We start from the raw sequence: 55,226 nt of genomic DNA, 5'->3' as shown, positions 1-55,226 counted from the left end.
CCAGATCCAACAACATCACATCGCGGTCGGGGTATTCGATGAACTTCATTCCTTGATCTCCCGCCAGCGGCGCCCCTCGCGGTGCAACATGATCGCCGCCTCTTCGGGGCCTGAGGAATAGGCATCGTAAGGCTTCGGCACATCGCCGCGCGCCTCCCAGCCCTCAATCAGCGGATCGGTCCAGGCCCAGGCCGCTTCGACCTCGTCGCCGCGCATGAAAAGCGTCTGGTTGCCGCGGATGACATCCATGATCAACCGCTCGTAAGCATCTGTAATCTCTTCGGCATCTTCGCCCAGAGCCTCGGCGAAAGACATGTCCAAAGGCACGTCGATCAGACGCATCCCGCCCGGTCCCGGCTCCTTGATCGTAACCTTCAGCGTCATGCCCTCATTCGGCTGGAGCCGGATCGACAGCACGTTGGCATGCCGCCCGGCCTCCTCGCCAAAGATCGAATGCGGCGCGTCCTTGAACATCACCGCAATCTCTGAGGTGCGCGCCTTGAGCTTCTTGCCGGTGCGCAGATAAAACGGCGTGCCCGCCCACCGCCAGTTGGAAATCATGCACCGCAGCGCGATGAAACTTTCGGTGCGCGAGCGCGGATCGCCCGCATCCTCACGGTACGACGGCTGATCGTCGGTGGCGTCATATTGGCCGCGCACGATGTGGTGGTGATCGATCGCCTCCAAGGCGCGGATCACTTTCAGCTTTTCGTCACGCACCGCGTCCGGATCGAACCGCGACGGCGGCTCCATCGCGATCAGACACAAGAGCTGCATCAGGTGGTTTTGCACCATGTCGCGCATCGCGCCCGAGCGGTCGTAATATTCGCCCCGTCCGCCGACGCCCACGGTCTCCGCTACGGTGATCTGGATGTGATCGACATATTGCGAATTCCACAAAGGCTCGAACAGAATATTGCCAAACCGCACCGCCATGAGGTTCTGCACCGTCTCTTTGCCTAAGTAATGGTCGATGCGATAAATCTGTGTTTCGTCAAAGTGTTGCGCCAGAGAACGATTGAGCGCCTTGGCGGTTTTGAGATCGCGGCCAAAGGGTTTCTCGACCACGATCCGCGCCGCCTCATCGGCGATGCCATAGCTCATCAATCGTTCCGCGATGTCACCGAATAGCGAGGGCGCGACGGAGAAATAATAGGCCTTGATCACGTCCTTGCGCATCATGCCCTTGAGGTCGTCCCAGCCACCGTCGCCGCGCGCGTCGACCTGCACATAATCGAGGCGCTTCAGAAACGTGCCGATCTGTCCCTCGTCACAGGTGTTTTTCGAGGAAAACTCAAGGATCGCCTCGCGCACCATCTGGCGAAACTCATCCGGACTGTGTTCGGAGCGCGCAGCGCCGATGATCCGCGCCGTCTCCGGCATCTGACCGGCACAGAATCGGCGATAAAGCCCCGGCAAGATCTTGCGTCGGGCCAGATCCCCCGTGCCGCCGAAAATCACCAGATCGAAATCATCGACCGGAATGACGCGTGAGACCATATCTGTGTTCCTTTTCGTCTTGCCCGGTCCCGATACCCTGTGCGGGGGTGCGGTCAGGACCCTGTTTGAAGCCGCGAGATTTTGCGTGCCACAGCGCTTTGATAGTTAGCGCTAACGCCCCTCTCTTACCGCTTGGTCAAGGAGAAGTCTAGCATTGCCCGAGCACCTCTCAAGGGCCGAGTTAGACAATTTTCCGATCACAAAGCCGCGGGACCCGGAGTGCGGCCTTTTCACAACGTTCCGCCATCAGTAAGTTAACGGAAACAGCGCGGGACACTTGCGATGAAAGATCAAAGCCAATCAGATTTTGCCGCCAATGACGGCAAATTCATCGACCCGGACGTGACGGCCAAGGGCGAGGCGCGGGCCAAAGTGGCGCTGGAGCGGTTGGAGACGCTGTGGTTCAACACGGGCACGCTTTGCAACATCACCTGCGTGAATTGCTACATCGAAAGCTCGCCCACCAATGATGCGCTGACCTATCTGACGGAGGAAGAGGTCACGCGCTATCTCGATGAGGCCGAGACACTCAATCCCCGCCCGCGCGAGATTGGCTTCACCGGCGGCGAACCCTTCATGAACCCCGAGATGATCGCCATGACGCGGGCCGCTTTGGAGCGCGGCTATGAGGTGCTGATCCTCACCAACGCCATGCGCCCGATGCAACGGCCCGTCGTTTTGGCCGGTCTTTTGGCGCTGAACGCAGAGTTCCCCGGCCAGCTTACCCTGCGCGTCTCGCTCGATCATTTTTCCGCAGCCGAGCACGATGAGATGCGCGGTGCCGGCAGTTATGCGATCACCTTGGAGGGCATGGATTGGCTGCGCGACAACGGGTTTCGCATGGCGGTGGCGGCGCGCTCGCTTTGGCATGAGACAGAGTCTGAGACCCGCGCCGGATTTGCCGCGCTCTTCAAAGAGAGAACCTACAAGATCGATGCGCAACACCCCGGTATGACGGTGATTTTCCCCGAAATGGATATGAGCGTCGAGGTGCCCGAAATCACCACCGCCTGCTGGGGCATTTTGAACAAAAGCCCCACGGACGTGATGTGCGCCACGCAGCGCATGGTGGTGAAACGCAAGGGGCAGAGCCCCTCTGTGGTGGCCTGTACGCTTTTGCCCTATGAGGCGGAGTTCGATCTTGGCGCGACCTTGGCGGAGGCGTCTGGCGATGTAGCGCTCAACCATCCGCATTGCGCGAAATTCTGTGTTCTGGGGGGCGCGTCCTGCTCCGTGTGACACGCTCGCGCCGGTTTACATCTCCAGCTCGGTATCCCAATAGAGATAATCCATCCAGCTTTCGTGCAAATGCCCCGGCGGGAATTTGCGGCCGATGTTCCGGAGCTGTTCGGCGCCCGGCGCACGCGGCGGTTTGCGCAGGCTCATATGCGCCTGTTGCAACGACTTCGACCCCTTCTTGAGGTTGCAGGGCACACAGGCTGCCACGATATTTTCCCAAGACGTCACACCGCCCCGCGCCCGAGGGATCACGTGATCAAAGGTCAACTCGCCCTTCGAGCCGCAATATTGGCAACAAAATTCGTCCCTCAAAAACAAATTAAAGCGCGTGAAGGCCACGCGCTTTTGAGGTTTCACATAATCTTTGAGGACGACGACCGAAGGAATTCTGATCTTGCAACTCGGGCTGTGCACGTAGTCGTCATATTCGGCGACAATATCGACCCGGTCGAGAAACACCGCCTTGATCGCCTCCTGCCAGGGCCAAAGCGAGAGCGGATAATAGGACAAGGGCCGATAGTCTGCGTTGAGCACAAGCGCTGGGTGCGCCCGTGTCGCATTGGGTTGTCTGACAAAATCCGTCCTGAAATTTCCGTCCATCTGCGTGCCTGCTCCGTCCACTGATCTGTCGTGATCAAGGACGGGAGCCACCCCGCCCCGATATCATCTTTCACTATATATCGCGGCCTGAACCTGACAAGCCCCTGTATATGTGAAGGTCTCGCTCTGTTCTCTACAGCGCTTTCGTGACGTCGATATGACGCCTCTTTAAGCAGCATCTAGCGTGATTTCGCGAAAAGACCCCAAATTTTGAACAAAAGACGGATCATGCGACACCAAAATCAACGCGCCGCCCCATGACGATAGCCCCGCTTCCAGCGCTTCAATGGCCTCAAGATCAAGATGATTGCTCGGCTCATCAAACAGTAACAGAGGCGCCGGATCGTCGCCCGCGCCCATTAGCGCGATCGCGGCCCGAAGCCTCTCGCCGCCCGAAAGAGCCTCGGTGGGCTTTTCTGCGGCATCGCCCCGAAACCCCGCGCGCGCAAGGGCGGCGCGGATGTCGGCAGAGCTGAGGTCAGGGTGCTCATTCTGCGCCACCTCCAAAAGCGTCCCTGCGCCTTGCAATCCACCGGATTGATCCAGCCGCATGACCTTTGTGTGGCGTAAAATCTGCCCCGCAACGGGAGTGACCTCGCCTGTTATCCCGCGCAAAAGCGTCGATTTCCCGGCCCCGTTCGGCCCTTTGAGCCAAATCCGCTCCGGCCCGGTGATTGAGAAACTCACCGGGCCGATCCGGTGATCTCCCATGTCAAAACAAGCCTCCTCAAGCTCCAAAACCCCTTTTGAACCGGGCAAGCTCACCGCCGGAAACCGCATTGCCACCGGCGTGATCGCCTCGATCCGCTGCAAGAGAGCCTCGCGATCCGCGGTCAGCCCGCTCGCCCGGCGATCTTCGGCGCGCAAACGCCCGCCGGAGCTGCGTTCCGCGCCTTCCTTGGCCTTGTCCAAAAGCATCTTCGATTGCGACCCATCGCGCAGTGTCTTGCCCTGCCGTGCCCGGCGCTCTTGGCGGGCCTGCGCCTCTCGGGCGTGGGATTTCTGCTGTTTCAGATCGCGCTCCGCCCGCCCCAAGGCTTGCGTCAGCCGCGCGCGCTCGGCCTCACGGGCGGCGGCATAGGCCGACCAGCCGCCGCCCGTCACCGAAACAGAGCCATCCGGTTCCAGCGCCACGATCCGGTCCATATGCTCCAAGAGCGCACGGTCGTGGCTTGCGATCAGGATCAAGCCTTTATGCTGCGCCAACGCGGACATCAGCCCCGCGCGCGCATCGAGATCGAGCGCGTTGGTCGGCTCGTCCAACAGCAAAATGTCCGGTGGATCGAAAAACAGCGCCGCGAGCGCCGCCCGCAATTGCTGCCCGCCGGAAAGCGTCCCAATGGGGCGGTCCATCGCCAGATGCGGCAGGCCAAAACGGTCCAACTGGGCGTGAATGCTCTCTTCCAACCCCCAATCGACGGCTTCGAACGGACCAGACGTGGCCTCGCCCCTTTGCGCGCGGCGCAGATCGGCCAAACCCTCCGTCACCCCAAAGAGATCACAGAGCAACGCCTTGGGATCGGGCGTCTGATTCAACAGCCCCACAGTACCGGATCGGATCACCTCACCGGCGATCAGAGGCGGGCCCACATGTCCCGCAATAAATTTTAAAAGCGTGGATTTCCCTGAGCCGTTCCGCCCGACAAGACCGGTCACACCCGGCCCAAAAGTCAGGTCAAAACCAGCAGATTGTCCAGAAACTCTGTTGGATCCGGGCGCCTTAGCGGCGCTTGCGGCGGTCCTCAACACGGATGCGGATAGGGAGACGTTGCTCAGACGGAGCAGACATGAGGGCATAGCTCACCATGAGTCCAACAGTGACACCAATTGCAGCAATAGCGATTGCGGTCATCACGATCATGTCCATGGGGTAGCCCTCCTAGTTACATGTAAATTAGGTAACACTCCAAAACCGATGGTCAAGTGGATTGCGAGAGGATTGCGCAAAAAAGCGAGGTCTTGCCTAATTTTTGCCAAATTTCTTGAGCCGCCCCGCAATTTTACCTTACGTCACGCCTCTTCATAGCCGAGGTTTTTGCGCAGAAACGCCAAGGCGACCCCCAGACCGTCCGGCGAAATCCCATGCCCCGTGCCGCGCATGATATGGGCGTAGGTCTCAAACCCCGCAGCTTGCAGCGCCTGCCCGGCTTCCGGCAGAGATTGCGGCGGCACCACCTGGTCCTCATCGCCATGGATCAAAAGCACGGGCATTTTCACCTGCATCTCATCCTCAAGCATTTCAGGTTCGAGGATACGCCCCGAGAAGCCCACCACACAGGACATTGCCTCCTCACGCCGCGGCGCGACATGCAGCGCCATCATCGTGCCTTGAGAGAAACCCAAAAGCGCAATCTGATCGGGTTCAAACCCGTAGTCCACCATGATGGTGTCGAGATAATCGTTCAGCTCATCGACCGCACGAAGCATACCTGCGCGGGCCTCTTCCTCTGACGAGCCATCAATCCAAGGGATCGGAAACCATTGATATCCCATCGGATTACCGATGCAGCGCTCGGGCGCATCGGGGGCAAAGAACATCGTGTCGGGCATGTGTTCGGACAGAGGATCGGCCAGCCCCAACAGGTCATTGGCGTCAGCCCCATAGCCATGCAGGAAAATCACCGCAGAGCCCGCGCGCCCCGACAGGCTGTCGCGTGTGTGGTTGGTCAGTTCGGACATGGTCTAGCGCACCCCTTCGCGTTGCTTTGCCACATGGTAGTAAGCCCAAAGCGCGCGTGCCGCAACCGCGCGCCACGGGGACCAGTCTTCGGCCATTTGCCGTAGAGCGCGATCTTTCGGGCGCTCGGGCAGCTCGAACAACAGCCGCGCGGCCTCTTGCAGCGCCAGATCGCCCGGCGCAAAGACATCCGCATGGCCCAGAGAAAACATGGCGTAGATCTCCGCCGTCCAGACACCGATGCCGGGCACTTGGGTGAGGGTTGCGACGACTTCCTCGATCGGGGCCTCTCGGAGGGCGCGGTAGTCGATCCGCGCCTCGGCCAGCGCCTTGGCATAGCGTACCTTTTGCCGGGACAGACCACAGGCGCGCAACTCGTCTTCGGTCGCCCAAAGCACTTTGCGGGGACCTGTGAGTTTTGCGGCTTTCATCCGTCGCCAGATGCCATTGGCGGCGGCGACGGAGATTTGCTGGCTGACGATGGCGCCCAAAAGCTCTTCAAACCCGTCCTTACGGCGGCGCAAAGGCAAAGGTCCGGTCAAACGCAGCGCCTCGGCAAAGCGCGGGTCCATCGCGGCCAGATGCGCCGCGCCTTCCGCCACATCGGCGTCACAGGTGATGATCCGCCTCATGATCCTTTACATCATATCGCCGGAGGCCATGGCGTGGCTTTCGGCCCATTCCAAAGCGTCCAAAAGATGCTCGCGCCGGGTGGCCCCCGAAGGCGGCGGACAGGTCAGAAAGGCGACGTTGATCGACCGCTCCCGCGCCGCCTCCAAAAGCTCGCGATGGCTTTCGGTGCCAAAGACCACAAGCCAATCCGTGGGCTGATCGCTCAGAACCTTCCCGGCCAAAACGGACAGCTCTCGCCCCGGCAGGCCCTCCGCGATCTGGTCACGCAGACGTGGCTCGGAACAGGTGACACGCGCAGCTTCGGGGATCAGTGCCGCAAGGGCAATGGGGTCAGAAACCGCCTGCCACATGTCGCCCGGACGCGAGCGCAGCGAGGCGCGTTCGAACCGCAGATACGGCAGGCCGCGCGCCTCGCACAGCGCGAAACTCTCTGCTGTCAGATCGGAACAGGCGGGGCTGGCGTCGATCACGGCCGTCACCTCTTCGCCTGCGATCACGCCCTCCAGCGGCGGCGCCTCCTCAGGCATCCGCACCAGCGCTTTGATCCCGGCCTCACACAGATGATCCGCCAGATTGCGCGCCTCAGTCGTGCCTGCCAGAAGTAAGATCATCTTTCGCCATCCCTTTTCAAACTCCCGAGCAGTCATGCGCGATCCCCGTCGGTTTGTCAGCCCCCAAGCAGAGGATTGCACAAGTTTCGGGCCGCGATGACCGCTCTGTCGTTTTCGCACAATCACCGAAACAAAGCCGCTTTCCCGCTCAACCTCGCTGCGTCATAAAAGAGACATGACAGAATCGACCCTCACCCTGCCCTCCGGCGACTGGCCCACATTAGAACCCGGCTGGGTCTGGCTTTGCGGCGCGGGTCCGGGCGATCCGGGGCTGATGACGCTGCACGCGGTACATGCTCTGCGTGAGGCCGATGTGATCGTCTATGATGCCTTGGTATCAAAAGACATTCTGAGCTGGGCCGCGCCCGAAACCGAGATGGTCTATGCCGGCAAACGCGGTGGCAAACCCTCGGCCAAACAAGCGGATATTTCGCTACAACTCGTCGATCTGGCCAAGGCCGGAAAACGCGTATTGCGCCTCAAGGGCGGCGATCCTTTCGTCTTTGGCCGCGGTGGCGAAGAGGCGCAGACGCTCATTCAGCACGGGGTGCCCGTGCGCATCATTCCGGGCATTTCGGCAGGGATAGGCGGGCTGGCCTATGCAGGCATTCCCGTGACGCACCGCGATGTGAACCAGGCCGTCACCTTTGTCACCGGCCACGACAAAACCGGTGCCGCGACCCAACTCGATTGGGCTGCCATGGGACGTGCGGCGGGGGTTCTGGTGATCTACATGGGCATGAAACACGCGCCCACCATTCGCGAAGGTCTTTTGGCCGCCGGTCGCCCCGAAGATGAACCCGTCGCCGTGGTCTCGCAGGCCACGACGCCAGATCAACGGGTGATTGAAACCACTCTGGACGCCATGGTCGAGGACATCGACGCCGCCGCGATGGAACCGCCCGCGATCATTTGCATCGGGCGCGCGGTCTTGATGCGTCAGGTGCTGGATTGGCAGGCGCTCATGCGGGGCGAGGCGCCGCGCGATCTCGACCCTTTGAGGCGTGGCAAACCTGCGCAAGAGGGCTAAACCCTCACATCCCCCACCTAAAACTCGCCGCGCGTGAGACGTTTTCGCACAACCGCACTTGAAGAACGTGGGTTCTCAGACCGCGCCTCTGTCGCTAAACGCTATACGACACATTCAAGAACGCGCACGAGACACAGATGACAGACATTTCGATGACGGACACCTCCAAAGCCCGCCGCAACGTGATGATCCTCGTGATGGCCCAGGCTTTCTTGGGCGCGCAGATGTCGATGATTTTCACCATCGCGGGGCTTGCCGGGCAATCTCTGGCCGCGAACCTCTGTTTTGCAACGCTGCCGATTTCCGCAACCGTTCTGGGCTCGATGCTGGCCGCCACGCCTTTGTCGGGCATCATGCAGAAATACGGCCGTCGCGTCGGCTTTTGGATCGGCACCGGGTCCGGCACAGTGGGCGCGGGCATCGGCGCCTTTGCCTTGATGCAACAGAATTTCTGGCTCTTCGTCATCGGCGGTCTCTTCACCGGCGTGTACCAATCGTCGCAGGGCTTCTTCCGTTTCGCCGCCACCGACACCGCCGATGAGGCGTTCAAACCGAAAGCGATCTCCTATGTTCTGGCGGGCGGTCTGGCCTCGGCGATCATCGGGCCGCAGCTTGTCAAAGTGACGTCGCAGGCGATGGTCGTGCCGTTTCTGGGCACCTATCTGGCGGTGATCGTGATCAACCTCGTGGGCTCTTTGTTGTTCCTCTTCCTCGACATTCCGAAACCGCCGGTCTCGACCCATGATCACCTCATCGGGCGCTCGCGGATGGAATTGCTCAAGACCCCGCGCGTGGCTGTCGCGATCATCGTCGCCATGGTGTCCTACGCGCTGATGAACCTCGTGATGACTTCAACGCCGCTGGCCGTCGTGGGCTGTGGGTTCGAGCAAAACACCGCCGCCGATGTGGTCTCCGCCCACGTTTTGGCGATGTTCATCCCGTCGTTTTTCACCGGCTTCCTGATCTCGAAATTCGGCGTCGAGCGCATCATGGCGACGGGTCTCGTCATTCTCGCCTGTGCGGGCGTGGTCGGCATGATCGGCGTCGATCTTGAGAATTTCTTCATCGCCCTCATTCTTCTGGGCATCGGCTGGAACTTTGGCTTCATCGGTGCGACTGCGATGCTGTCCTCTGCCCATGAGCCGTCCGAGCGCGGTCGGGTTCAGGGCATGAACGACCTGATCGTCTTTGGCGGCGTGACCATGGCCTCACTGGCTTCGGGCGGCCTCATGAACTGTTCAGGCGGCTCCGCGCAAGACGGTTGGGCGGCGGTCAACCTCGCCATGGTGCCGTTTTTGACACTCGCAGGCGGCGCGCTGATCTGGCTTTGGATGCAATCAAGAGAGCGGCTTTAAAGCGTCTTTCCGAAACGCGATTTATTTTCTCAAAGATATAGTGAACCGATGCCCCAAGACCCGCAAACATACCGCCAATACGCCTACCTCGACATTACAGGCAACGGTCCCTCCAGTCGGATCACCGAAACGCTCGGACTAACACCTGATGAGGATTGGTCAGAGGGCGATCCATGGCAGACCAAAGGCCGTCACAGAACGCGCAGGTTTACCTATTGGAAACTCAACAGCGGGGTTTTGGAAACCGAAGATCTCAACACGCATACCAAGGCAATTTTACAGCGCTTATATACACATGAGTCGGCCCTCAAAAACTTGACCGGAGAGTATGATGTAAGGCTGGTTCTGGTCAGCTACAATCTGCAAGGCTTTAGCTTTGAACTGGATTTCCGGCATCAAAGACATCTCACCCAGCTTGGAATCCGCACGTGGTTTGACGCCTATATCGATGAAGACGTGCATAAACTCATGTTTGACATCCGGTCGAAATATGGCCGCGATGTTTTTGACTCAGAGTAGTTGTTCAGAGCTCTGATACGCTACTATAGGTCAAGGGGTGAGGCACTTACATCTCGAGGGGCGCCCTAATCAATATCGCCCCTGATCCGCTCGCGATGCCGCGCCAGCCATAGCGCAGACATATAAAGCGGGCCGACATCCAACTGCCCCGCGTCGCACATCGCCATCAGATCGTCGAAGGACATCAGATAGGACGCGATGTCCTCATGCTCATGATCGAGGCCGCCGCCGGTTTGGGTGATGCCGTCGGGCAGGTCCGCGATGCCGATATAAGATGTCACATACTCCGTCATCGCGCCGGAGGACGGGTAATATTCCGCAATCTTGTGCAGCGCGCCGATCGTGACGCCCGCCTCTTCCTCGCCCTCGCGCCGCGCGGTGGCCTCGGGCCCCTCGCCCGCATCCACACGGCCCGCGATGGGCTCGAGCATCCAAGGCCGCTTGTCACCCCGCGTGAAAGGCCCAAAGCGAAACTGTTCGATCACCAAAACCCGGTCGCGGACCGGATCATAGGGCAAGACGGTGACCGCATCCGCCATCAGAAAAGCAGCGCGGGTCATGCTTTGGGACTCGGAGCCGTCGAAATGGCGGTGCTTGATGGTCCGGTCGTCCACGGCAAAGAAAAAGCTATAGGGAATGTCACGGCGCAGCGAGGTGACATCGTCTCGGGTCATATCGACCCGCGAGGCCGCGCGCGGACGCCCGCCCGCCTCCGCCGTCATCCGCGCCCAGGCGCGGGTGAAGATCATCGGGCGCAGGGGGCGCAACTCTTCGACGCTGCGCTCGCCGTGATATTGCACCACCTCATGCGCGGCGGCCGCGATGAATTCGGGCGACAGAAACGGCTCGTCGCCCTCCAGAACCTCACGCAGAAAGTCAATCTCCGTGGCAGAATAACGCGGACTCAAGCCCGCAAACACATCGCTTACGCCCATTTCCGTGCCGCCTTTTCCGTCAGCCACCCGCCAAAGAACCCGCCGACGATCAGGATGAACAGGACATCGGGTTTCAGCACATACATGATGTATTCGCGCATCAGATCGACCATCGACATCAGGGCCTCCGTCGGGCCGCGATAGCGTTTGTCCAAGGAGCGGTGGATCATCGTCTCGAAGGCGAAATAGAACACCGACCAGAAGGTCAGAATGACAGAGGAGGAAAACCCGTAACTGTAAGCCGCCGCCATCGTGTCGCCTGCGCGTCTGCCGAGGAAAATCCAGCCGGTCAGAAGACCGAAAAACCCGGCGATATAGGTCATGAGGCCATAGCGCGTGCTTTCTGGAAGGTAATTCTTCGCCAGCTCGGCGGCGAACCAGGCCAAAAGGGCGAACCAAATGGCGGCAACGAGTTTTGCGGCTGTGGGCATATTTACCTGCTCGGGTGGGCGATTGTGATTTGTGTTACGTCACAGTTTCCCCCGTGAAAGGTCGCGGCGCAAGAGGTCAGATAGAAATTCCACATCCGACGAAACCGGTCGTCAAAGCCCATGGCTTCGATGTGATCCCATTTCGCGTTGAAGGTCTCATACCAGCGCCGGAGCGTGATCGAATAGCTCTCGCCGAATTCGCGGCTTTTCACGGTCTCAAGCCCCGATTTGTCGATCTCTTCGCGCAAAACGGTGGGGCTTGGCAGCATCCCTCCCGGAAAGATGTATTTCTGAATGAAATCCACGCCTTTGCGGTAGGTTTCAAAGCGTTTGTCCTGCAATGTGATGATCTGCAACGTCGCCTGCGCGTCCGCCTTCAGGCAGTCGCGGATTTTTCCGAAATAGACCGGCCAGTATTTCTCGCCCACCGCCTCGAACATCTCGATCGAGGCGATGCCGTCATATTGCGCCGTCTCGTCGCGGTAATCTTGCAGTTTGAGCTGCACGCGCTCGGACAGCCCCGCCTTTTGAATGCGCTCGGCTGCGAAGCGGAATTGCTCCTCGGAAATGGTCAGCCCCGTGACCTTGAGCCCGCGCGCTCCCGCCGCATATTCGGCAAAGCCGCCCCAACCACAGCCGATCTCCAAGACATGATCGCCGGGTTTGACGCCCATCTCATCGACCATGCTCTTGTATTTCGCGATCTGTGCGGCCTCTAAGCTTTCCTGCCCGGTCTCAAACAGCGCCGAGGAATAGGTCATCGTGTCATCGAGCCAAAGGCGATAGAATTCATTGCCCAGATCGTAGTGATAGGAAATGTTCTTTTTCGCCTGCCTGCGCGTGTTGGAATTCATCCAATGCCGCATCCGCTCATAGGCGCGCACGAAAGCCATGCCGGGGAAGCCATCGTAGAGATCGTCATTTCCGGCGTGCAACAGATCCATGAAAGCCATCAGATCGGGCGTCGACCAGCCGCCGTCGAGATAATCTTCGCAAAACCCCAGATCGCCCTCGCGAATGAGCCGGGCAAAGACATCGTCGCTTTGCACATCGAGCCGCGCCACGGGACCCGGCGCTTTCCCATTTGCGCGAAACACCCGCCCGTCCGGAAACGCGAAATCCAACTGGCCGCGCGCCATGTCTTGCGCCACCGCAAACACATTGCTGAAATAGCGCGGAAGATTGTCCTGACCCTCCGTGCTTGTGAGGACCTCTTCGGTCGGAAGTTTGCTGTTGTCGTGCATCCTCTCACCCCGCTTCTCTTTACGAGTTTAGCGCAAACTGAGATTTCGTCACCCTTTCAATGTCTCATAGGCGGCAAGCGCCTTTTCGCGGCCCTCTTTGAGGCCCATCACCGGGTCGGGATAGGCGTCTTTGGACGACAGTTTCCAAGATTTCGGAACAGCGTCGAAATAGGACAGCGCGGTCTTGGTCGGGCGCGCCTCACCTTCGGCGATCCAGCGGCGCAGATAGGTGCCGTCCTTGTCGAATTTCTCCGCCTGACCGTCCGGGTTGAAAATCCGAAAATAGGGCGCCGCATCGGGGCCACAGCCCGCCACCCATTGCCAGCCCATGGCATTCGACGCCGGGTCCCAGTCGATCAGACACTCCTCGAACCACTTCAGCCCCACCCGCCAATCGGTCAGCAGATGTTTGGTCAGGTAAGACGCCGCGATCATCCGCGCGCGGTTGTGCATCACGCCGGTGACGAACATTTCGCGCATTGCGGCATCGACGAGACGCACGCCTGTGCGGCCCTGACGCCAGCGTTCGGCGTCCGCGTTGTCTTGACGCCACGGGAACGCGTCCCAGCCCTCGCGGTGGTTTTGCTCCGGCAGGTCGGGTTCGTGGTACAAAAGATGATAGGCAAACTCGCGCCAGACCAGCTCTTTGAGAAAGTGTTCGGCGCCCTTCGCCCCGTCTTCCATCGCCTGCCAGCCCGCGAACCAGATGCGGCGCGGGGAAATCTCGCCATAGGTCAGGTTTTCCGACAGGCCCGAACACACCGGTTCGGCGGGGAAATCGCGGCGGGCTTTGTAGTCATTCGCGTGGTGTTGGAGAAAGGCCGACAGCCGCCCGTTGGCGGATGCTTCGCCGATATGGCAATGCGGAAGCACCACCTCGGCGCCTCGGCGCATCGCGGCGCCCAGTTGCCAGTCCTCCAGAGTATCGCTCTCGGGGAAGGCGTCCGGCCATGTGATGTCAGGCTTCGCCAAAGGCTCCGGCACGGGATGATCGCGCACGGATTTCCAGAACGGCGTATAGACCTTGTAATAGCCGCCTGTTTTGGTCTCGACCGTCCAAGGTTCGAACAGAAGATGCGCATTTGACGACTGCGCCTCGACGCCCGCCTCTTTCAATGCGGATTTGACCTCGGTGTCGCGCGCAATGGCGGCTTTGTCGTAGAGCCGGTTCCAATAGACGGCTGTTGCACCCAGCTCGTCCACCAGTTGCAAAAGCTGACCCTTGGCGGCCCCGTGGCGCAGAACAACCTTGCCACCCAGCTCCTCGATCTGCGCCATGAGATGGTCGAGCCCAAGACCCAAGCGCCATTTCGGCGCGGCGCCAAGCCCGTCCACCGTGTCATCTCGAATGAACACCGGCACAACCCGCCCGGCCTTGGCTGCGACCACCAGTGCGGGGTTGTCGTCGAGGCGAAAATCCCGCCTGATCCACCAAATCGAAACCATGATGCCTCCTTGTTTCAGACGGTTACGTCCGAAAACACCTTTTGGATCACATCACGCGGCATCTTCGGCCTCGCGGTCTTCTGCTTGCGCCGACCACATCGCCGCATAGGCACCGCCCTGTTTCAACAAAGCCTCATGGGGGCCGCGTTCGATCACCTGACCTGCGTCCAACACAACGATCTCGTCGCTGTCTGCGATCGTCGACAGGCGATGCGCGATGGTGATCACTGTGCGCCCCACACCCGCCAGTTTCAGCGCGCCAAGGATGCTTTGCTCCGTTCGGGTGTCCAAAGCGGAGGTCGCCTCGTCCAACAGCAGGATCGGCGGGTCTTTCAACAGCGTGCGCGCGATGCCGACCCGTTGTTTTTCCCCGCCTGAGAGCTTCAATCCGCGCTCGCCCACCTGCGTCTCGTAACCTTCCGGCAGAGCCATGATGAAATCGTGGATCTGCGCCTGTTGCGCCGCCGCGACGATCTCTTCATAGGTGGCCCCATCGCGGCCGTAGCCGATGTTATAACGGATCGTGTCGTTGAACAGCACCGTGTCCTGAGGCACGACGCCGATGGCGCGGTGCAGGCTTTCTTGCGTCACGTCGCGGATGTCCTGACCGTCGATTTGAAGGCTGCCGCCGGTCACATCGTAGAACCGAAAGAGCAGCCGCCCGATGGTGGATTTGCCCGAGCCGGAATGGCCGACAATGGCCAAGGTCTTGCCCGCTGGCACCTCCAGATCGACGCCTTTCAGGATCGGCCGCGCCGGATCATAGGCGAATTCGACAGCGTTCAAAGTAACCGTGCCGCCGGTGACTTTGATGTCCTTCGCATGCGGCGCATCCTTGATCTCCGCCGGTTGATGCAGCAGCTCGAACATCTCTTCCATATCGACCAGAGCCTGCCGGATTTCGCGGTAGACCGTGCCGAGGAAATTCAAAGGCATGGTGATCTGGATCATATAGGCGTTGACCATGACGAAATCGCCGACGGTCATCTGACCGTTCTGCACGCCTATGGCGGCCATGACCATGACGATCACGAGGCCCCCGGTGATGAAAAACGACTGGCCGAAGTTCAGAAACCCCAGAGAATAGGCGGTCTTGTTGGCGGCGACCTCATAGGCTTCCATCGCCTTGTCGTAGCGCGCCGCTTCGCGTTTCTCGGCGACGAAATATTTCACCGTCTCGAAATTCAACAGGCTGTCGACGGCCTTCTGGTTCGCGTCGGTGTCCTGATCGTTCATCTCTTTTCTAAGCTTCACGCGCCACTCGGTGACCTTGTAGGTGAAGAAAATATAGATCGCGATCGTCACCAAAAGCACCAGCATATAGGTCGGCCCGAAGGCGAAGGCGATAACGACCAGCACCATCAACAACTCAAGCGCCAAAGGCCCGATGGAAAAGACCAGAAAGCGCAACAGGAAGGCCACGCCTTTCACACCACGTTCGATGATCCGCGACAGCCCGCCGGTCTTGCGGGTGATGTGATAGCGCATCGAAAGCGCGTGAATGTGGTTGAAGGTCTCAAGCGCCAGTTGCCGGAGCGCCGATTGCGCCACGGGCGAAAAGATCACGTCTCTGAGCTGGTTGAATCCGTTGGTCATCAACCGCGCCATGCCGTAGGCGACCGTCAGGCCCACAGCGCCCGCGCCCAGCATCCAGGCGGCGGATTGCCCCTCCCCCGCGAGCGCATCGACCGCGGCCTTGTAAAGCACCGGCGTGCCCACCGTGACCAGTTTCGCCGCCAGCAAAAACACCATCGCGACGATCACCCGCGCCTTGGTTTTGCCGGCGTCCTCCGCCGTTTTGTCAGGCCAGAAATAGGGAATGACCGCCCGGATCACCGCCCAGCCGTTTTTGGGTCCATCGGTCACTCTCAAAGGGCGATTGCCGCGCATGGAGTTGCCTTTCACTTTTGAAACAGGGGCGCAACCTGTCCTATGTCGCAGGCAAGCGCAAGCCCTCTCTGCGCAAGAGACCTATGCGTCAAAGAGACCGGATGTCATTCAGGTATTTCGAAAATTTGCCCCGGATAGATCAGGTCCGGGTCGCGGATCTGCGCCCGGTTGGCATCGAACAGACGGACATAGAGATAGCCGTCGCCGTAGCGCTCGGAGGCAATGCCCCATAGCGTGTTGCCCGGCTGCACGGTGACCGAGGCGATGCGCGGCTTGGGGGCGCTGGCCGCTGAGGGCGGGGTCTCTGCCGTCTCTAGCGACGTCTCTGGCGCAGGCTCAGCGGCCTCCGACGATCCCGCCGCGATCTCGGCCAGTTTGGCGATCTCTTCGCGCTGGAACTGGCTTTCAACACGGGAGATCACGGCGCCCTCGGCTCCGACCTGATCCACACGCAGGGTGTAACGCCCCGCCGCAACGCCTTCGAGCTCACGCCGCCATTGGCCGTCCGCGCCCGCGCGCGCCTCGGTCAGAAACGCCCCGTCGAGATAGATCAAAAGCTCCGCCCCAGGTGCCGCACGGCCCGAAACGAAGACCCGGCCCTCCAGGTCATAGGTGATCGCATCGATGCGCAGCTCTGCGGGCGCAGTGCCCGCCTGTTGTAGCACTTTGACGCCTTCATCGTCGGCCATCAGCACGGTCGGCTGGTCCGGTTTTGGCTCAGAGACTTGACCTGTGCCCTGCCCGGACGCTTCCAAGCCTGTCGCCTCCAGAACCTGCGTCGCGACGGCCACGCCCGCGCTTTGCGAGGTTCCAGACACACCGCCCACAGAGCTCTCCGGCGGCAGATCGGTTTCATCACCCAGAGAGACCGGTGTTTTCGGCGGCGCGCTGGCGGGGGCGATCAGAACGGTTTCCGCACTGGCAAGCTCTGCCGAAGCAGATTTGGACATCAGCCGCATTTCGCGGGCCTCTCCTGACGCGGGCAACTCAAAGAGCGCGACGAATTCGCCCCGCTCGGAGGCCTGCGCCTGGGTGACCTCTTCGCCATTGACCAGAATGGACACGGTCGCGCCCGGTTCGGCCCGCCCGGCCACTGTCGCCAACCCATCGGGCGGAATGCGCACCAGATCGAAGGCCGGATAGAGCTGGGCGGTGGCCTCGGTCATTTCCGGCTCGCTCTCAGCGGCAGCGCCCTGATCCGCAGCGCTCAGATCCACCACCGCAGCGGGGGCCTCCGTGCCGTCAGGCTGCGCCATATCCGGCCCTGCCTGCGGTCGCGCAAGATAGAGCGTGGCCCCGATCGCCAGCACAATCACCGCCGCCCCGACACCCGCCGCCGGCAACATCCATCCGTTCGTGTTCGACATCATCTGTCCCCTGTTTCCCCCGCCAAGACAGAGCACGATGATCTGGCCGCATCCCCTGCGGCAATCCTCGCGTCGATCAAGACTTGAGAGAGCCTAGCAAGGGGTCTAACAAGGGTCAAAGACTTCCTTTTTTGAAAGTGTATGCGATGTCCGATCAGCCCTATTCCACGCCGTTTTCCGTCTGCGTCTATTGCGGCTCACGTCCGGGCAACAAGGACAGCTACGAACTCGCCGCCACCGAAATGGGCGAGGCCATCGCCACCGAGGGTTGGCGTCTGGTGTACGGCGCGGGCGATGTCGGGTTGATGGGCGCCGTGGCGCGCACGGCCCAAAAGGCCGGTGCCGAGACCTTCGGCGTGATCCCGACGCATCTTTTGCCGAAAGAGGTCGGCAAACGCGATCTCACGCGGTTTATCATCACCGAAAACATGCATGAGCGCAAAAAGGTGATGTTCATGAATTCGGACGCCATCGTGGTGCTTCCGGGCGGCGCAGGCTCGCTGGACGAGTTTTTCGAGGTGCTGACCTGGAAACAGATCGGCCTGCATGACAAGCCGATCTTTCTTCTGTCCACCGACGGCTATTGGCAGCCGCTCGAAGCCCTCATCGATCATGTCATCGACGAAGGTTTTGCGCCGCTCTCGACCTCGAGCTATTTCGAAACTGTGGAAACGGTCGAGGCGTTGGTCGCCGCCTTGCGGGCCCGGCGCGCGGAGCGCTCCTGACGCAGCACCTCAATCGTGTAAAGCGCCAGAGCACTCCAGATCAGCGGCATGGCAATGGCATGCCAATGGGTGAAGGGTTCCGAAAAGATAAAGACGGCGATCAGGAATTGGATCGTCGAATTGATATATTGCCCCATGCCGACGATGTTGAGCGGCAGGCGACGCGCGGCGGCGGCGAAAAAGATCAGCGGCACGCCGGTCACGACGCCCGAGGCGATCAGCATGAGCGACATGTACCACGACGTCCCGAAATTGCCGGCCGCCTGTGTCTCTGTGCCGCCCCAACCGTAGAGGTGAATGCCCACAAGCCCGATCAACGCCAGTGGCACGAGGAAGACCACCTCGGCCGCAACAGACAGAAACGGCCCTGCGACCAGCGTCTTTTTGATCGCGCCATAGATGGAAAAGGTCACCGCCAGCGTGAGCGCAATCCACGGCAGGCTGCCGATCCCGATGCCAAGCACCAGAACCGCGACCACGGCCAGCACAATCGCGACATATTGCAGCCCGTAGAGACGTTCCTTGAACACCACGACGCCCACCAGCGTGGCGACCAGCGGGAAGACATAATAGCCAAAGGCCGCCTCCAAGGCCTGCCCGGACTGCACGGAATAGATGAACAGCCCCCAGTTGATCGAGATGAACAGCGCCGCAAAGATCACCTTGCGCTGTTGTGGGCCACTGACCAGGCGCCAGAATTCGCCAAGGCGTCCCTTGAGCACAATCCAGATGCCGAAGAGAACGAAGGTCCATATCGTCCGATGCGCCAGAATTTCTGTCGCCGGAACCATGGCCATCACTTTGTAATAAAGCGGCGAGATGCCCCAGAGGGTCTGCGCGAGCAAGAGCGCGACCCAGCCTTTTTGTGTCTCAGTCATGGGCGGACAAAGCATTTTTCTGCACTGCAGCGCAAGGCGCAAAAATGCACAGGACATCTGTCAGCCCCACCTCCGACTGCACAGCCTAGCCGCCCGTGACCTGCGTCACAAAGGCGTCAAAGGGGTCCTCGCCCGGCCCGTAAGGAAGATGGGGCGCAAAGCTTTCGGGGGGCACCTGTCCGGTCAGCTCCAGACAGAGCATGCGGGCCAGATCGGGCGGGGAGAACTCTTCGTCAAAGCTGTCCTCGAACTGTTCCTCAGGCGTTTCTGCCAGAGAATTGCGCCCGTAAATCTCGATATATCCCATGGCCAAAAGCCGGATCAGATCGGAAGCGCTCTCAGCCAAAGTCAGACATTCGCCTTCATCGCCCAGGAACACATAGCGCTGAGGCTGGCCCTCCACCTGCCAGAGCGCGATATAAGACCCGGTGCTCGAGGCGTGCAGAAAGGGAATGATCTGATCGTCATAGCCGCCCTCGCCGAACCAATGCCGCACCAGATCGGGCGGCTGGCAGAAATAGACATCGCTCGTCAGACCTTCGGGCCGCGTCGGGTCTTTGATCGTGACGACGGTCTCGCCGCCGATATGGACATGCCCGGCCGCACCGAGCCCGTCCATGAAGCGCAGCAGAAGCGGATCGAGAGTTACACCCGCCGCCTCAAACCGCGCCAGAAAGGCCGTGCGAAACGCCGCATAGGTCGTGGTCACATCCTGTCTCCCTGGCAAAACGCCTCTATCGCGTTCAGGAAAATCTCCGCCCCCAAGGGAATAAGCGCATCGGGAAAGTCGAAATCCGGGTTGTGCAAGTCTGGTTGATCCTCGCCCGACCCCAAAAACAGCATCGCCGCCGGGATTTCCGTGCCGAAAAGGCCGAAATCCTCGGACGGACGCATCGGGATCGCACCCTCAACACGCGGCAGGCCTCTCACCGCCTCTTCCAAGAGCGCGGTCGCCTCGGGCGCATTGACCGAATGACTGAAAGCGTCATGGATGGTGATGTCAGGCGTAAAGGCGGCGGAGGAGGTTTCGATCAGCGCGCGAGCCTCGGCCTCAAGCGCTGACATTTCACTGTTCAAAAGCGTGCGCAGGGTCACTTGCAACTCCGCCTCTCCGGGGCTGATGCCAAACGACGGGACACCCAGCCGCGCGTGGGTGACGGTGCAGAGCCGAAAGCCCGGGTCTTCGGTCGGCAAATCCCGCGACAGTGCGCCCAAGGCCGGGATCAGTTCCGACAGTACAAGACCGGGCGAGCGGCCATTTTCGGGCCGTGCGGCGTGAGAGGTCTGGCCGGTGAAGCGGATATGAAGCCCGCGCGAAGCACAGGCCACCGGCCCCTCTTGTAAGGCCACAGAGCCAAGAGGCAGCTTTGGCAGATTGTGCAGGGAGATCGCCAGATCGGGGGTGAGCGCGGCGAAGGTCGGATCGGCCATCACGGCGCGGGCGCCCTGCCCGGTCTCTTCGGCAGGCTGGAACACCAAAACCACGCGGCAGGCGGGCGCCTGTTGTGCCAGCACGCAAGCCACCGCGTAAAGCGTCGCCATATGGCCGTCATGACCGCAAAGATGCCCGACGCCCTCATTTTGGGATCGATACGCGGGACCAAAGTCCTCGACGATGGGCAAAGCGTCCAGCTCCGCCCGGATCATCAGGGTTTTCGTGCCCGCGCCAAAGACGGCGGCGACGCCCGTGCCGCCCAGCCCTTCGATCACCTCTGCGCCCAGATCGCGCATGCCCTGAGCGATGCGTTTGGCGGTCTCATGCTCCGCGCCGGAGACTTCGGGACAGCGGTGCAGCTCATGGCGCAACGCCACGGCCTCGGCGCGTATCTCGGGGCTCAGGCTCCAGGCCTTGGGGAGGGGATATGTCATAATGTGGTCTCCGGGGCATTCTTCGGACCGCAGAGCGTCACCACCGTAATCTCAGGCGGCATATTGATCCGCACCGGATATTCGGAACAGCCGATGCCGCCGGAGATGATCAACACGCGCCCCTCCGCCTCGTAGCGCCCATAGGAATAAGTCTCATTTTCCGCCGCCATAATCACGGGCGACCGGTTGCCAATGCGAATTTGTCCGCCGTGGGTGTGGCCCGAGAGGGTCAGGATGCATTGCGCGGGCACATGCGGAAACAAGTCAGGCTCATGCGCCAAAAGGATCACAGGCGCCTCCGAAGTGACCTCGCGCATGGCGGCCTCCAAATCGTCAAAGCCTTCGCCGTCGGGTCCCTCGTCATAGGGGCGCTGATCGCCCAGACCGACGAGCCAGACCTCGCCGCCCTCATGCGCCAATTTCGCCGCCTCATTGTCCAACAAGGGAATGCCGTGACGCGTCAGCGCCTTTTGTGCTTCGCAGGGCACGCGGGTCTTGGCGGCCTCGAAATCCTGCCACCAGTCGTGATTGCCGAGCACGGCATAGGTGCCATGTGTGCCACGAAATTCTTTCAACGCGCCGATGATGGCGTCTTTGCCCGTCTGCCCCCAGGTCCAGCCATGAGCCGCGGAATAATCGCCCAAAAGCACCGCCAAATCCGGCGCCAGACGATTGGCTTTGCGGGTGATCCGTCTGACCCGCGACAAAGGGATGTAAGGCGCGCCTGCGTGCAGATCGGAAATAATCACGATCCGCATTGGGGCCCGCGCACCCCACGCCGGGTGCTCGACACGGTAGCGTTTGACACGCAAACGCCAGGCCGGTTCGATCCAAAACCCGTAAAAAAGGGCCAGGAGCACGACGGCTCCCAGCCCAAATAGGATGTAAAATCCTGCCGTCACCGGATCACATGCGCGATGCGACGTTTTCCCAGTTCACCAGCTTGTCGAGGAAGTTCGACAGGTAGACCGGGCGCTTGTTGCGGAAGTCGATGTAGTAGGAGTGTTCCCAGACGTCACAGCCCAACAGAGCGGTCTGGCCGAAGCAGAGCGGGTTCACGCCGTTTTCGGTCTTGGTCACTTTCAGCGCGCCATCGGTGTCTTTCACGAGCCAAGCCCAGCCTGAGCCGAACTGACCAGCGCCAGCGGCGGCGAAGTCTTCTTTGAATTTGTCGACGGAGCCAAAGGATTCGACGAGCGCTTTTTCAAGCTCACCCGGCATGGATTTCGCGCCCGGGCCCATCATTTCCCAGAATTGGGTGTGGTTCCAGTGCTGCGACGCGTTGTTGAAGATGCCGTTTTGCGCGACCGCATTGGCATCGTAGGTGCCTTTGACGATCTCTTCGACCGACTTGCCTTCCCACTCGGTGCCCGCGATCAGCTTGTTGCCGTTATCGACATAGGCTTTGTGGTGGATGTCGTGGTGATACTCCATCGTTTCCTGGGACATGCCAAGATCGGCCAGAGCGTCGTGTGCATAGGGAAGATCGGGAAGTTCAAAAGCCATTGGGGCCTCCATTTGTCAGCAGTGATGCGTTTCAGGTCTGGGGTATAGGTGATCCGATGGCGGGCTCGGGTCAAGGGCGAAACACTGGAATCGTTCCAGAAAAGCTGAACAGCGGGTGTTCGCCGCTGTCCGCTTGAGTGCCCTTCCCCTTGACCACCGGTCAGTTGCCGTCCGGCAAATCGATCTGAATTTCCGGCTCATCGCCAATCGGCGGCACATCCCCGCCGGTGAAAAGATAATAGGCGATCCCCAGCACCAAAACGAGGATCGCGCCCACCAAAATGCCAAGCCCGGTATTGCCACCGCTTTTTTCGCCACTCATGTCTTTCTCCTTTAGTCTGGGCCTTCACAGGCCTCTCAAAAGAGAAACGATTGACGCAGGGATTGGTTCCAAATAGGGCGTTTATGAAAGATCAATGAGAAACATTTAGATTTTTCTGAAGATGATCCATAGACTTAGGGATCAGACGACAAAGTTCTTTTTCAGAAGAGAAAGCAATGAGCTACACCAGAGAACAGTTTGCCTTGGATCTGCGCCGAGAGTGTGTTGATGCGGTCGTAAGGTCATCCGAACAATCGTTACAAAACCCTCCGGGGCGCAAACCCGCGAAGCGACTTGTCACGCTGTCTAAATGGTACAGGTCTCTGGACGAGGAGCAACAACAAACCTGCCGTCAGCTCATGGAGTACATTGCCGAAGCCTCGCTGTTTTCAACCCTAACGGTGCTCGATGGCGCGTCGCTTATCGCCGAGGACTTACGTGACGCCGATCTTCGACTGACCCTCGAGAAGGACGGCGAAGAGCTTTTGCTGTCCAGCAGTGAACACAGCGCCGATCTTGGAAGCGACCTGCATGAATTGATGTTCCCTTCTCCGGAATAAATCTCCCCCACGAGCCATTCGGTCACACCCACGTCATAAGGGGTTTCGCAAAGCCCGTCCGCCGGATACACCTTCCGAACGGAAACTCTTTGACGGACCCTGACATGACCTTTTGGATCATCGCCACTGCCATCGCCATCTTGTCCGCCACGCCTTTGGCGCTCGCGTTGCTGAAAGCGCGCGGGATCGTGGCCGACAGCGCCTCTGCGGCGGAGATCGAGATGAAGGTCTACCGCGACCAGCTCAAAGAGGTCGATCGCGATGCGGCCCGCGGCGTGATTTCCGAAGAAGACGCCAAACGTGCCCGTGTCGAGGTCTCCCGCCGCCTGCTCGAGGCCGACAAAGCGCGTGAGACCAAAGCGAAAACCACCACCGCAGCCCCGATCTGGGCCGCAGTCGCGCTTGGCGCCGTCTTGATCGGTAGCGGGCTCTGGCTCTACAACGATCTCGGCCAGCCAAAACGCGAAGACCTGCCGCTGTCGTATCGCCTTAAGGTGGCTGAAGAGATCCGCGCCAACCGCCCGTCTCAGGCCGAGATCGAACAGACCCGCCCCTCTTCGCCGCCCATCCAAGAGCCAGACGAGCGGCTCATGACCCTCGTCGGCCAATTGCGCACGGCGCTGGAAACCCGCCCGGACGATCTTCAGGGTCACATTCTGCTCGCTCGCAACGAGGCCGTGATCGGCAATTACGACCGCGCCTATGCCGCTCAGCAAGAGGTGATCCGCATCAAAGGCCCCGGCGCCACCGCCGACGATTTCGCCGATCTCGCCGATATGATGATCCTCGCCGCCGGAGGCTATGTCTCACCCGAGGCCGAAGAAGCCCTGTCCAAAGCCCTGAGCCGCGATCCGCAAAACGGCACGGCGATCTACTATTCCGGCATGATGTTCGCCCAAAACGGCCGACCCGATATGACCTTCAAACTCTGGCGCCCGCTGTTGAATTCCTCGGCCGCAGACGACCCTTGGGTGCCGCCGGTCCGCGCCCAGATCGAAGCCGTCGCCCAGGCCGCAGGCGTGCGCTACACCCTGCCACCTGCCCCGATGGAGAACGGCCTGCGCGGCCCCACCCAAGAGGACATCGACGCCACCGCCGGGATGACGCCAGAAGAGCGTCAGGACATGATCCGCGGCATGGTCGATGGCCTGTCCGCGCGTCTCGCCAACGAAGGCGGCTCGCCCGAGGAATGGGGGCGCCTGATCTCGTCGCTCGCCATGCTGGGCGACACGGATCGTGCCCGCGCGATCTGGAACGAGGCACAGGTGATCTTTGGCCCCTCGCCCGAGGCGCTGGCCGTGGTGCGTCAAGGCGCCGAACATGCGGGACTTGTGGAGTGAGGACAGACGAATGAGCGCGCTGATCACCGATGACATCGCAGAATTTAACGCCTCCCTGCCGCCGATGAGCGCCTTGGCCGGGCTGGATTTTGGCGACAAAACCATTGGCGTTGCGATCTCCGACCGGCTGCGCTCGGTCGCCACGCCCACGGAGACAATCCGGCGCAAGAAATTCACCCTAGACGCTGAGGCTTTGCTGAAACTCCTGACCGCACGTGAAGTCTCCGGCATCGTCTTGGGCCTGCCCCGCAACATGGATGGCTCCGAAGGCCCGCGTTGCCAGAAAACCCGCGCTTTCGCCCGCAATCTGGGCCAGTTGACCGATCTGCCGATCACCTTCTGGGACGAGCGCCTGTCGTCCGTCGCCGCCGACCGCGCCATGTTGGAGGCCGACATGTCCCGCGCCAAACGCGCCGACAAGATCGATCAGGTCGCCGCCGGCGTGATCCTGCAAGGCGCATTGGACCGCTTGAGGAACCTGTGATGGCCACTGCCACGTCGGGCGCCAAAATCGAAAGCCCCTGCACCAATGTCTGCAAAATCGACCCGGACACCCGGCTCTGTCTGGGCTGCGCGCGCTCGATCGACGAAATCTCGGCCTGGTCACGGATGACAGCGGAGGCACGTCGCGTGATCATGGCCGAACTGCCGCAACGCGCGGAAAATCTCAAACGCCAGAGGTGAGTATTTTTGCAGCAAAGGAGACGGCGTTTCCTTTGTGCTTCAAATACTCAAGCCCCCTCACCCCATCAGCGCCTTGCGCAGCATATTGAGCGCGACAAGGATCAGAAAGCCACCAAACACACGTTTCAGCGGTTTCGGGTCCATGGCATGGGCGATTTTCGCCCCCAAAGGCGCGGTGATCAGCGTCATGCAAATCACCAAGAGGAAGGCCGCGATATTAACGGCACCGACGGTAAAGGGCGGCGTCACCTCGGCAGGGAGATTGACGAAGAGAAATCCGATCACCGACGGAATGGCGATGATCGCACCAAAGCCTGCGGCGGTCGCGACCGCGCGATGGATCGGCACGCCGTAAAGCGTCATGGTCGGCACCCCGAAAGAGCCGCCGCCAATGCCCATGAGCACCGAAAGAAAACCAATAAGCGGCGAGATGATGACCCGCATGATGCCTTTCGGCATCTCGGAACCCAACCGCCAGGCGGAATTGCCAAAGGCCATGTAAAGCCCGATGAAAATCGCGACACCGCCAAAGATCATCTGAAGCGTGGTCGAGCGCAGGCTGGAGGCGACGAGCACACCGATCACGGCGCCCACGACAATCCCTGGCGCAAAGCTTTTCAGGATCGGCCACTCCACCGCGCCCTTTTTGTGGTGCGACAGGACGGAACGGATCGAGGTCACGATGATGGTCGCCAAGGAGGTGGCGAGACAGATTTGCATGAGCTGCGGACTGTCGTAGCCCAGCCCCGCAAAGGCGTAATAGAAGGCGGGCACGAGAACGATGCCGCCTCCGACGCCCAAAAGACCGGCCAGAATGCCCGCAAAGGCGCCGATGACGGCGATCAGGGCGGCGAAAGGGAGAAGTGTCGAAATATCCATGACGCAAAGCGTTAACGGCAAAACGCGCCCTTGAGAAGAGTGAGAAGAGCGCGTTTTTGGATGGTGTCGCCTGCACTTATGCTCAAAGTTCGACCACGACCCGGCCTTTCACGCCGCCTTTGAGGATTGCCGCCCCAAGCGCGGGCAGGTCTTCGAGCGTCGCGGGTTTCACCATCTCTTCGAGCTTCTCCATCGGCAGGTCCGTGGCGATGCGGGACCAGCCACGCAGACGGTTCTCTTTCGGCTGCATCACGGAATCGATGCCCAAAAGGTTTACACCACGGAGCAAGAACGGGATCACGGAGGCCGGAAGGTCCGCACCGCCTGCAAGCCCGATCGCGGCGACAGAGCCGCCGTATTTCATTTGCCCCAGCACCCGCGCCAACATTGATCCCCCAACAGCGTCGATACACCCCGCCCAAGTCTCAGATTCGAGCGGGCGTTTGACGGTCTCGCTGATGTCGTCCCGCGCGACGATCTGTGTGGCGCCAAGCGATTTGAGATAGTCGGCACCCTCGGGACGCCCGGTGACGGCGGCGACCTCATAGCCCAGATGGGCGAGAATGGCCGTGGCGACAGAGCCGACGCCGCCAGAAGCCCCCGTCACCAAAACCGGACCTTTGTCAGGTGTCAGACCGTGATCCTCCAGCGCCATCACCGCGAGCATCGCCGTGAACCCCGCCGTGCCGACCGCCATGGCCTGACGCGTCGAAAGACCGTCGGGCAGCGGCACGAGCCAATCGGATTTGACGCGGGCCTTTTCGGCATAGCCCCCCCAACGCACCTCGCCGACACGCCAACCGGTGAGCACCACCTTGTCGCCGGGCTTGAAGTCCGGGCTTTCAGAGGCCTCCACCGTGCCCGCGAAATCAATGCCGGGCACATGCGGATAGTTGCGTACGAGACCGCCGCCCTTCGGCGAGAGGCACAGCCCGTCTTTGTAGTTGAGCGTCGAATACTCCACCCTCACCAAGACGTCGCCCTCAGGCAAATCGGCCTCGGAAATCTCTTTGATCTGCGCTGTGGCCAGACCATCGTCATTCTGTTCCATCATCAGGGCACGCATGGGGTCCTCCTTCTCATCTTGCACTTTTTTCAAACCTGCCCCATAAATGTCAGACAATTCATATCAGTGGCAAGTCAAATGTCAGACAATTTATCAAACCCTATAAAACAAACGGATTTATCCGCCGCTATTGCTGAGCGCATTCGACAGGACATCCTGAGCGGGGCTTTGGTGGCCGATGACCGCCTGCCCTCCGAGTCTGAGCTGTCCGAGACCCATGGCGTCTCACGTGCCACCGTGCGCGAGGCCTTGAAACGCCTGGCTGCGCAAAGCCTGATCCGCACCAAACGCGGTGCCACCGGCGGGGCCTTTGTCCATCGGCAGAGTTTTGAGGACGCCTATACGCAGATGGCGTCAAATGCCACGCTACTTATTACACTGAATGAGGTGGATATCACCACCGCCTGCGAAGCGCGGTTTGCCTTGGAGAGAGGCTGTGTGCGGCTGGCGGCCAAGCACCGTCAGGACCACCACCTCGACAAAATGCGCGCCGAAATCACGCGGCAAAAGGACCCGGATTTGTCAGATGAAGCCTTTTGCGCCTCCGATGTGGCCTTTCACCGAGCTTTGGTGGATGCGGCGGGCAATCCGGTGCTGTCCTGGCAACTGTCCGCGGCGGTCGAGGGGATTGAGCCGCTGATGAACATGCTGACCTACCGCCAACGCGACCGCGATGCGGTGATCTCATTACATGAGGCGATGGTGGAGGCTTTGGAGGCGCGTGTCGGAGCGCGGCTTGAGATTTTGATGGATTATCTGCGGGATCAGACGCTTCGGACGGCCTTGAGTTAAGGTCTGGAACAGGCCTGCTCATAATTTGATCAAATTATGGCACACACCGCCCGTCCCGCCCGCTTCCGCTCCAACTCACGGGAATCTTGCTTGCAAAGGCTCAAACGCCTGATAGCGTCATTCACCAGACATGATCCATTTTCAGGGAGATGACATGACCATGATGAAAACCCTTTTGGGCGGCGCAGCGCTCAGCATTCTCGCGGCGGCGGCTTTCGCCGAAGATCCGGAGCTTTTGGTGTTCGATTACTCGGGCTTCGAAGCGCCTGAATTCCACACCAAATACGCCGAAAAGAATGGTGTTCAGCCGTCTTTCGCCTTCTTCGGCGAAGAAGACGAAGCGCTTCAGAAACTCGTGTCGGGCTTCAAGGCCGACGTCAGCCATGTCTGCGCGGGTTCCGTGAAGAAATGGGAAGAAAGCGGCATTCTCGAGCCGTGGGACACCGCGAAGATCACCGAATATGCCAAGCTCGACAGCAACCTTCTGGGCTCTGACGTGGCCGCCGCGAGCGCCTATTTCATTCCGACCGATTTCGGCTCGACCGCCATCGCCTACAACACGGACGAAGTGCCGGCCGAAGCTGTCGCCTCTCTCGAGGTGTTCAAGAACCCGGAATACGCGGGCCGCATGACATTGCCGGACAACGTCGACGACGCCTATGCGCTGGCCTATCTGGCGACCGGCACGACGGATTGGACCACCGCGACGGACGAACAATTCGAAGCAGCGTCGAACTGGCTGCGCGAAGTGCACCCGAACCTGCGCACCTATTGGACCGACCCGGCGGAATTGGCACAGCTTATGGCGACGGGCGAAGTTTTGATTTCCTGGGCCTGGAACGAAACCTACCCGACGCTGGTCGAAGAAGGTTTCCCGGTGGGGTTCCAGCGTGAAACCACCGAGGGCTCCTCGCTCTGGCTGTGCGGCTACGTGAACCTGAAAGATGGCCCCGGATCGGAAGAGAAAGCCTATGACTATATCAACGGCTTCCTCGACGCCTCCAACGCCTCTGTGCTGATGGACGCGGGCTACGGCATCTCGAACACCGAAGGTCTGGCGACGCTGGGCGAAGAGGCACTGGTTGCGGGTGGCCTCGAGCCGATCGACGTGCCGGTTCTGGCCCAGCTGCCGATGTCTGTCGAGCTGCGCGAAAAGCAGTCCGAAGAGTTCGAGAAGATCAAAGCCGGGTTCTAAGGCTTTACGATCGAACCGAAAAGGAAGCGCCGCCCTGTCAGCAGGGCGGCGTTTCGCCTTGTATCACCACCCCTTGAAACCCCGCCTCCCATCGCTTACATGTGGGATGTCGCTTCGGCGACTATGGACATAAACGCGCTCGTAATAAGCGGATCGGACCCGGGGGCGGTACCCGGCGTCTCCACCAAATACCCCTCTTCGGTTCTCGTTTGGGACCGGCAAGAGATTGGATCATGGGGACGAAATAGGATCGACGGACGTCTAAAGGGGTTTTGCTTTGTCTCGGTGAGATACCACCGTTATCGGTTCACTTAAGCTAGTTGCAAACGACAACAAAGCTCCGATGGCTCTCGCAGCGTAAGCTGTGCGAAATATCGAAATCTAAGCCCTTTCGCCTAGCAGCGTAAGGCGGGGCCCGCAGGAGCCTGGCAACAGAATCCTGCACCTTTCCCCCCTGTCGCATGTGAGATGGACGCAAGATTTTTTGCGCTGGCAACCAATCCTTTAGATTTTGGGCGTATCCCATAGGGGCAACGCATCAAAATGAATGGGCGACATCGTGACCGGGCTCGAAATTCTCACCTCGTGGTATGAAAAAATCTGGGTTGAAGGCGATCTCGAAGCCGTCGCCGAGTTTTTCGATGTCGAGGCAATGGCCAGCGGCCTGATGACCGATTTCGCTGCCCAGATCGAAGATTTTCAAAGCCTCGTCCCCGCCGTCCTTCACGCTGTGCGCAACGTGAGTTTCAGCATCGAAGATTCGATGGAAATGGACGACCGCGTGTGGGTGCGAATGACGCTCCATGCGCAAAAGGCCTCCGATATGTCGCCGATTCACATTCCCGGACAAGTGATGATCCGGCTGAGAAACGGCAAGATCATCGAGGCCCATAACAGCTATGATTTCGTCAGCTATTTCGAACAGATGGGCAATTTGCCCAAGGATTCCATCGCGCTCATGCTGGCGGGCGAAACTCTGAGCTGACAGTCTTAGCTAACAGTTTACGGCTGACAATCTTCGCCTGAAAACACGTCAACGCCCCCCTCCTCCCAAGCTCTCGTTCGGTTTCCCTTGCCAATTCCGAAATTTGATCAAAAGTAGGCAGGCGGGATCGCGTGTCGGCACCTTTTCGGGCCCCCACGGTCGTGGCCCGTTTTCAAATAGGTGACATATGAAACTGACCGCTGCTTTTTCCGGAGCGCCTCTTTTGCTCTCCCTGTCTCTTGCCCTCGGCACAGGGCTCGCCGCCCATGCCGACGAAGAGGCCCCTTTGCCGAAACTGGGCCCAAACGCCACCCCGGTGACCAAGGCCACAGACTATCTGCGGAGCACGCCTGCGCCGGACTACTGGGCCTTCGCGCCCTATGTGAAACCGCAATTTACCACCTCCGCCTGCGGCGTGGCCACAGTGACCGCCGCCGTGAACGGGCTTGCCGGCCTGCCCGCCAATGCCGAAGACACGGTGATGACCCAACCCGATCTCTTGGAGGCCGTCGGCGACGCCCATTGGTCTGAGATTTCCGCCGAGGGTGGTGATGGCGTCATGTTCGACGATCTCGTCACCTACGCCACGGCGGCCCTGCCGGTTGCGGGCCTTGAGAGCTACGGTGTGACGGCGTTCAAACCGACGGACGCCAGCGAGGCGACGTTAGAAGTCATCCGCACTTGGTTGATCCAAAACGAAGAAAGCGCCGACGACGCGCTCATGGTCTATTTCAACCAAGGCGTCGTGACCGGCGATTGGGACGGCCCGCATGTGTCGCTGATCGGCGCTTATGACGCCGCCAAGGATGAGGTGCTGATCCTTGAGGTCGATCAGGAATGGTACATCCCCTATTGGACGCCGACCGCGGTGCTGATGGAGGCGATGCTCAAACCGACCTCTGAGGAACATGGCGTCCTCGAAGGCCAGACCGGCGGCTTTGTCCGTCTCGCGCCACAGAGTTAAAAGTTGAAGGCTAACGCTTGACCCACAGGCTGGGGCGGCTACCAAGACAGCAAAGGTTCCCGACCGAGGCTCTCCCATGTCGCCCCAGCCCGTTCCACATCACCCGGATTTTTCGGCTTTCCTGAAAACATTCGCCCGGATCGGGCTTTTGTCCATTGGCGGCCCCGCCGCACAGATCGCGGTGATGCATCGCGAATTGGTCGAAGACCGGCGCTGGCTTTCTGAGGACGGGTTTCTCTCTGCGCTCTCCTTTTGCATGATGCTGCCCGGTCCCGAGGCGATGCAGCTCGCGACCTATGCCGGTTGGCGCCTGCGCGGCGTGCCGGGCGGCGTGATTGCGGGGCTGTTTTTCGTCACCCCCGGCGCGCTCGTGATGCTCATGCTTGCCGCGCTCTATGCCCATTTCGGCCACCTCCCCGCCTCAGAGGCGCTGTTTGCCGGGATCAAGGCCACGGTGGTTTTGGTCGTCATTCAAGCCCTGTTCCGATTGGGCAAAAAGGCCCTCGGCACGCGGAGCCGCTGGATTTTGGCGGTGTTCTCCTTTGCGCTGATCAGTTTTTTTGCAGTCCCTTTCCCGCTGATCGTTCTGGGGGCCGCCCTCTATGGCGCACTGACAGCCAAGGCCACGGCACAGACCTCCAACGCCCCAAAAGCCAAACATCTGCCCCGCACACTGGCCATTTGGGGCGCGCTTTGGGCCGCGCCCTTGATCGGGCTTTGGCTCGCGGGGCAAGAGCGGCTTTTGGCGATCGCTTTGTTTTTCTCGAAACTCGCGGTCGTGACCTTTGGCGGCGCCTATGCGGTCTTGGCCTATATGTCGCAAGAGGTGGTGCAAAACCACGGCTGGCTGACGCCCGAGGCGATGCTCGATGGCTTGGGGCTGGCCGAAACCACGCCCGGACCGCTGATCCTTGTGACAGAGTTCGTAGGCTACATGGCCGCGACACCTTTGGGGATCTTTGGTGGCATCCTCGGCGCGTTGGTCACGCTTTGGGTGACCTTTATTCCTTGTTTTCTATGGATTTTCGCAGGCGCGCCTTACATCGACTGGATCGCCACGCGGCCCAGATTAGATGCCGCGCTCAAGGCCGTCACTGCCGCCGTCGTCGGTGTGATCGCCTCGCTGTCGTGGTGGTTTGCGTTGCATGTGCTCTTCACCCGCGTCTCTGTGCAAAGCCTCGGGCCGTTGCGACTCACCCTGCCCGATCTGAACAGCCTGTCGCTCGAAGCGGTGGCGCTCGTGACCCTTGCGGCCGTCCTGCTCTTTGTGCTCAAACGCGGCCTGATGGTCACGCTAGCCCTTATGGCCTTGGCCGGATTGGCACTGGGCGCGGTTGAGGGCGCGGTTGAAATCGGTGCGGTTTAGATCGGCACAATGTGAGCCCCTTCAAAGGCCTCTTCCCTCTGCCACAGAATCCCTTATGCTGCGAGGAAGGGATAAGGAAAGGACGCTCGGATGGCCAAAACCATCGATTATGGCAACCTCATGCACGACGCCATGCGCGGACTGATCCGCAAGGTGCTTGATGGCGTGGCCAAGGACGGCCTGCCGGGGGATCATCATTTCTTTATCACCTTCGACACGATGCACCCGGATGTGGAGCTGGCCGACTGGCTGTCGGATCGCTACCCCGAGGAGATGACCATCGTCATCCAGCATTGGTTCGACAATCTCGAGGTCTCCGACGACGGGTTCGCGATCACGCTGAACTTCGGCGACAGCCCGGAGCCTTTGTACATCCCTTATGACGCAATCCGCACCTTCGTGGACCCCTCGGTCGAGTTTGGCCTGCGGTTCGAGACGCAGGAGTACGATGTCGAGGAAATGGACGAGGACGAGATCCCGCATGACGCCGAGGTGACCTCTTTCGAACCGAAAGACGAGCCGGAGAAAAGCAGCGGGCCGAAAGAGGCAGAGATTGTCTCTCTGGACAAGTTTCGCAAATAAATCTCTCGTTTTGGGTCATTCCAGAACATGAAAAAGCCGCTCCCTTGAGAGCGGCTTTTATTGTTTTTGCGTGATATGTCTCAGAATTCTTTGCCGATCATACGATCAAGCGACAGTTTGCCCCCGCCAAACGCCGCGATGATCGCCGCGCCAGCAAACCAGAATGTCGAATTGAATTCGGCCTTGAGCTGGACCTGATGCAAGAACGCGGCACCGCCGTCCCCAAGCAGACGCGCCTGTCCCTGAGCTGTCAAATAACTCGTATGTTCCGTGAGAAAGGCCACGCCTTCAGGCGTCAGGAACGCATCACCATAGGGGTGCGACATGTGAAACCACAGCGTCACGAGCAACATCACAGTGTTGATCAAAGCAATCGGACGGGTGACCAGACCCACAGCAATCATGGCGCCACCAAAGAATTGCAAAATCGCCAAAAGCGGTGAAAAGAACCAACCGGCGGGCAGCCCAACCACATTTTCGACAAATCCCACCTGCCCCATCGGCGCGGTGATTTTTGGCCACCCCTCGACCATCAAAAGGCCGCCGATGATCACGCGAAATGCCAACCAGCCAAAGGGCTGCGCAAAACCGTGATAGAACGAAGCGAGAAACGGAAGGATCAATCGCTCGCGAGGTCCCGACGTCATTTCCTGCATAATAAACTCCTGAAAACGTACACTTAAGGCGCATTTGGGACGAATTGCCGCGCGCCTGACCGCCGCATTGGTACCCGGTGCGCCAAAGCTGTGGCAATTCTTCGTTGTACTCAAAGATCAGCCTACCCCATGCGCATATTTGAACAATCATTGCGCATTTGCCCACTAAAATCACAAAGGCCTGAAACGACGTCATCCGCCGCGTGCCTGCAGCGTGCCCGCAGTATGAAAGGCGCGATACATCCGCGTGAAGTTTGCGTAACAGCCGCACAATCTCCCTTGCGTCCCACTTGCTGCGCGCGCACCTCTATCACAAACAGGAGGACATCATGCCGCGCGATTTTGCCGTTTTTTTCTCAGAATTGATCCGGAATCCCGATGAGGTCCGCGCCATTGCCCCCTCGTCCTCCGCCACAGCGCGCCTCATGACCCGCGGTGTCGAGGATATTTCCGGCCCCATCGTCGAGATCGGCGCGGGCACTGGCGCCTTTACCCGCGAAATCCTTGCCCGTGGTGTCGACCCAAAGCGGCTCACACTTCTCGAACTGAACCCACGGTTCTGCGTGGAGCTTTGCGAGAAATTCCCCGGTGTCCATGTCATCAACCGCCCCGCCGAAGACATCCGAGACATCGGGCTGAGCAACATCGGTGCGGTGATCTCCGGCGTGCCGGTGCTGGCGAAACCCGCGCTGCAACGCGCTGTGGTGGGCCGCGCGTTTGAGGTCATGGCAGAGGGCGCGTTTTTCACCCAGATCACCTATGCCAACTCTTCGCCGATCACGCCGGAGATGCAGGGCGAGTTGGGCCTTGTGTCTGAGAAACGCGGCACGGTCTGGGCCAATCTGCCGCCGGCGCGCGTGTTCGAATACCGCCGCCGCGTGAGCTGACGCCCGTCGCGGTTGCATCCCGGTGCATCTCGTCGTTTTTTAGCGCTATCACCGACATGTATGCCTCGGTATACATTGCAAGCCCCTGCCCGAGGCCTTATAGCCAAAGCAATCTTTGGCATAGCATGGGAGAGTGCCCCGATGACCACCCGTACCGAAACCGACAGCTTTGGCCCGCTCGAAGTTCCTTCCGACAAATATTGGGGCGCGCAGACCCAGCGGTCTATCATGAACTTCCCCATCGGGTGGGAACGTCAGCCGGTGCCGATCATCCGCGCTTTGGGCGTGGTGAAAAAAGCCTGTGCGATGGAAAACATGGCGCAGGGCAAGCTGGCGAAAGAGCTGGGCGACGCCATCATCGCTGCCGCCACCGAGGTGATCGAGGGCAAATTCGACGACAACTTCCCGCTCGTCGTCTGGCAGACCGGTTCCGGCACCCAATCGAACATGAACGCCAACGAGGTGATCTCGAACCGCGCGATCGAAATGCTGGGCGGCACGATGGGCTCGAAAGACCCGGTGCACCCGAACGATCACTGCAACATGGGGCAAAGCTCGAACGACACGTTCCCGACCGCCATGCATGTCGGCATCGCCATGCAGGCGCGTGATGTGTTGCTGCCGGGTCTCGAAAAACTCGCCGCCGCGCTTGAAGAAAAAGCCGAGAAATTCAAAGACATCATCAAGATCGGCCGCACCCACACCCAGGACGCGACGCCGCTGACGCTGGGTCAGGAATTCGGCGGCTATGCGCATCAGGTCCGCATGGGCATCAAACGCGTCGAGATGTGCCTGCCCGCGATCTACGAATTGGCCCAAGGCGGCACGGCTGTCGGCACCGGTCTCAACACGAAAAAAGGCTGGGCAGAAGCCGTGGCCAAGAACATGGCCGAGATCACCGGTCTTCCGTTTGTGACCGCGCCGAACAAATTCGAAGCCTTGGCCGCGCATGACGCCATGGTGATGTTCTCCGGCGCGCTGAAAACCGTCGCGGCCTCGCTCTTTAAAGTCGCCAACGACCTGCGTCTTCTGGGCTCCGGCCCGCGTTGCGGTCTGGGCGAGCTGATCCTGCCGGAAAACGAGCCGGGCTCCTCGATCATGCCGGGTAAAGTGAACCCGACTCAGGCCGAAGCGCTGACCATGGTCTGCGCTCACGTCATGGGCAACGATGCCGCCGTCGGGTTTGCTGGCTCCCAAGGGCACTTCGAGCTGAACGTCTACAACCCGATGATGTCCTACAACGTGCTGCAGTCGATGCAATTGCTGGGCGACAGCGCCTCGGCCTTCACCGACAACATGGTGGCGGGCATCGAGGCCAACGAGCCGCGCATCGAGAAGCTCCTGCACGAAAGCCTCATGCTGGTGACCGCGCTGGCGCCGACCATCGGCTACGACAACGCCACCAAAGTCGCCAAGACCGCGCACAAAAACGGCACGACCCTCAAGGAAGAGGCGATCAAGCTGGGCTTTGTGGATGAGGCAACCTTTGACGCCGTTGTCCGCCCGGAGCAGATGATCGGCCCGAAGGACTGATTGGTTCGGACCAACGCGCTACGTGCGAAACAGCGTCTCCCTACGCTGAAAACATGACAAATTAAAGTGAAGGCGATCCTCGGGTCGCCTTTCTTTTTGCGCGACGGAAGGCGGCGGGGAGGCACGTATCAGAGGCTCCATCAAACAGGAGACCAACTATGAAAACCCTTCTTGCAGCCCCGCTTCTCATCACCCTTGCCCTGCCCGCCACGGCACAGGGCCGCTTTCCGGTCGAAGACATCGCCAAGGATCTGGGCCTCACCAAACAGGAGCTGACCCAATGTTTCAAAGCCAACCGCCCCTCGCGCGAAGAGATGAAGGCCGCGAAGCAACGCTATCAGGCCGGTGAAGTCGCCGCCCCCGATGGCGCGCGCCCGGAAATGGTCGCCTGCGTCCAGACCCACAACCCGGAGATCACCACCGCGCGCTACGAAGAGGTGATGCGCTCCTACGCGCCTCAAAAGTAAGGACAAATCGCGCTGTCAAAATGACCCGCGGGACTGTGATCGCGCGTGAGTCCTCAAATCGCAGAACCTGTGACAGTCTGGCGGCATGTATCGTCGCCAGATTCTCAGAACCGCCTCTGCGGCCTTCGCCCTCACCGCCCTTCGCCCCGCCTGGGCGCAGGGCACGTCTCTGTCAGAGGCCGTGAACGATCTCGATCAACTCCAGTCCCTGCAAGTGCAACGCGGCTCTGAGGTGATCTTTGCCGAGGCCCCGCGCGGCGGCGGGCTGGACCGGCTGACCAACATCAAAAGCTGTTCCAAAAGCCTTGTGGCGCTGTGCCTTGGCGATGCGATTGCGTCGGACGCGGTTCCCTCAATCCATGCCACGCTGGGCGAGGTCGCCCCCCGCCTCATTCCCGAAAGCGCCGACGCCCGTGTGCGCGACATCACCTTGGAAAATCTCGTCAGCCTGCGCGCAGGGTTGGCCTCGACCTCCGGACCGAATTATGGCGCTTGGGTCAATGCCTCGAACTGGAACAGCTACGCCCTGACCCGCGAGATGGAGGCCGAACCGGGCGCGCGCATGATCTATTCCAGCGGCAGCACGCATTTGTTGGGGTCCGCTCTTGCCGAGGCCACTGGCGAGACGCTTTTGACCCAGATGCGCCGCGTCTTGGGGCAACCTTTGGGCATTGAAATCCCGCCCTGGATCCGCGATCCGCAGGGCTATTACATGGGCGGCAACGAGATGGCGCTCACGCCCCGCGCGATGTTGAAAATTGCCACGATGCTGCGCGATGGCGGTCGGTTCGAAGGCCGCGAGGTCCTGCCGCAAGCTTGGATCGACGCCTCCACCACGGCCCGCACCCGCTCGCCTTGGTCTGGCATGTCCTATGGCTACGGCTGGTTCCTTACGGACAGCGGCTACATCCTCGCGCGCGGCTACGGCGGCCAGATCATCGCCGCCCACCCAGAGCGCGATTTGGCTGTCGCGATCAGTTCCGACCCGAACCGCCCGGCGCGCTCAGAGGGCTATTTCGGCGCGCTCATGGAGCTTTTGGACGGGCCGATTTTGGCACTGGCGTAAAGCCTGCCCTTGCGGTATCATTCCACCCCATGAGCACCGATAACGTCACCAATCTGAACCAGTTTCGCAAACAGAAAGCCCGCGCGGACAAACGCGCCGAGGGCGATCAGAATGCTGTGAAATTCGGTCGCACCAAGGCGCAAAAAGCCCTCGAAGAGGCGCAGAAGGCCAAGGCGAAATCGGAATTGGACGCGCATAAGCGAGACGACACATGAGCGCGCTCTTGATGGGCCGCCCGGTCAAACGCTCGCTGACTTTGCACGGCCACCGCACCTCTGTATCACTCGAAGAACCGTTCTGGCGCGCCTTTCGCGGCATCGCCAAAGAGCGCGACATTCCTGTCAACGTGTTGGCCGCCGAGATCGACGAATTGCGCGGAGTGGACAGCGGCTTGGCCTCCGCGATCCGGGTCTATGTGTTAGATTACACTCAGAAAAAAGCCCAGCTTGGCGACTGAGACGCCACAGCCAGTCGCAGGGATTTGCGCGCAGGCCCCTGCCCCAAGCGCCCATCCAGAACCGCATCCGGGTCTTTTGCCGCCTGTTTCAAAACCGGCAAATGCATCACCGCATCGATCATCGGCGCGCGGGCGGTTTTGGACAGTTTGCCCAATTGTTGCGCGCCCCAGCGGCCCTGTTCCAAGGCCTCTTTTGCAAGCTCTGAAACTGCCTCAGGACGCCCATCGACCAGCGGAATCCGACCCGCCGATTGCAACCCGGGAATGGCCATCAGATAGCGCGCAAGCCCGCCTGCATAGCCCAAAGCATTGAGCGCTTTGGCAGTGCTTTCAGGCGCCCCCAAAAGCCGCGCAGAAAGATGCATCGGGATGGTGTAGCTGTTGTGCAGATAGGACCGAAGCGCCGCCGCATCCTCATGCGGATCGCGGTAGATGTCCCATTGCCGCGCGGTGACGGTGGCGTCCAACGCCTGTGCAGAGGTCGCATCCAGAACCGCAGCCAGTGGCCCCGCCACCTCATGGGCGCGCGGGGCGGAGCCGTCGATTTTTTCCTGCAACACATCGCGCCAGAACTGTAGCCGCATCTCGGCGATCATCGCTTCTTGCGTGACCCAAGGCGCTTTTGCGACCTCAAGGCAAAAGGCATGGATCGGAAACAACACCTCGCGTGCCGCCAAAGGCGCGGCCATAGTGGCACGGAACCGGTCCTCATCGCCTTTTTGAACGATCTCTGCGCAGGCTTGAACCGACATTATTCGGCCCCCAAGGCCTGCGCGCCATCGCGCAGAAGTTTCCAAAGCACCGCATCCAAAAGCGCCTCGAAAGACGCGTCGATTATATTCGAGGACACGCCCACGGTGGACCAACGACGGCCCAGGCTATCCTCGTGGTCGATGATGACGCGGGTGCGGGCCTCGGTGCCGCCATTGGTGATCCTGACTTTAAAATCAACGAGTTCCATGTCGGTGATCATCTCGGAATAGGGCCCGAGATCTTTCACCAGCGCTTTCGAAAGCGCGTTGACCGGGCCACCGTCGCTGCCGTCGGCCATGATGCCTTCGGACACCGACAAGTGCCGCTCGCCGCCGATGTTGACCACCACCGTGACCTCGGAGAGGTGGACCTCGCGGCCTTTGGCGTCACGGCGGCGTTCGACCGTGGCGCGGTAGCGTTCGACCTCGAAAAATGCGGGCATGAGGCCCAGCTCGCGGCGCGCTTCGAGTTCAAAAGACGCCTGCGCGGTGTCGTAGGAATAGCCCTCGCTTTCGCGCTGTTTGATGCGGTCAAGAATGCGGCCAAGATCGGCCTTCTCCGAAACCTCCAACCCCATATCCGCCAAACGCGAGCGCAGGTTCGACTGGCCTGCTTGGTTCGACATCGGCACGATGCGGGCGTTGCCGACGGTCTCGGGCGGGATGTGTTCGTAGGTGGTCGGGTCCTTAAGAATGGCCGAGGCATGCAGCCCCGCCTTATGTGCAAAGGCCGAGGCGCCGACGTAGGGTGCGGAGCGCAGAGGCACGCGGTTGAGGATGTCGTCGAGCATCCGCGAGGTCTTGACGAGACTCTTCAGGGCGTCCTCGGTGACCCCGGTGTCGAGCGTCGATTTATAGGGCTCTTTCAACAGGAATGTCGGGATCAGCGTCGTCAGATTGGCATTGCCACAGCGCTCGCCGAGGCCGTTCAATGTCCCCTGCACCTGCCGCGCGCCAGCGTTGATGGCGGCGAGGGAATTGGCGACGGCGTTGCCGGTGTCGTCATGGGTGTGAATGCCAAGATGGCTGCCGGGAATGCCCGCATCGATGACTTTGAGCGTGATCTGATAGACCTCACCGGGCAGCGCGCCGCCGTTGGTGTCGCAAAGCACGATCCAGCGCGCGCCAGCCTTATAGGCGGCCTGACAACAGGCGATCGCATAGTCCGGGTTGGCTTTGTAGCCGTCAAAGAAATGCTCGGCATCGAACAGCGCCTCGCGTCCCTGCGCCACCAAATGAGCGATGGATTTTTCAATGTTCTCGATGTTTTCCTCAAGCGTGATGCCGAGCGCCGTGGTGACGTGGAAATCATGGGTCTTGCCGACGAGACAGACGGAGTCCGTACCCGCATTCAACACGCCCGCGAGCACCTCGTCGTTCTCAGCGGAGCGCCCGGCGCGTTTGGTCATACCGAAGGCGGTGAAAGTGGCTTTGGTCTTGGGCGCATCGGCGAAGAATTCGCTGTCGGTCGGATTGGCGCCGGGCCAGCCGCCCTCGATGTAATCGACGCCGAGATGGTCGAGCGCGTCGGCGATCAGGTGCTTTTCCTCGGTGGAGAATTGCACGCCTTGGGTTTGTTGCCCGTCGCGGAGTGTGGTGTCGTAGAGGTAGAGGCGGTCTTTGGGGGTGACTGTGGTCATCAGAGCAGCCCCTCAAGTTTAGCGGCGTCAAAATTCGGTCCCGGCTCCAACTCGACCCCGGTTTTTGACATGCGCACTTCGACGCCTGCGTCCAAAAGCGCGGCTTTCATCGCGTCAACGGCAGAGAAGTCCTTGGTTTCCATGGCGGATTGGCGCAGCGCGAAGAGGTGATCCGCCAACGCTCCGAAGTCGACATTTTTTAACGATGGATCGTCTCCATATATCGTCGAACCGGAACCGCGGCTTGTAGCTGTCGCTGATGCATGAGCACTGAAAGGACTAAATTTCTCGACAAGCTCGTCAGTGTTGAAGCCTAAGAGCCTCAATGCTGCAACGAGCTCTCTTTCACGTTCTTCTTTGAGGTACTTTACCACCAAAGTAAGAGCCAAAGACGTATTCAGATCATTGCTGAGAGCATCAACAAACTCATCCGGCGGTTGAATGTCCCCAGTCGTAGAAACGAAAGGCTTGGTCAAAGGGTCTCGTGCTAAGAATGCAGCAACCTTAACCAGTGTTTTCTTCGCCTGCTCCGCCTTCTCCGCCGTCCAGTCCATCGGCTTGCGGTAATGCGTTGAGAGGAACACAAATCGGATCACCTCACCCGGCACGCCTTGATCCAACAAATCCCGCACGGTGAAGAAATTGCCCAGAGACTTGGACATTTTCTTGCCCTCGACCTGCAACATCTCGTTGTGCAGCCAATAGCGCGCAAAGCCCCCCTGCGGATGGGCGCAGCAGCTTTGGGCGATCTCGTTTTCGTGGTGCGGGAACATCAAATCGTTGCCGCCGCCGTGGATGTCGAAGGTTTCGCCCAAGAGCTCATAGGACATCGCCGAGCATTCGATGTGCCAGCCCGGACGTCCACGTCCCCAAGGGCTGTCCCAGCCCGGCAGATCGTCAGAGGACGGCTTCCACAGCACGAAATCCATCGGATTGCGTTTGTAGGGCGCCACTTCGACGCGGGCGCCCGCGATCATATCGTCAATCGAGCGGCCCGACAGTTTGCCGTAGTCCTTGTAGCTCTCGACGGAAAACAGCACATGGCCTTCTGCGGCGTAGGCGTGGCCACGCGCAATCAGCCCTTCGATCATCGCAATCATCGCGCCGATAAATTCTGTCGCCCGCGGCATCGCACGATCACTTTCCGCTCCGCGGATGGCGGGGTCCATCGCCCCCACCGCGCGCATGTCGTCGAGATACCACTGGGTGGTCTCGTCCGTAATCTCGCGGATCGACCGCCCACTCTCCGCCGCACGCGCGTTGATCTTGTCATCCACATCGGTGAAATTGCGCACATAGGTGACGTGATCCGGCCCGTAAACATGGCGCAACAGCCGGTAGAGCACGTCAAACACGATCACAGGCCGCGCGTTGCCGATATGGGCGCGGTCGTAAACCGTCGGACCACAGACATACATCCGCACATTGTTGGGATCGATCGGCTCGAAAATCTCTTTCTTGCGCGTTTTCGAATTGGTGAGCTTGATGGTCATAAGCTAGTCCCTCAGGGTGTCCCCCGCGGGCTTATCAGCTTCCATTTCAGGTGAAAAGAGACCGGACCCGCGCGACGATGTCAGCGGATAATGCAGCAGCAGATAATGATGGCGGCACGGTTGGTCATGCGGTTCTTGTAGCGCGGGTTTTCGCCCTTGCAAAGCCCTCATGTGAGGGTCAGGGTGACGCTTATGACCCAGACGACATTCAGAGACCTCCACCGCCCCGGTCAGCCCTTTATCCTCGCCAACGCCTGGGACGCCGGATCGGCGCGCGTGTTGGCGGGACTGGGCGCACAGGCGATTGCCACATCCTCCGCCGCGCAGGCCTTTACCCTCGGGCGCCCCGATGGCGGCACGCTGACGCGCGACGAGGCGCTGGCTCATGCCCAAGACCTCGTGGCCGCCGTCTCCGTGCCCGTCTCTGGCGATTTCGAGAACGGGTTTTCCAACGACCCCGATGAGGTCGCGCGGACCGTAAAACTGGCCTATGAGATTGGTTTGTGTGGGATTTCTATCGAGGACACGGCCTTCCCCAATGCTGGCGCGCGGGAGTTTGATCGGGCGGTCGAGTGTATCAAAGCCGCCGTGAGCGCCGCCCGCGCCCTGCCCGGAGATTTCGTCCTCGTGGCCCGCGCCGACGGGGTGATGAATGGCGATTACGATCTTGACGAGGCCCTGCGGCGCATCCGCGCCTTTGACGCAGCGGGGGCGGATTGCCTCTATGTGCCCTGTCCCGGCACCATCGACGATCTGAAAACCGTGGTGGCGGCGACCGAGAAACCGGTGAACGCCCTGCCCGTCGGCCCACTGCAAAACCTGACCCGCGCCGATTTTGCTGCCCTCGGCGTGGCGCGCATCTCGCTAGGCTCTTTGCTGGCGCGATCCATCCACGAGCAGCTGATTTCGAACGCCGAAGACATCCTGAGCCAAGGCGACTTTTCCACCTGCACCCCCGCCGGATCGGACCGGGTGGACGCGCTTCTTGCCAAGGGAGCCCGCCATGAGTGATCCCATTCACAACGTCCCGCAAGGCATTGAACAGCTTTTGGAAATCATGCGTCGGCTGCGTGACCCGGAGGGCGGTTGTCCTTGGGATATCGAACAGGATTTCGCGACCATCTCGCCTTACACCATTGAGGAGGCCTATGAGGTCGACGACGCCATCGCGCGCGGCGATATGGAGGATCTGAAATCCGAGCTGGGAGACCTGTTGTTCCAATCGGTGTTTCAGGCGCAAATCGCCTCTGACAAAGGGCTTTTCGACTTTCACGACGTCGCGCAAGCCATTTCCTCCAAAATGATTTCTCGACATCCGCATGTCTTTGGTGATGAGAGCAATCAAAAGTCGCCGGAACAACAAACCGTCGATTGGGAAAAGGAAAAAGCCAAGGAGCGCGAGCGCCGTGGCGAACATCGGGTGCTCGACGGCGTGGCCATGGGATTGCCCGCTTTGATGCGGGCGCAGAAGCTGCAAAAGCGTGCGGCGCGCGTGGGCTTTGACTGGCCGGACACCACGCATGTTCTGGACAAAATCCGCGAGGAAGCCGCCGAATTGGAAGAGGCGCGCGACAGGTTGACGAAAGACGAGGTCTTCGAGGAATTTGGCGATTTGCTTTTCGTCGTGGTCAATCTAGGGCGGCATTTGGGTGTGGATGCCGAAGAGTCCCTACGTGCCTGTAACGCGAAATTCACACGTCGTTTCAATGCGATTGAGGATGACCTTAAGGCGAAAGGCAAGACCCCTGCTGACAGCGATCTTGCCGAAATGGATGCGCTTTGGGACAAAGCGAAGGCTCGCGAGAAGGCCGCTAAGAAAGCAATCGTGACCCGCGAGACCTCTTGACCTGAGCGTTTTACTCGGATTTAACGAGCGCGACCCATCAAAGGAAGTCCCAATGACCGCGCTCAAACTCGCTCTTCCCCTGACCCTCCCCCTGTCTCTTTTGGCCACCTCCGCCGTCGCCGATGTGAACGTCTACTCCTATCGCCAGCCGGAGCTGATCCAGCCGCTGGTCGATGCGTTCACCGAAGAAACCGGCATTCAGGTCAACGTGGCTTATCTGGTCGAAGGCCTCACCGAGCGCCTCAAGGCCGAAGGCGACCGTTCCCCCGCCGATGTGATCCTGACCGTCGACATCTCGCGTCTGGCCGAGGCCGTGGACGCGGGCGTGACCCAGCCGCTGATGACCGAGACGCTTGAGCAAAACATCCCCGCCGAATTCCATGACCCAGAGGGCAATTGGTGGGGCGTGACCTCGCGCGCGCGGATCGTTTATGCCTCGAAAGAGCGCGTCGCGGAGGGCGAAGTGACCACCTACGAAGACCTCGCCGATCCGAAATGGAAAGGCCGCATCTGTACCCGCTCCGGCATGCACACCTATATGATCGGCCTGACTTCCGCCTATCTCGCGCATCACGGACCCGAGGAAACCAAAGCCTGGCTCGAAGGGCTCAAGGCCAACCTCGCCCGCAAACCCCAAGGCAACGACCGCGCACAGGTCAAGGCGATCTGGGCTGGCGAATGCGACATCTCGCTGGGCAACACCTATTACATGGGCGAAATGCTGGCCGATGAGGAACAGCAGGAATGGGCCAACTCTGTGCGCCTCGATTTCCCGCGTTTTGACGTCGAGGGCGGCGGCACGCATGTGAACATCTCCGGTGTTGCGCTGACGAAATCGTCGAAGAACACAGAGGAAGCCGTTCAATTCATTGAATTCCTGACCTCCAAACACGCGCAGGAAATCTACGCCGAGGTGAATTCCGAATACCCCGTCGTGCCGGGCACCGAGGCCTCCGAGCTGGTGAAAAGCTGGGGCGATTTGCACCCGGACAACATCCCTCTGGCGCGCCTGGCCGAAGAACGCGCCGAGGCCCTGCGTCTGACCGAAGAGGTCGATTACGACGGCTGAACCTCTGATCTCATGTGACCTCATGCGGTGAGGCCCCGGCCTCGCCGCATCGGCGCCAAAGCGCTGCACGCCCTCAAAATTTGACCAAACACTCAATTTGGTCAAATCGACAGATTGACAGAGCGCGATCTCTGCCACATATGGGCACCAAACGCACCCTCCCGATCAAAAACGGTCGTTTTTACAGAAAATTCACCGGCGCCGTAGGGCTGCCTTAACCTTTTTGATGTCTTGTCCCGGCGAAAAACGCGGCAAGAGATCAAGACATGACCGAAATGACAGAGCGCAAATTCGACATCGCGGCCCTCACCGCCGCATCGGCCCTCCTGCCCCTGGCCCTCCGCGCGATGGAACAGGCGGATTTGCCGTGCCTGCTTGAAATGATCCGAGACCTTCAAATGGTAACCAAGGATCAATTGCAGCTCGATGAGGATGTTCTGATCGACCTGCTCTATGCCTCCTCGCCTTGGGCCCGCGTTTTGGTCGCCGAGCAGAATGGCGATCTGATCGGCTACACCGTGCTGGTCGGCGGGCTGCAACTGAGCCCCATCGACCGTGCCATGCAGATGCATCACCTTTATGTCCGTCCCGAATATCGCGGTGAGGGCGTTGCGCGCGCCTTGACCCAGGCGGCACGCGCCGTGGCGCATCGCCTGGGCTGCGGCACCTTGAGTGTCGGCATTCTGAGCACCTCTGAAACCGCCAAGGCCGCCTATCGCGCCGTCGGGTTCGAACGCCCTTCGCCGCGAGCGCCGCATTACGAAATGGCGCTGGACAAAATGGCGCTGGCCTGAGCTTTGCGCTTGACAGGTCTCCCCACGCCGCGCAAATTACCTGCATGACACAGACCGCTTCCATGACTGTTTTTTATTGGACCGAGCTTACATAAGCGCGGCCTTTCAACATGGAACATTGAACAGCCGCCACAAGAGGCGGCTTTTTTCATGTCAAACTTCCCCTCCTGTGGCGCCCACAGGAGAAAAACATGACCCTACTGACAAAGATTACCACCCCGAAGGACAGCCTCACGATCCGGCGCGCGCGTTGGGGCGATAAGGATGCGCTTTTGGAGATGATCCACGCGCTGGCACATCATCACGGCGATGAGCCGGAGCTGGACCTGCCCGGCCTCATCGATTTGATGCGCGCCGATCTGCCGTGGTTGCGGCTTTTGGTGGCGGAACGCGACGGCGCGCTGGTCGGTTACGCCGGATTGGTCGGCGGTGTGCGCCTACACCATGGCCAGAAAACGCTGGACCTGCATCACCTTTACATCGCCAAAGAGGCGCGCGGACAAGGCGTCGGGCGGGCGTTGATTTCTGAGGCGAAAGCCACCGCCATTGCCATGGGATGCCACAGCCTGACGGTTGGCACGCAGGACCAAAATCTGGTCGCGCAGGCCACCTATCGGGCTTGCGGGTTCGAGCCGCAAACACTGACTGGAAAACGGTTTAAGATGATTTTGAGCGAAAATATGATCGCGCTTTAAATATGATCGCGCTTTATAGCGCGATCACATCGACCCGCTGACCTTTGACGGCCAAGCCAATCTCACCCTTGCACAGGCGCAGCGCATCGTCACCGAACACCTCGGCACGCCAGCCCTTGAACACCGGCAGATCGCGTTTCCCGGCCGCGATCTGATCGAGATCGGAGGCGGAGGCAATCATCTTGGCGGCCACGTTGAAGCGGTCGGATTTCGCCTTGAGCAACACCCGCAACATATCCGCCAGCGCCGGGTTCACCTGAATCTTGTCTTTCGACATATCCAGCTTCGGCATTTCGTCGGCGGTGTAATTCGACGCCTTTTCAATCGCTTGCAGGATGCCGTCGGCAATCTCGCCTTTACGTGCCTCACGCAACAAAAGCCGCGAACGCGACAGGTCTTGGGGCGTCTTGGGCTTCGTTGAGGCCAGCTCCAGCATCGCGTCGTCTTTATACACGCGGTTGCGTGGAATGTCGCGGCTCTGGGCGTAGAATTCGCGGAAAGCAGCCAGCTCTTTGACGGCTGCAAGGAATTTGCCAGAGCTGGTGCGCGTCTTGACCCGCATCCAGGCGTCGTCAGGTTTGACCACATAGGTCTCCGGCGACATCAGCACCTCAAGCTCCTCGGCCACCCATTTTTCACGGCCTTCGCGTTTGATCTCATCGCGCAGGAATTCGTAAATCACCCGCAAATGCGTCACATCGGCCAGCGCGTAGCTTTCCTGCGCTTGGCTGAGCGGACGGCGCGACCAATCGGTGAAGCGCGAGGTCTTGTCGAGGCTTTCCTTGGCGATCTTGCGCACAAGCGTCTCGTAGCCCACCTGTTCGCCAAAGCCACAGACCATCGCCGCCACCTGGGTGTCGAACAAAGGCGTCGGGATCACCTGACCCTGAATGTAGAAAATCTCGAGATCCTGGCGCGCGGCGTGGAAGACCTTGACCACATTCTCATCGCGGAACAGCGCATAAAGCGGGGCCAGATCGAGGCCTTTGGCCAGCGGATCGACCAGAACCGCGTCCTCTTCGGCGTCGCCCGGAACGGCAAGCTGCACGAGGCAAAGTTTGGAATAATAGGTCCGTTCACGAAGGAACTCGGTGTCGACCGTAACGTAAGGATGGGCTTTGGCGCGGTCGCAGAAAGCCTGAAGGCCTTCGGTCGTGGTGATGGTGATCATGTTGTTTTCTTTTGCCTGCGGTGCGGGGTCATCCCGGCGGTTTAATCGTGATACGGGGTTTGGGGCGGAATGAAAAGAACAAAGGGGGCGCAGAACGCCCCCTTCCCATGTCTGCTTCCTGTCTGCACCACTTTTGGGCGCGCGTGATCATCTTAGGTGATCGGTAGGCTGCCTTTCGCCGCCATCATCAACTCGACCACATCGGGCGCCGTGATGATTTCATACTCCGGGTCCATCTGTTCGGCGCTGAACCCGTTGTGGATCATGCAGGCGCCGCAAATCCCGATGCGCCCACCGGCCTCGCGGTAGGCCTTGACCAGATCGGCCACCGGCTCGAACGGTTTGCCGATGTCCATATCGTCACAAGAGCCCGGTTGGCCCAGTTCGACGCCTTCGACCATCAGCAAAACGATGGAGCTATGCCCCATTTTCTGCGCGTTGAGCGCCATGGTGAAGGCCACGGTCACCTTACCCGGATTGGAATGGCCATCAAAAATTGTGGCAACGAAATCAGCGGTTTTCATGCGATATCCTTTCGCGACATAGCTACGGGTCCTGTGCGGACCCGCATTATATTCTACATCTCGAATATATCTTTGAAAGGGTCGAAGGCGTCACAGGCCCGCGACATCTCGCCCTAGCGATCTAACGGGTGATTTAAAGCGTGATCAGGCCTTTGTCGCCCAAAAGGAACCGCTTGAGCACTGCCGGATAGAGCAAATGTTCTTTCACCAGAACCCGTGCCGCCAGATCATCCGCCGTGTCACCCGCCATGATCGGCACCCGCGCCTGGCCAAGGATCGGCCCGCCATCCAGCTCCGCCGTCACCTCATGCACGGAACACCCGGCCTCGGCGTCACCCGCCTCGATCGCACGTTGATGCGTGTGCAGACCTTTGTATTTCGGCAGCAAAGATGGGTGAATATTGAGCATTTTCCCCGCGTAATGCGAGATAAATGTCGGCGTCAGAATACGCATGAACCCGGCCATGGCGATGGCGTCGGGCTCATAGTGATCGATCACGGAAATCAGCTTTTGTTCAAATGCTTCTCGGTCGCCTTTAAAGTCACGATGATCGACCACTTCGGTCGCGACCCCCATGTCAGCGGCCTTCGCCAACCCGCCCGCCGTGGGCACGTTGGAGAGCACAAGACAGGGGCGCCCAAGGGGGGCGTCCTCGGCGTTCTCCATCATGGATTTCGCCAGCGACACCATATTGGAGCCGCCGCCGGAGATCAGGATCGCAACCTTTTTGGGGCTCACGACTTTGGAATTCACGAGAGGCTGCCCTCATAGGTCACGCCATTGCCGGTTGTCACCTGACCGAGGCGGTAGACGGTTTCGCCCTCGCCGCTCAAAAGCGTGGTCAAAGCCTCGGCCTCGGCCGCATCGCAAACCACAATCATGCCGATCCCGGCGTTGTAGGTCTTGAGAAGCTCATGTTGCGACAGGCCTGCTGTGTCGACCAGCCACTTGAAGACCGGCGGCAAAGTCCAAGCCGTCAGATCAATGTCCGCGCCCATGCCGGTCGGCAAAACGCGCGGCAGGTTTTCGGTCAGACCACCGCCAGTGATATGCGCCAGTGCATGAACCCCGCCCGCGCGGATCGCCTTGAGCACCGGTTTGACGTAAAGCCGGGTCGGTTTCAAAAGCTCTTCGCCCAGGGTCGCATCCGAGAACGGCGCGATGTCGGTCCATTTAAAAGTGGAAATCTCGACGGTTTTGCGCACCAAAGAATAGCCGTTGGAATGCACGCCGTTGGAGGCCAGCCCCAAAAGCACATCGCCCTCGCGCACGCCGGACGGCAGGTCGGAGCCGCGCTCCATCGCGCCCACGGCAAAGCCCGCGAGGTCGAAATCGCCATCCTCATACATGCCCGGCATCTCCGCCGTCTCACCGCCGATCAGCGCACAGCCGGACTGCGCACAGCCCTCGGCGATGCCTTCGATCACGGCGGCGGCATTATCGAGTTTCAGTTTTCCGGTCGCGAAATAATCGAGAAAGAACAAAGGCTCAGCGCCCTGACACACCAGATCATTGACGCACATGGCCACCAAATCGATGCCCACGGTTTTGACATTGTCGGTGTCGATCGCAATGCGCAGCTTGGTGCCGACGCCATCGGTCGCCGCGACAAGAATCGGATCCTCATAGCCCGCGGCCTTCAGGTCGAACAACGCGCCAAAGCCGCCCAGCCCGGCCATCACGCCCGGACGCGCGGTCTTTTTCGCCGCCGGTTTGATGCGTTCGACAAGCTCATTGCCCGCATCGATATCCACACCGGCGTCTGCATAGGTCAGACCGTTTTTTCCCGATGTCTTCTGTTCATGGGTCATGGCAAAGGCTCCCCGCGCAATCCAAAGTTGCCGCCCGTTTACGCGGTTTGAGCCGTCTTGAAAAGGCCCCCGTTTGCGCCTTGCGTCGACTTCTGCTTGACCCTGCTTTGAGCGCACAATAAGCACGGTTCCGGTAGGGGCCTGTAGCTCAATTGGTTAGAGCAGAGCGCTCATAACGCTTTGGTTGCGGGTTCAAGTCCTGCCGGGCCTACCAAAATTCTTAAAACTCGTTGAGCAACAAAGCCTTGAAAGCCGGCTGCAGGGCGGTCCGTTTTCTTATCGCGCCAAAACCAGATCGGCCTTCAATCCCCCAAGGCCCGCGCTTTCTCCCAGCCGCAATGTGCCGCCATGGCGCCGCGCCACGTCATGGGCAATGGCAAGGCCCAGCCCTACGCCTGAGCCGCGATTCTGGTTGCGCGATTCATCAAGACGCACAAAGGGTTGCAAGGCGCGTTCACGACCCTCAAGCGCGATCCCCGGCCCGTCGTCTTCGACAGAAATCACAACCGCCCGTTCAAAAAGCGCCAGACCGATCCGCGCCGTCGTGCCATAGCGGCGCGCATTGGACATCAGATTGTCGAGCGCGCGCGCCAGAGCCACAGGCCGCAGTTTCAGAACCACCTCCTGATCCGGCATTTCCCCCAGCTCGACCACGCCGCCAGCGCGCTCAGCACGCTCCTTTGCGGCCTCGACGAAAGCCACCAGATCGACCGCTTCGGGGTCTTCGGTCGCATCCGAGCGTGCAAAGTCGAGAAACGCCTCAATCAAACGCTCCATCTCATCGAGATCGGCCTGCATCGCCGCCACCTCTTCGGCATCCGCCTCGGGCACATCGAGCATCGACAGGCCCAATCTGATCCGCGTCAAAGGCGTGCGCAGGTCATGCGACACCCCCGACAGCATCAGCGTGCGCTGTTCGATCTGACGCTCGATCCGCGAGCGCATATTGAGAAAGGCCGCCCCCGCAGAGCGCACTTCGATGGCGCCCGCCGGACGATAGGGCCGACTTTCGCCGCGTCCGAAACTTTCGGCGGCACGGGCCAGTTGCCGGATCGGACGGAGTTGATTGCGCAGGAAGATAAAGGCGATGAGGGTCATCACAAGGCCGGTAAAGGCCGTCCAAACCACCAATTGGTGCGGATTCGCGGCCGAGGCCCGCCGTCGTGGCACATCCAACGTCAAACGCCCTGCCTCAGTCATGATAGAGACCCGCACCCGCTGCGTGTCGCTGGCGACATCCATGCCTTCGACACCATCAATCGCACTGCGCAACTCCTGCTCGATCACCCGCGAAGAATAATCATACCAGCGGCGCTGATCTGCGACCGGGGCCTCGGCACCAAAGGTGGAGGCAAAGCCCAGACGCTCATCCAGCTCCTGCAAGGCCAGCGGCACCTGCGCCATCGGCAGCGTGTCGGCGGAGACCACGTAGAGACTGATTTCGGCCACCACACCCCGGCTCAACTGGCGCGTGATGTCGGTAAAATAGCGCTGAGAAAAGGCGACGATCACCACGATCTGGATCACCACGACCGGCACCAGTAGGATCAAGGCGCCCCGACCATAGATCCCGCGCGGCATGTATTTTTTGAGCCATTCGAACAACATAGACCAAGACCTTTCAGCGCACAGACATCCTACGGACATCCCATGGCGCCCCGTGGTGCCCCATAGCGCCCTGTGGCATCGCCGAGATAAAGCTATGCCATGAAACGCTCTCTTGGTAGACCCTGACAGAGCCCGAAGCAAAGGACAATCGCGTGCAGACCCGCCCCGACACCATGACCCCGCTTGCCCCAGGTCTGCCCCCTGGCCTGATCCGCATTTTGGCGCCGAACCCGTCGCCGATGACCTATTGGGGCACGAACAGCTATCTTTTGGGCAAGGGCGAGACCCGTGTGCTGATCGACCCCGGCCCCGATCTGGCCGATCACCGTGCGGCGATCCTCGACGCCCTGCCGCAAAACACCCAGCTCTCCCACATCCTCGTCACCCACGCACATCGCGACCATTCCGAAGGCGCCCGCGCACTCTCCGAGGCCACCGGCGCACCGATCTATGCCTTTGGCGATGCTTTGGCGGGACGCAGCCCGGTGATGACCGCGCTTGGCGAACAGATCGGTGGCGGAGAAGGCGTCGATGAGGGCTTTCAACCCGATGTGACACTGGCGCATGAGGCCGAGATCGAGACCGAAGCCGGTCCGATCACCGCACTCCATACCCCCGGCCACATGGGCAATCACCTTTGTTTTCACTGGCAAGACATGGTGTTTTCCGGCGACCTGGTGATGGGCTGGTCCTCCTCGCTGATCTCTCCGCCCGATGGCGACGCCGCCGCCTTTCGCGACAGCTGCGCGCTCCTGCGCGATCTGGCGCCTCAGTGCCTCCTGCCCGGCCACGGCGCAGCCGTAGAGACCCCACTGGAGCGGATCGACTTTCTCATGACGCATCGGGCCAATCGCGAGGCGCAAATCCTCGCGGTTTTGGCCCAAGGTCCACAGGCGCTCCTGCCCCTGACCCAAGCCGTCTACACCGAGCTGCCCGCCAGCCACCTCCCCGCCGCCGCGCGCAACACTTTGGCGCATCTGATCGACCTCACTGAGAGAAACCACGTCCTCGCCACGCCCGAACTCTCTGAAAAGGCAGTATTTTCCGTGACTTGAGTAAAAAATTGTCAAAAACTGATTTTTTGTCACAAAACCCACTTGCACGCCCCAAATCACATAGCTATACACCGCCACATGTTCCGGCGTAGCTCAGCGGTAGAGCAGTTGACTGTTAATCAATTGGTCGTAGGTTCGATCCCTACCGCCGGAGCCATATCCAACTTAACCTGTTGATATGGATAAGAAAAAGAAAGTAGCTCCGCTCACTTTTGATTTCTCACCTAGATTCGTCTCACTGGCGTCTCACAAAAGGTTCACACAGCGCTGGTTGTAAGTCGTTTCATGCGCGATGGCCTCATAACAGAGGTCCACTTTGACACAGCAGAAATATCTCTACTGCAAACGGAATCGCTTCTACTTTCGCCGGCGGGTTCCAGGGTTATCCACATTTCTTTCTCCAATTTTTTTGGCATTGGGGACGACAGATCGAAATCTTGCGCATACATGGCTTGAACGCCTCAAGTTGGAGTTCGACCAAATGTTCGATAGCTTTGTACTGTTAACGCCTGCACTCCCTGACAAAATTGTGTCCAGGTACTTCGAACATTATCTCCAGAAGTGCGTTTCCGACCTGAACCGTCAGATCAACTTCGCGCGGATGAAAGGAAGGTTTTCCGCAGACAGTGAGCGCTCATTGTCTGTATTGCCAATTATTTACGAGAGTTTTCTCGAGCAAGGTATTCGCAAAAGGTTTCCGGTCGAGAAGATTGATCCCGAGTGGGATGAGGAGACCCTGAAGGCGATCCTCCATCTTTATGAAACTGAAAGCCGCAAGGCACTTTCAGCGGCAACGGGAGATCAACTGCTCTCGATCTACTCGTCTCTGACGAATGACGTCATTAAAGATGAAGAACATCTTGCACAGCTTCGCGCTGCGCATTTCCGTGCTCGCCTTCAAGCTCTTCAGGATTTTCGACAGGGTTCGCGGGCGCCGCTCAAAGAAGAAACATCCGCACCACCCACCCCCGCTAACAAATTTGTGACGAATTCAGAATCTTGCGTCACCGCTGAAAATCTCTCCCCGGCCAACGCAATTCCGACGCCACCCGCATCTGCACCTTTGGAAGCGCCGGTGCCCCATCGTACGGAAGGAGCAAGAGGAAGCTCACATAAAGCCTTAACTGAACCACTTACTACTATGAAAAAACTAGAAGATTACTTCTTCAAGATGCGAGGCCAAGCCGAAAACGCTACACCAGACGAATGGACCGATGACATCGCACACGTCTTCTGGCGCACCGCAGTTGATAATAACATGAGCAAAGCTGTCAAACAGCAACGAGGATCAGATATTAGACGCTTCATGTTCATCACAGGGCTTTCCAAAGTCACTGAAATTCGGCAGGCGCATCTCACATTTTGGGCTGACAACTTGCAGAAGTTTCCGAAGAACTTTTTGCGTTCTTCCAAAGATTTGCACCGAACAGTTGACGAAGTTTATATGAATGCCAGACATATGGCTCCCGCTGAACTTGGCCTGGATTCCAGCACCCGGAGGCGGCACGTAAAATCGATGGAGTTGCTGATCGCTCGGGCACGTGCAGAAGGCATTTCCCTTACAGATCTCAACACAAAAGACCTGAAGCCGAAAAAGAAGTCATCCCGCAACAAACACAAATCGCGTGCGGTTTTCCGCAAGGAAGAGGCGCGCCAACTGTTTTCCCACACCATCTGGACTGGCGCTCGTTCCGCTGGACGGCGCCATGAACCAGGAACAAAGATTTTGAAAGATGGCAAATTTTGGATCCCTCTCATCCTTGGTTACACAGGTGCTCGGCGAGCTGAAATTGCAGGTATGTTGCCTTCTGATGTAGAAAACATTGAAGGCGTCCCGTGCTTTGTAATCCAGGCCAACGCCTACCGCGGCATCAAGGGCGAAGACCCAGATTGCACGGATGATGACAAGCGTACGCGCACCGTTCCGATCCATTCTCACCTGATCGAGCTCGGTTTCTTGGACTACGTTAAGTCTATTGCCGGAAAGGGTCACAACCTTTTGTTTCCTGACGTCGTCCCCGTACCACGCAACGGGTCTAAGCGCTCGAATACTGAAGATCTGGCGTTGTCAGTGGAAAAGTTTGGCGAACGTTTCGACGACACCTGGCGCAAGGCGATGCAGATTTCCCTGAATGGAAACCCGCGTAAGCTTTGCATTCATAGTTTGAGACATTACGTCAATCACACGCTGTTGCACAGCACTGGCGTTCTTGACGTGACCCGAACCGATATCATCGGTCATATCGACAACGATGAGAAAGAAGGAACAAACACATCGACATATCGCGATGAAACTCCCCTCAGCGTGAAGCGCGATGCGATCGAAAGGCTGCCGCGCTTGATGTGAATGTGAGTAACCTGCGGCTCTTCGGGCCTTCGTGTGACGCATAGTTCCGCACAACAAAAGATGCGGGACAAATCTAACCAGTGTTTCGACGCGACCTGAAGAGCACCTGAGCAGATCTATTGGAATAAACCCACTCACTGCGGAATTGAGCATCGGAGTTGAAG

59 protein-coding genes, 2 tRNA genes and 1 other RNA gene (1 of these 62 running past the window's edge) are annotated in these 55,226 nt (G+C 59.8%); 31 read left to right on the top strand and 31 right to left on the bottom strand.

Annotated features, from left to right (window positions below):
• Together pgl and zwf are read right to left on the bottom strand one after the other, a co-directional pair.
• Positions 1-49 carry the start of a 6-phosphogluconolactonase gene (gene pgl, locus ACN0X0_RS05020; RefSeq protein ID WP_417278277.1) on the bottom strand. It extends 623 nt beyond the left edge of the window, so 49 of the gene's 672 nt are visible here — the first part of the coding sequence; its start codon is at positions 47-49; its stop codon lies off the left edge, out of view.
• The gene (gene zwf, locus ACN0X0_RS05015; protein ID WP_417278276.1) at positions 46-1,500 is read right to left on the bottom strand and encodes a glucose-6-phosphate dehydrogenase; all 1,455 of its coding nucleotides are present in this window, start codon (positions 1,498-1,500) and stop codon (positions 46-48) included. The genes pgl and zwf overlap by 4 nt, the downstream gene beginning before the upstream one ends.
• Before the next feature lie 282 nt (positions 1,501-1,782).
• Between zwf and ACN0X0_RS05010 the strand changes: the two genes are divergently transcribed.
• Positions 1,783-2,739, top strand: a complete 957-nt coding sequence (locus ACN0X0_RS05010; protein WP_417278275.1) for a radical SAM protein — start codon at positions 1,783-1,785, stop codon at positions 2,737-2,739.
• Positions 2,740-2,754: 15 nt separating this feature from the next.
• On the opposite strand, the gene ACN0X0_RS05005 is transcribed toward ACN0X0_RS05010, so the two are convergent.
• The 6 genes from ACN0X0_RS05005 to ACN0X0_RS04980 form a co-directional block, all read right to left on the bottom strand.
• Positions 2,755-3,339 (bottom strand): HNH endonuclease, encoded by a 585-nt coding sequence (locus ACN0X0_RS05005; protein ID WP_226553591.1) that lies wholly within the window; start codon positions 3,337-3,339, stop codon positions 2,755-2,757.
• 168 nt (positions 3,340-3,507) lie between these two features.
• Positions 3,508-4,995: an ABC-F family ATP-binding cassette domain-containing protein gene (locus ACN0X0_RS05000; protein ID WP_417278274.1), complete on the bottom strand. Its 1,488-nt coding sequence runs from the start codon at positions 4,993-4,995 to the stop codon at positions 3,508-3,510.
• Positions 4,996-5,059: 64 nt separating this feature from the next.
• On the bottom strand, positions 5,060-5,206 hold the full coding sequence (locus tag ACN0X0_RS04995) for a hypothetical protein (RefSeq protein WP_417261106.1): 147 nt from the start codon (positions 5,204-5,206) through the stop codon (positions 5,060-5,062).
• A gap of 143 nt (positions 5,207-5,349) precedes the next feature.
• The gene (locus ACN0X0_RS04990) at positions 5,350-6,018 is read right to left on the bottom strand and encodes an alpha/beta hydrolase (protein ID WP_417278273.1); all 669 of its coding nucleotides are present in this window, start codon (positions 6,016-6,018) and stop codon (positions 5,350-5,352) included.
• Positions 6,019-6,021: 3 nt separating this feature from the next.
• Entirely contained in the window at positions 6,022-6,648 is a 627-nt protein-coding gene (locus ACN0X0_RS04985; protein ID WP_417278272.1) for a DNA-3-methyladenine glycosylase family protein, read from the bottom strand.
• A 6-nt stretch (positions 6,649-6,654) separates the two neighbouring features.
• Positions 6,655-7,260, bottom strand: a complete 606-nt coding sequence (locus ACN0X0_RS04980) for a hypothetical protein (protein WP_417278271.1) — start codon at positions 7,258-7,260, stop codon at positions 6,655-6,657.
• 175 nt (positions 7,261-7,435) lie between these two features.
• On the opposite strand from ACN0X0_RS04980, the gene cobA reads away from it, so the two are divergent.
• The 3 genes from cobA to ACN0X0_RS04965 all read left to right on the top strand — a co-directional run bounded on the left by cobA (position 7,436) and on the right by ACN0X0_RS04965 (position 10,164).
• A complete protein-coding gene (gene cobA, locus ACN0X0_RS04975) occupies positions 7,436-8,290 on the top strand; it encodes a uroporphyrinogen-III C-methyltransferase (protein ID WP_417278270.1) in 855 nt (284 codons plus the stop codon).
• 137 nt (positions 8,291-8,427) lie between these two features.
• Positions 8,428-9,645, top strand: coding sequence for an MFS transporter (locus ACN0X0_RS04970; RefSeq protein ID WP_417278269.1), 1,218 nt, complete (start codon positions 8,428-8,430; stop codon positions 9,643-9,645).
• Positions 9,646-9,693: 48 nt separating this feature from the next.
• Positions 9,694-10,164, top strand: coding sequence for a DUF4279 domain-containing protein (locus ACN0X0_RS04965; protein ID WP_417278268.1), 471 nt, complete (start codon positions 9,694-9,696; stop codon positions 10,162-10,164).
• Positions 10,165-10,229: 65 nt separating this feature from the next.
• Here ACN0X0_RS04965 and ACN0X0_RS04960 read toward each other — a convergent pair whose 3' ends face one another.
• The 6 genes from ACN0X0_RS04960 to ACN0X0_RS04935 form a co-directional block, all read right to left on the bottom strand.
• Positions 10,230-11,099, bottom strand: coding sequence for an NUDIX domain-containing protein (locus ACN0X0_RS04960; protein WP_417278267.1), 870 nt, complete (start codon positions 11,097-11,099; stop codon positions 10,230-10,232).
• The gene (locus ACN0X0_RS04955; protein ID WP_417261112.1) at positions 11,090-11,530 is read right to left on the bottom strand and encodes a TrgA family protein; all 441 of its coding nucleotides are present in this window, start codon (positions 11,528-11,530) and stop codon (positions 11,090-11,092) included. The genes ACN0X0_RS04960 and ACN0X0_RS04955 overlap by 10 nt, the downstream gene beginning before the upstream one ends.
• Positions 11,531-11,532: 2 nt before the next feature.
• Positions 11,533-12,774, bottom strand: coding sequence for a class I SAM-dependent methyltransferase (locus tag ACN0X0_RS04950; protein ID WP_417278266.1), 1,242 nt, complete (start codon positions 12,772-12,774; stop codon positions 11,533-11,535).
• A 48-nt stretch (positions 12,775-12,822) separates the two neighbouring features.
• Positions 12,823-14,220 carry a cryptochrome/photolyase family protein gene (locus ACN0X0_RS04945; protein WP_417278265.1) on the bottom strand — a complete coding sequence of 466 codons (1,398 nt, stop codon included), beginning with the start codon at positions 14,218-14,220 and terminating at the stop codon, positions 12,823-12,825.
• Positions 14,221-14,271: 51 nt separating this feature from the next.
• Complete coding sequence (locus ACN0X0_RS04940) at positions 14,272-16,110, bottom strand: ABCB family ABC transporter ATP-binding protein/permease (RefSeq protein WP_417278264.1); 1,839 nt, start codon at positions 16,108-16,110, stop codon at positions 14,272-14,274.
• 104 nt (positions 16,111-16,214) lie between these two features.
• Positions 16,215-17,477 carry a LysM peptidoglycan-binding domain-containing protein gene (locus ACN0X0_RS04935; protein ID WP_417278263.1) on the bottom strand — a complete coding sequence of 421 codons (1,263 nt, stop codon included), beginning with the start codon at positions 17,475-17,477 and terminating at the stop codon, positions 16,215-16,217.
• A 146-nt stretch (positions 17,478-17,623) separates the two neighbouring features.
• On the opposite strand from ACN0X0_RS04935, the gene ACN0X0_RS04930 reads away from it, so the two are divergent.
• A complete protein-coding gene (locus ACN0X0_RS04930; RefSeq protein ID WP_417278262.1) occupies positions 17,624-18,202 on the top strand; it encodes a TIGR00730 family Rossman fold protein in 579 nt (192 codons plus the stop codon).
• Here the strand turns inward: ACN0X0_RS04930 and rarD are convergent.
• The 6 genes from rarD to ACN0X0_RS04900 form a co-directional block, all read right to left on the bottom strand.
• On the bottom strand, positions 18,130-19,080 hold the full coding sequence (gene rarD / locus ACN0X0_RS04925) for an EamA family transporter RarD (protein WP_417278261.1): 951 nt from the start codon (positions 19,078-19,080) through the stop codon (positions 18,130-18,132). The two genes, ACN0X0_RS04930 and rarD, sit on opposite strands and share 73 nt — an antisense overlap.
• 85 nt (positions 19,081-19,165) lie before the next feature.
• Positions 19,166-19,789 carry a hypothetical protein gene (locus ACN0X0_RS04920; RefSeq protein ID WP_417278260.1) on the bottom strand — a complete coding sequence of 208 codons (624 nt, stop codon included), beginning with the start codon at positions 19,787-19,789 and terminating at the stop codon, positions 19,166-19,168.
• On the bottom strand, positions 19,786-20,949 hold the full coding sequence (locus tag ACN0X0_RS04915; RefSeq protein ID WP_417278259.1) for an amidohydrolase: 1,164 nt from the start codon (positions 20,947-20,949) through the stop codon (positions 19,786-19,788). Before ACN0X0_RS04915 ends, ACN0X0_RS04920 begins: the two co-directional genes overlap by 4 nt.
• Positions 20,946-21,809: a metallophosphoesterase gene (locus tag ACN0X0_RS04910; RefSeq protein ID WP_417278258.1), complete on the bottom strand. Its 864-nt coding sequence runs from the start codon at positions 21,807-21,809 to the stop codon at positions 20,946-20,948. Before ACN0X0_RS04910 ends, ACN0X0_RS04915 begins: the two co-directional genes overlap by 4 nt.
• Positions 21,810-21,855: 46 nt before the next feature.
• Complete coding sequence (locus ACN0X0_RS04905) at positions 21,856-22,455, bottom strand: superoxide dismutase (RefSeq protein WP_417261122.1); 600 nt, start codon at positions 22,453-22,455, stop codon at positions 21,856-21,858.
• A gap of 160 nt (positions 22,456-22,615) precedes the next feature.
• Positions 22,616-22,777, bottom strand: coding sequence for a hypothetical protein (locus ACN0X0_RS04900; RefSeq protein WP_417261123.1), 162 nt, complete (start codon positions 22,775-22,777; stop codon positions 22,616-22,618).
• A gap of 176 nt (positions 22,778-22,953) precedes the next feature.
• Between ACN0X0_RS04900 and ACN0X0_RS04895 the strand changes: the two genes are divergently transcribed.
• The 4 genes from ACN0X0_RS04895 to ACN0X0_RS04880 all read left to right on the top strand — a co-directional run bounded on the left by ACN0X0_RS04895 (position 22,954) and on the right by ACN0X0_RS04880 (position 25,361).
• Complete coding sequence (locus ACN0X0_RS04895; RefSeq protein WP_417261124.1) at positions 22,954-23,337, top strand: hypothetical protein; 384 nt, start codon at positions 22,954-22,956, stop codon at positions 23,335-23,337.
• A gap of 104 nt (positions 23,338-23,441) precedes the next feature.
• Positions 23,442-24,677, top strand: coding sequence for a c-type cytochrome biogenesis protein CcmI (gene ccmI / locus ACN0X0_RS04890; RefSeq protein WP_417278257.1), 1,236 nt, complete (start codon positions 23,442-23,444; stop codon positions 24,675-24,677).
• 10 nt (positions 24,678-24,687) lie between these two features.
• On the top strand, positions 24,688-25,161 hold the full coding sequence (ruvX, locus tag ACN0X0_RS04885; RefSeq protein ID WP_404815022.1) for a Holliday junction resolvase RuvX: 474 nt from the start codon (positions 24,688-24,690) through the stop codon (positions 25,159-25,161).
• Positions 25,161-25,361 (top strand): DUF1289 domain-containing protein, encoded by a 201-nt coding sequence (locus tag ACN0X0_RS04880; protein ID WP_417278256.1) that lies wholly within the window; start codon positions 25,161-25,163, stop codon positions 25,359-25,361. The genes ruvX and ACN0X0_RS04880 overlap by 1 nt, the downstream gene beginning before the upstream one ends.
• Before the next feature lie 57 nt (positions 25,362-25,418).
• On the opposite strand, the gene ACN0X0_RS04875 is transcribed toward ACN0X0_RS04880, so the two are convergent.
• Positions 25,419-26,240, bottom strand: a complete 822-nt coding sequence (locus ACN0X0_RS04875) for a sulfite exporter TauE/SafE family protein (protein ID WP_417278255.1) — start codon at positions 26,238-26,240, stop codon at positions 25,419-25,421.
• 82 nt (positions 26,241-26,322) lie between these two features.
• Complete coding sequence (locus tag ACN0X0_RS04870; protein ID WP_417278495.1) at positions 26,323-27,294, bottom strand: MDR family oxidoreductase; 972 nt, start codon at positions 27,292-27,294, stop codon at positions 26,323-26,325.
• A 90-nt stretch (positions 27,295-27,384) separates the two neighbouring features.
• Here ACN0X0_RS04870 and ACN0X0_RS04865 point away from each other — a divergent pair, with 90 nt between their 5' ends.
• The 7 genes from ACN0X0_RS04865 (at position 27,385) to ACN0X0_RS04835 (ending at position 33,190) form a co-directional block, all read left to right on the top strand.
• Complete coding sequence (locus ACN0X0_RS04865) at positions 27,385-28,098, top strand: FadR/GntR family transcriptional regulator (RefSeq protein WP_417278254.1); 714 nt, start codon at positions 27,385-27,387, stop codon at positions 28,096-28,098.
• Positions 28,099-28,252: 154 nt separating this feature from the next.
• Positions 28,253-29,293: an ABC transporter substrate-binding protein gene (locus tag ACN0X0_RS04860; protein ID WP_417278253.1), complete on the top strand. Its 1,041-nt coding sequence runs from the start codon at positions 28,253-28,255 to the stop codon at positions 29,291-29,293.
• A 69-nt stretch (positions 29,294-29,362) separates the two neighbouring features.
• Positions 29,363-29,739, top strand: a transfer-messenger RNA (tmRNA) gene (gene ssrA, locus ACN0X0_RS04855).
• Positions 29,740-29,840: 101 nt separating this feature from the next.
• The gene (locus ACN0X0_RS04850) at positions 29,841-30,278 is read left to right on the top strand and encodes a nuclear transport factor 2 family protein (protein WP_417261131.1); all 438 of its coding nucleotides are present in this window, start codon (positions 29,841-29,843) and stop codon (positions 30,276-30,278) included.
• A gap of 187 nt (positions 30,279-30,465) precedes the next feature.
• Positions 30,466-31,242 carry a phytochelatin synthase family protein gene (locus tag ACN0X0_RS04845; RefSeq protein WP_417278252.1) on the top strand — a complete coding sequence of 259 codons (777 nt, stop codon included), beginning with the start codon at positions 30,466-30,468 and terminating at the stop codon, positions 31,240-31,242.
• A 76-nt stretch (positions 31,243-31,318) separates the two neighbouring features.
• On the top strand, positions 31,319-32,608 hold the full coding sequence (gene chrA, locus ACN0X0_RS04840; protein ID WP_417278251.1) for a chromate efflux transporter: 1,290 nt from the start codon (positions 31,319-31,321) through the stop codon (positions 32,606-32,608).
• Positions 32,609-32,698: 90 nt separating this feature from the next.
• Positions 32,699-33,190, top strand: a complete 492-nt coding sequence (locus ACN0X0_RS04835) for an SspB family protein (RefSeq protein WP_417278250.1) — start codon at positions 32,699-32,701, stop codon at positions 33,188-33,190.
• Between the two features lie 80 nt (positions 33,191-33,270).
• On the opposite strand, the gene ACN0X0_RS04830 is transcribed toward ACN0X0_RS04835, so the two are convergent.
• Positions 33,271-33,846: a DoxX family protein gene (locus ACN0X0_RS04830; RefSeq protein WP_417278249.1), complete on the bottom strand. Its 576-nt coding sequence runs from the start codon at positions 33,844-33,846 to the stop codon at positions 33,271-33,273.
• Between the two features lie 329 nt (positions 33,847-34,175).
• Between ACN0X0_RS04830 and ACN0X0_RS04825 the strand changes: the two genes are divergently transcribed.
• The 6 genes from ACN0X0_RS04825 (at position 34,176) to ACN0X0_RS04800 (ending at position 38,256) form a co-directional block, all read left to right on the top strand.
• Positions 34,176-34,733 (top strand): class I SAM-dependent methyltransferase, encoded by a 558-nt coding sequence (locus ACN0X0_RS04825; protein WP_417278248.1) that lies wholly within the window; start codon positions 34,176-34,178, stop codon positions 34,731-34,733.
• A 141-nt stretch (positions 34,734-34,874) separates the two neighbouring features.
• Positions 34,875-36,266, top strand: coding sequence for a class II fumarate hydratase (fumC, locus tag ACN0X0_RS04820; RefSeq protein ID WP_417278247.1), 1,392 nt, complete (start codon positions 34,875-34,877; stop codon positions 36,264-36,266).
• Positions 36,267-36,424: 158 nt separating this feature from the next.
• The gene (locus ACN0X0_RS04815) at positions 36,425-36,733 is read left to right on the top strand and encodes a hypothetical protein (protein WP_417278246.1); all 309 of its coding nucleotides are present in this window, start codon (positions 36,425-36,427) and stop codon (positions 36,731-36,733) included.
• Positions 36,734-36,818: 85 nt separating this feature from the next.
• Complete coding sequence (locus ACN0X0_RS04810; protein WP_417278245.1) at positions 36,819-37,799, top strand: serine hydrolase domain-containing protein; 981 nt, start codon at positions 36,819-36,821, stop codon at positions 37,797-37,799.
• A gap of 29 nt (positions 37,800-37,828) precedes the next feature.
• Entirely contained in the window at positions 37,829-38,014 is a 186-nt protein-coding gene (locus ACN0X0_RS04805; protein WP_417278244.1) for a DUF4169 family protein, read from the top strand.
• Between the two features lie 8 nt (positions 38,015-38,022).
• Positions 38,023-38,256, top strand: coding sequence for a ribbon-helix-helix domain-containing protein (locus ACN0X0_RS04800; RefSeq protein ID WP_167600817.1), 234 nt, complete (start codon positions 38,023-38,025; stop codon positions 38,254-38,256).
• On the opposite strand, the gene ACN0X0_RS04795 is transcribed toward ACN0X0_RS04800, so the two are convergent.
• From ACN0X0_RS04795 to cysS, 3 genes are read right to left on the bottom strand one after another with little or no spacing between them, the layout of a single operon-like run.
• Positions 38,229-39,008, bottom strand: a complete 780-nt coding sequence (locus ACN0X0_RS04795; protein ID WP_417278243.1) for a squalene/phytoene synthase family protein — start codon at positions 39,006-39,008, stop codon at positions 38,229-38,231. The genes ACN0X0_RS04800 and ACN0X0_RS04795 overlap by 28 nt on opposite strands.
• Positions 39,008-40,648 carry a citramalate synthase gene (cimA, locus tag ACN0X0_RS04790; RefSeq protein WP_417278242.1) on the bottom strand — a complete coding sequence of 547 codons (1,641 nt, stop codon included), beginning with the start codon at positions 40,646-40,648 and terminating at the stop codon, positions 39,008-39,010. Before cimA ends, ACN0X0_RS04795 begins: the two co-directional genes overlap by 1 nt.
• Entirely contained in the window at positions 40,648-42,141 is a 1,494-nt protein-coding gene (gene cysS / locus ACN0X0_RS04785) for a cysteine--tRNA ligase (protein ID WP_417278241.1), read from the bottom strand. Before cysS ends, cimA begins: the two co-directional genes overlap by 1 nt.
• A 192-nt stretch (positions 42,142-42,333) precedes the next feature.
• Here cysS and ACN0X0_RS04780 point away from each other — a divergent pair, with 192 nt between their 5' ends.
• From ACN0X0_RS04780 to ACN0X0_RS04760, 5 genes are all read left to right on the top strand, one after another.
• Complete coding sequence (locus ACN0X0_RS04780; RefSeq protein WP_417278240.1) at positions 42,334-43,152, top strand: isocitrate lyase/PEP mutase family protein; 819 nt, start codon at positions 42,334-42,336, stop codon at positions 43,150-43,152.
• On the top strand, positions 43,145-43,987 hold the full coding sequence (gene mazG / locus ACN0X0_RS04775) for a nucleoside triphosphate pyrophosphohydrolase (protein WP_417278239.1): 843 nt from the start codon (positions 43,145-43,147) through the stop codon (positions 43,985-43,987). Before ACN0X0_RS04780 ends, mazG begins: the two co-directional genes overlap by 8 nt.
• Before the next feature lie 52 nt (positions 43,988-44,039).
• Positions 44,040-45,056, top strand: coding sequence for a Fe(3+) ABC transporter substrate-binding protein (locus ACN0X0_RS04770; RefSeq protein ID WP_417278238.1), 1,017 nt, complete (start codon positions 44,040-44,042; stop codon positions 45,054-45,056).
• 266 nt (positions 45,057-45,322) lie between these two features.
• Positions 45,323-45,850, top strand: coding sequence for a GNAT family N-acetyltransferase (locus ACN0X0_RS04765; protein WP_417278237.1), 528 nt, complete (start codon positions 45,323-45,325; stop codon positions 45,848-45,850).
• Between the two features lie 191 nt (positions 45,851-46,041).
• On the top strand, positions 46,042-46,545 hold the full coding sequence (locus tag ACN0X0_RS04760) for a GNAT family N-acetyltransferase (RefSeq protein ID WP_417278236.1): 504 nt from the start codon (positions 46,042-46,044) through the stop codon (positions 46,543-46,545).
• A 13-nt stretch (positions 46,546-46,558) separates the two neighbouring features.
• Here the strand turns inward: ACN0X0_RS04760 and rnd are convergent, their stop codons facing one another.
• From rnd to purM, 4 genes are all read right to left on the bottom strand, one after another.
• Entirely contained in the window at positions 46,559-47,716 is a 1,158-nt protein-coding gene (rnd, locus tag ACN0X0_RS04755) for a ribonuclease D (protein ID WP_417278235.1), read from the bottom strand.
• A 152-nt stretch (positions 47,717-47,868) separates the two neighbouring features.
• Entirely contained in the window at positions 47,869-48,240 is a 372-nt protein-coding gene (locus ACN0X0_RS04750; protein WP_417278234.1) for a DsrE family protein, read from the bottom strand.
• Positions 48,241-48,373: 133 nt separating this feature from the next.
• On the bottom strand, positions 48,374-48,994 hold the full coding sequence (gene purN / locus ACN0X0_RS04745) for a phosphoribosylglycinamide formyltransferase (RefSeq protein WP_417278233.1): 621 nt from the start codon (positions 48,992-48,994) through the stop codon (positions 48,374-48,376).
• Entirely contained in the window at positions 48,991-50,052 is a 1,062-nt protein-coding gene (gene purM, locus ACN0X0_RS04740; RefSeq protein ID WP_417261151.1) for a phosphoribosylformylglycinamidine cyclo-ligase, read from the bottom strand. Before purM ends, purN begins: the two co-directional genes overlap by 4 nt.
• Before the next feature lie 137 nt (positions 50,053-50,189).
• On the opposite strand from purM, the gene ACN0X0_RS04735 reads away from it, so the two are divergent.
• Positions 50,190-50,266, top strand: a tRNA-Ile gene (locus tag ACN0X0_RS04735).
• 62 nt (positions 50,267-50,328) lie between these two features.
• Here the strand turns inward: ACN0X0_RS04735 and ACN0X0_RS04730 are convergent.
• Positions 50,329-51,660 (bottom strand): ATP-binding protein, encoded by a 1,332-nt coding sequence (locus ACN0X0_RS04730; protein ID WP_417278232.1) that lies wholly within the window; start codon positions 51,658-51,660, stop codon positions 50,329-50,331.
• 173 nt (positions 51,661-51,833) lie between these two features.
• Here ACN0X0_RS04730 and ACN0X0_RS04725 point away from each other — a divergent pair, with 173 nt between their 5' ends.
• From ACN0X0_RS04725 to ACN0X0_RS04715, 3 genes are all read left to right on the top strand, one after another.
• Complete coding sequence (locus tag ACN0X0_RS04725; RefSeq protein WP_417278494.1) at positions 51,834-52,715, top strand: MBL fold metallo-hydrolase; 882 nt, start codon at positions 51,834-51,836, stop codon at positions 52,713-52,715.
• 82 nt (positions 52,716-52,797) lie between these two features.
• A tRNA-Asn gene (locus ACN0X0_RS04720) sits at positions 52,798-52,872 on the top strand.
• A 159-nt stretch (positions 52,873-53,031) separates the two neighbouring features.
• On the top strand, positions 53,032-55,062 hold the full coding sequence (locus ACN0X0_RS04715; protein ID WP_417278231.1) for a hypothetical protein: 2,031 nt from the start codon (positions 53,032-53,034) through the stop codon (positions 55,060-55,062).
• The last annotated feature ends 164 nt before the right edge of the window (positions 55,063-55,226 follow it).

The organism is Celeribacter sp. (assembly GCF_048270365.1).
Classification (GTDB): domain Bacteria; phylum Pseudomonadota; class Alphaproteobacteria; order Rhodobacterales; family Rhodobacteraceae; genus Celeribacter.
The sequence above is the reverse complement of the archived record's forward strand: the minus strand, read 5'-3'. Positions and strand labels throughout refer to the sequence as shown.

Coding starts and splice junctions, on each gene's coding strand:
- zwf (WP_417278276.1), bottom strand. CDS start 1,500: ATGGTCTCACGCGTCATTCCGGTCGATGATTTCGATCTGGTGATTTTC.
- ACN0X0_RS05010 (WP_417278275.1), top strand. CDS start 1,783: ATGAAAGATCAAAGCCAATCAGATTTTGCCGCCAATGACGGCAAATTC.
- ACN0X0_RS05005 (WP_226553591.1), bottom strand. CDS start 3,339: ATGGACGGAAATTTCAGGACGGATTTTGTCAGACAACCCAATGCGACA.
- ACN0X0_RS04995 (WP_417261106.1), bottom strand. CDS start 5,206: ATGGACATGATCGTGATGACCGCAATCGCTATTGCTGCAATTGGTGTC.
- ACN0X0_RS04990 (WP_417278273.1), bottom strand. CDS start 6,018: ATGTCCGAACTGACCAACCACACACGCGACAGCCTGTCGGGGCGCGCG.
- ACN0X0_RS04985 (WP_417278272.1), bottom strand. CDS start 6,648: ATGAGGCGGATCATCACCTGTGACGCCGATGTGGCGGAAGGCGCGGCG.
- ACN0X0_RS04980 (WP_417278271.1), bottom strand. CDS start 7,260: ATGATCTTACTTCTGGCAGGCACGACTGAGGCGCGCAATCTGGCGGAT.
- cobA (WP_417278270.1), top strand. CDS start 7,436: ATGACAGAATCGACCCTCACCCTGCCCTCCGGCGACTGGCCCACATTA.
- ACN0X0_RS04970 (WP_417278269.1), top strand. CDS start 8,428: ATGACAGACATTTCGATGACGGACACCTCCAAAGCCCGCCGCAACGTG.
- ACN0X0_RS04965 (WP_417278268.1), top strand. CDS start 9,694: ATGCCCCAAGACCCGCAAACATACCGCCAATACGCCTACCTCGACATT.
- ACN0X0_RS04960 (WP_417278267.1), bottom strand. CDS start 11,099: ATGGGCGTAAGCGATGTGTTTGCGGGCTTGAGTCCGCGTTATTCTGCC.
- ACN0X0_RS04955 (WP_417261112.1), bottom strand. CDS start 11,530: ATGCCCACAGCCGCAAAACTCGTTGCCGCCATTTGGTTCGCCCTTTTG.
- ACN0X0_RS04950 (WP_417278266.1), bottom strand. CDS start 12,774: ATGCACGACAACAGCAAACTTCCGACCGAAGAGGTCCTCACAAGCACG.
- ACN0X0_RS04945 (WP_417278265.1), bottom strand. CDS start 14,220: ATGGTTTCGATTTGGTGGATCAGGCGGGATTTTCGCCTCGACGACAAC.
- ACN0X0_RS04940 (WP_417278264.1), bottom strand. CDS start 16,110: ATGCGCGGCAATCGCCCTTTGAGAGTGACCGATGGACCCAAAAACGGC.
- ACN0X0_RS04935 (WP_417278263.1), bottom strand. CDS start 17,477: ATGTCGAACACGAACGGATGGATGTTGCCGGCGGCGGGTGTCGGGGCG.
- ACN0X0_RS04930 (WP_417278262.1), top strand. CDS start 17,624: ATGTCCGATCAGCCCTATTCCACGCCGTTTTCCGTCTGCGTCTATTGC.
- rarD (WP_417278261.1), bottom strand. CDS start 19,080: ATGACTGAGACACAAAAAGGCTGGGTCGCGCTCTTGCTCGCGCAGACC.
- ACN0X0_RS04915 (WP_417278259.1), bottom strand. CDS start 20,949: ATGACATATCCCCTCCCCAAGGCCTGGAGCCTGAGCCCCGAGATACGC.
- ACN0X0_RS04905 (WP_417261122.1), bottom strand. CDS start 22,455: ATGGCTTTTGAACTTCCCGATCTTCCCTATGCACACGACGCTCTGGCC.
- ACN0X0_RS04900 (WP_417261123.1), bottom strand. CDS start 22,777: ATGAGTGGCGAAAAAAGCGGTGGCAATACCGGGCTTGGCATTTTGGTG.
- ACN0X0_RS04895 (WP_417261124.1), top strand. CDS start 22,954: ATGAGCTACACCAGAGAACAGTTTGCCTTGGATCTGCGCCGAGAGTGT.
- ccmI (WP_417278257.1), top strand. CDS start 23,442: ATGACCTTTTGGATCATCGCCACTGCCATCGCCATCTTGTCCGCCACG.
- ruvX (WP_404815022.1), top strand. CDS start 24,688: ATGAGCGCGCTGATCACCGATGACATCGCAGAATTTAACGCCTCCCTG.
- ACN0X0_RS04880 (WP_417278256.1), top strand. CDS start 25,161: ATGGCCACTGCCACGTCGGGCGCCAAAATCGAAAGCCCCTGCACCAAT.
- ACN0X0_RS04875 (WP_417278255.1), bottom strand. CDS start 26,240: ATGGATATTTCGACACTTCTCCCTTTCGCCGCCCTGATCGCCGTCATC.
- ACN0X0_RS04870 (WP_417278495.1), bottom strand. CDS start 27,294: ATGATGGAACAGAATGACGATGGTCTGGCCACAGCGCAGATCAAAGAG.
- ACN0X0_RS04865 (WP_417278254.1), top strand. CDS start 27,385: ATGTCAGACAATTTATCAAACCCTATAAAACAAACGGATTTATCCGCC.
- ACN0X0_RS04860 (WP_417278253.1), top strand. CDS start 28,253: ATGACCATGATGAAAACCCTTTTGGGCGGCGCAGCGCTCAGCATTCTC.
- ACN0X0_RS04850 (WP_417261131.1), top strand. CDS start 29,841: ATGGGCGACATCGTGACCGGGCTCGAAATTCTCACCTCGTGGTATGAA.
- ACN0X0_RS04845 (WP_417278252.1), top strand. CDS start 30,466: ATGAAACTGACCGCTGCTTTTTCCGGAGCGCCTCTTTTGCTCTCCCTG.
- chrA (WP_417278251.1), top strand. CDS start 31,319: ATGTCGCCCCAGCCCGTTCCACATCACCCGGATTTTTCGGCTTTCCTG.
- ACN0X0_RS04835 (WP_417278250.1), top strand. CDS start 32,699: ATGGCCAAAACCATCGATTATGGCAACCTCATGCACGACGCCATGCGC.
- ACN0X0_RS04830 (WP_417278249.1), bottom strand. CDS start 33,846: ATGCAGGAAATGACGTCGGGACCTCGCGAGCGATTGATCCTTCCGTTT.
- ACN0X0_RS04825 (WP_417278248.1), top strand. CDS start 34,176: ATGCCGCGCGATTTTGCCGTTTTTTTCTCAGAATTGATCCGGAATCCC.
- fumC (WP_417278247.1), top strand. CDS start 34,875: ATGACCACCCGTACCGAAACCGACAGCTTTGGCCCGCTCGAAGTTCCT.
- ACN0X0_RS04815 (WP_417278246.1), top strand. CDS start 36,425: ATGAAAACCCTTCTTGCAGCCCCGCTTCTCATCACCCTTGCCCTGCCC.
- ACN0X0_RS04810 (WP_417278245.1), top strand. CDS start 36,819: ATGTATCGTCGCCAGATTCTCAGAACCGCCTCTGCGGCCTTCGCCCTC.
- ACN0X0_RS04805 (WP_417278244.1), top strand. CDS start 37,829: ATGAGCACCGATAACGTCACCAATCTGAACCAGTTTCGCAAACAGAAA.
- ACN0X0_RS04795 (WP_417278243.1), bottom strand. CDS start 39,008: ATGTCGGTTCAAGCCTGCGCAGAGATCGTTCAAAAAGGCGATGAGGAC.
- cimA (WP_417278242.1), bottom strand. CDS start 40,648: ATGACCACAGTCACCCCCAAAGACCGCCTCTACCTCTACGACACCACA.
- cysS (WP_417278241.1), bottom strand. CDS start 42,141: ATGACCATCAAGCTCACCAATTCGAAAACGCGCAAGAAAGAGATTTTC.
- ACN0X0_RS04780 (WP_417278240.1), top strand. CDS start 42,334: ATGACCCAGACGACATTCAGAGACCTCCACCGCCCCGGTCAGCCCTTT.
- mazG (WP_417278239.1), top strand. CDS start 43,145: ATGAGTGATCCCATTCACAACGTCCCGCAAGGCATTGAACAGCTTTTG.
- ACN0X0_RS04770 (WP_417278238.1), top strand. CDS start 44,040: ATGACCGCGCTCAAACTCGCTCTTCCCCTGACCCTCCCCCTGTCTCTT.
- ACN0X0_RS04765 (WP_417278237.1), top strand. CDS start 45,323: ATGACCGAAATGACAGAGCGCAAATTCGACATCGCGGCCCTCACCGCC.
- ACN0X0_RS04760 (WP_417278236.1), top strand. CDS start 46,042: ATGACCCTACTGACAAAGATTACCACCCCGAAGGACAGCCTCACGATC.
- rnd (WP_417278235.1), bottom strand. CDS start 47,716: ATGATCACCATCACCACGACCGAAGGCCTTCAGGCTTTCTGCGACCGC.
- ACN0X0_RS04750 (WP_417278234.1), bottom strand. CDS start 48,240: ATGAAAACCGCTGATTTCGTTGCCACAATTTTTGATGGCCATTCCAAT.
- purM (WP_417261151.1), bottom strand. CDS start 50,052: ATGACCCATGAACAGAAGACATCGGGAAAAAACGGTCTGACCTATGCA.
- ACN0X0_RS04730 (WP_417278232.1), bottom strand. CDS start 51,660: ATGTTGTTCGAATGGCTCAAAAAATACATGCCGCGCGGGATCTATGGT.
- ACN0X0_RS04725 (WP_417278494.1), top strand. CDS start 51,834: ATGACCCCGCTTGCCCCAGGTCTGCCCCCTGGCCTGATCCGCATTTTG.